The sequence below is a fragment of the Geobacillus sp. FSL W8-1251 genome (assembly GCF_038005945.1).
In the GTDB taxonomy this organism is placed as follows: domain Bacteria; phylum Bacillota; class Bacilli; order Bacillales; family Anoxybacillaceae; genus Geobacillus; species Geobacillus stearothermophilus.
The window spans coordinates 1,631,307-1,688,977 of sequence record NZ_JBBOUF010000001.1; the positions used below are offsets into that span (position 1 = coordinate 1,631,307).

Here is a 57,671-nt window from a genome sequence, read left to right on the forward strand (position 1 = left end):
CCGGAGCGCTGCCGTCGTCCAAAATTTTGCTCAGCTCGTTTAGACTTTTCCCTGGAATGACGACGTTGTACGACACAGCATGTCCTGCTTCAATTTTTACCTTTCGCATCGCCAAACGATGGCTGTCTGTCGCCGTGCAGACGAGTTCGTTATTCTCCACTTTCCAGTTGACACCTGTCAAGATGGGGCGTGTTTCCGATGTTGAAACAGCAAAAACAGTTTGTCGGATGATTGTCTTCAATAGATCAGCCGGAATTTGAAAGACGTTTTCTTCCTCAATTTGCGGCAACCGCGGATATTCGTCGGCATTTAAGCCATTGAGACGGAATTCCGAGTGGCCTGAGCGGATGACAGTCAAAAAGTTGTCTTCCGTCTCGATCTCGACAGTTTGCTGCGGCAGCTTTTTGACAATTTCAGCAAAAAAGCGAGCTTGCAGCACGATGCTTCCCGGCCTTTTGACATCAACGAGCAGCCGACCTTCTTTTTCAAGCGGAATGAACGACTCGATCGAAATATCGGAGTCGCTGCCTGTCAATGTCACCCCAAGGGCCGTCGCTGTCAGTTTAATCCCTGTCAAAATCGGAATCGTCGTTCTCGTCGATACAGCTTTCATCACATCTTGGACACTTCTTGTCAGCGCTTCACGGTCAATCGAGATGTTCACTTGCTGTTCCTCCTCGTTTTAATGGTGATCGGAAATAAATTATAAAAATATAAAAAATAAAAACCGTAGTACTAGTAGTATGGCTTGTTGGTATGTGGATAACCAAGAAAAGCGAAGCAAGCACAGCTTGCCCACATGTGGATAAGCTGTGCGTAAGACGGCGGCGGTTATTCACAGTTGCTTCAGCTTTTCTTGGATTTCTTTCACATGTTTCTGCAGCTGCGTGTCGGTTTGCAAAAGCTTTGATATTTTTTCATGGGCGTGGATGACCGTCGTATGATCGCGGCCGCCAAATTCGTCGCCGATTTTCGGCAGCGAACAGTCGGTCAGTTCGCGGGAGAGATACATGGCGATTTGCCGGGGGAACGCGACCGATTTTGTCCGTTTTTTTGCCTTAAAGTCTTCAAGCTTAATATTGAAATGCTGTCCAACAACGCGCTGAATGTCTTGGATCGTGATCACTTTGGGCTTCGCGCTCGGAATGATATCCTTCAATGCTTCCGCTGCCAGGTCAGCCGTGATTTCTTTATTGATAAGCGATGAGTAGGCGACGACACGGATGAGGGCGCCTTCGAGCTCACGGATGTTCGAATCGATTTGATTGGCGATATAAAGCATCACTTCGTTCGGAATGTCAAACCCTTCCGCTTTCGCTTTTTTTCGGAGGATGGCGATCCGCGTTTCCAAATCAGGCGGCGTGATGTCGGTGATCAGCCCCCATTCAAAGCGCGAACGCAAGCGGTCTTCAAGCGTCGGGATTTCTTTAGGCGGCCGGTCGCTTGAAATGACGATTTGCTTGCTTTCCTCGTGCAGCGTGTTAAACGTATGGAAAAATTCCTCCTGCGTTTGTTCTTTTCCAGCCAAGAACTGAATATCATCGATTAGCAGAACGTCAACGTTTCGATACTTGTTGCGAAAATCGTCCGGGCGGTTGTCGCGAATGGCGTTAATAAACTCGTTTGTAAACTTTTCTGAAGATAAATAGACAACTTTCGCGGACGGGTTATGTTCAATGACGTAATGGCCGATCGCGTGCATCAAATGCGTTTTTCCAAGTCCGACTCCGCCGTAAATGAAAAGCGGGTTGTACGCCTTGGCCGGGGCTTCGGCGACCGCGAGTGATGCAGCATGGGCGAACCGGTTGCCGGAGCCGATGACAAACGTGTCGAATGTATATTTCGGATTTAACATGCTTTGCGGGAAATCATTCGCTTCCTCGTACTGCTTCCGCTGTTTTTTGGCCGGTTGAAACTCGAGTTCTTCGTCAGCCTGGTTTGGCGGAATGATAAATTTGACGGCCAGCTCTTCGCCGGTAATGGCGTAGATCGTTTCCCCAATTAAATGGGAATAGCGGGAATCAAGCCAGTCTCTAGCAAACTCGTTCGGGGCTACGATGACGAGCGTGTCACCACGCAAAGAGTGGGCTTTCGTTGACTTGAGCCAAGTCTCAAAGCTCGGCTTGCTGATTTTCCGTTCAATTTCCTGAAGCACGCGATCCCATAAATCATGGATATTTTCCACCCGTTGCCCCTCCCTTTTAATTCAGAGGATAATCATTTGTTTAAAAAAATAAGTTTGTGGAAAAGATATATTAAGGAAAAAAGACGGCTTTTCGACAAAACCCACCAACTGTGGACAACATTATAAACAAGATGTGAAAAAACATATCCACAACCTATCCACAAGTGTGGATAGGTTTTTTTATCCACACAGTTATCCATTGTCGACCATAGTGAAAACACAATAATAATAGCAAATAAAACGGCTTGTTGCAACGGAATTTTTTGATTATCCACAAAACGGACAGGCTGTGAAAAAAACGTTATCCACACCGTTGCGTATGTGAAAAAAATGTCGATAAATGTTGTGGATTGTGGTTGGGGACAGAAAAATTTATCCACATCAAGGCCGCCTCAAGAAAAGAGAAAGAGTCAGTCAAGACTTTGTGGAGAACATTTTTTCGGTTCACTACGGGTGTTGCCAATCACTAGTTAGCGAACCATTTTCAGGAATTCATTCGTAAGCGCTTTCGGACTCTCATCCCTCATCTTGAGGCGATGATACGATATTCCATTTTTTTACATCCAACCACCATCCCGGAGCGCCGACAACGCTTGATGGATCGGCGTCCCGGATGACCGCTGCAGACACGGTAGATTCTGACGCACCACATCTGCCCACAACCGTCCTGCCTTCCGTTTGGCCTGTTCAACCCGCTTGGACTTCGTCGAGGCCGAGGCTGCCGTTCGGGTCTCTTCTTCCTCCACCAACTGCCCATTTCTCCGCCAAATCCCGTCGATTCGGGCTGCCATCGCCCTCAGAAACGCCCGAAGCCCTTGGTCTTTCCAGCTGCGGCGGGATTTCACCCGATGCGCAAACCGGCTCATCACGCTCTCGGCGTGGCCCATCGGACGCATGCCGGTCGTCTCCACCCCTTGCTCCGACAGCCACTCCCGATAGTCCCGGATGCATCCCGGCATCGACTCGATCCGGCGGATCATGGCAGCCATCTGCTTCTCTTTCGCTTCGTCCTCCAACGTGCCGACCGCGCTGTTCAGCTCCACGAGAAGCCCCTCTTCGTCTTGTTTCGCCAGCTTCTTCCGCACCTCCTGCCAACGCGGATGGCCGGACAGACACTGACGCAGCTCCCGCGCCACATGAAATCGATCCAGCTGAAAGCACGCCCGCTTCCCAAAATACTCCCGGCAGGCCGTGATCCACGACGCCGCGTCGCCGTTGATGATCAACAGGTCCCGGCACGGATCATAGGCATATTCGTTCATCAGCCACTCCTCAAACCGTTCCCACACGTCTCCCTCCCCTTCATGGAGGTAGTGGCGCCGGTTCACGAACTCGAGCTGCGAACCGTTTCGTTTCCATCCCTCGTGAACCGCCAGGATTTTCTCTTCTTTCGCCCGTTTCCCTTTCCCCTGGCGGGAAATAAACAGTCCATCCGCCTCCACAAACAGCACCCGGCCGTGCCGTTGGGAAACAGGGCGGTGCAGCGAGACAGGGGCCTCCAGCACCAGTTGGCGAATCGCCTCGTGGCTCATGACCGCATACCCCACGATCGACTCCAACGTACGGGCCGCTTTGCGGTAGGAAGAGCACTCTACGGCCAACTCGACCGCCGTTTCCTCGAGGCAAGGACTGATCGATCGGGCCCCATCAAAGCCTAATTCGGCATCCAGCAAGAAGGTATAGTTCCCCGTTTGCCGGTCATAGTAGTAGTTCCGTCGAAACGTCACTTCTCCAAACAGCGTTTGGATCGTAGTCGGCCGTTTGTCTTTCAGCTGATACCGGCGCTTGTCCCGCGCTTCCGCCAGTTGTTGATCAATCTCCTCCAAAAGGGCCGCCAACAAGACAGCGAACACCTTTTGAAGAGTTCTGACTAATTGTTCCTCCAGCTCTTTTAATAAAGGCCATTCTGTGGTAAGATGTTTCATGGACTCTTTCCCTCCTGTTTTCGGTTGATGTTGACAATCACCATCATAGCAGGGAGAGAGTCCTTTTTGCATGACATTTGCTTTTTTCTACCGCGCTTCGCTTGGTGGCCCCGACGAGCGTCGCGAACAAAAGTTCGCAACCCTCGTCGGGGATCATTTCGGAATGTCACCCACAAATATTTTACTCACACAAGAGAAAGGGGCGGTTGACATTTGCTGAGATTGTTCAATATAATGAGAAAGACTGCCCGTAACAGTTATTCCTTCAGGGAGGTGTCATAGATGAAACGGACGTATCAACCAAATAGACGGAAGCGCAGCAAAGTGCATGGGTTCCGCGCGCGCATGAGCACGAAAAATGGGAGAAAAGTATTGGCGCGCCGCCGTCGCAAAGGAAGAAAAGTATTGTCTGCATAATAGGCCACTGAAGCTTCAGTGGTCTTTTTTCTCAATGTTTTGGCGGCGGGAAACTAGGCAAATGGAGTGTTTTAGGGGCATGAAAAAAAAATATCGCATCAAAAAAAACGAGGAATTTCAAGAGGTGTTTCAGCAGGGCGTCTCGGTGGCGAACCGCCAGTTTGTCGTCTACACGCTTGACCGTCCTGAGCAGCCTTATTTTCGCATTGGGCTGTCAGTCAGCAAAAAGCTTGGCAAAGCGGTTGTCAGAAACCGGATCAAACGATACGTCCGCCAATGCTTTCTTGAATTGAAAGAAGAGGTCGCCCCTGGCAAGGACTATGTCATTATTGCCAGGCAGCCTGCGGCGGAAATGGGCTACGCGGAAGTGAAAAAAAGTTTGATCCATGTGCTGCGGAAAGCCGGGGGGCTGAAAAAGGAGGCTGAACGCCGGATTTAGCCTGAAAAAACGCTCTCACAAGGGCGGAAAAAGATGATAAAATACATACAGTGAACTTGTACATGTGGGAGGAAAAAGAAGGTGAAAAGGCGAATCAGATTCATCATTTTGTTCGGTGCGTTAGCGGCTGTGCTGGCCGGATGCACGGAAATTCACAAACCGATCACCCCGGAAAGCAAGGGGTTTTGGAACGAGTATATCGTTTATCCGCTTTCTTGGCTGATCAAATATGTCGCCGGGCTGCTCGGCGGAAGCTTTGGGTTGTCGATTATTGTCGTCACTATTTTAATCCGTTTGTTGATTTTGCCGCTGATGATCCAACAGACGCGCAATGCCAAAGCGATGCAAGCGCTTCAGCCGGAAATAGAGGCGTTGCGTAAAAAGTACAGTTCGAAAGACGCTCAGACACAGCAAAAGCTCCAGCAGGAAATGATGCTCTTGTTCCAAAAGCACGGGGTCAATCCGATGGCCGGCTGTTTGCCGATTTTAATCCAAATGCCGATTATAATCGGTTTTTACCACGCGATTATGCGGACAAGGGAAATTGCCCAACAAAATTTTTTATGGTTTGACCTTGGCGAAAAAGACCCGTACTACATTTTGCCGGTCATTGCCGGGGTGACGACGTTTATCCAGCAAAAGATCATGATGGCCGGCTCCGCTCAGCAAAATCCACAAATGGCGATGATGCTTTGGATGATGCCGATTATGATCGTCATTTTCGCGATCAACTTCCCAGCTGCTTTGTCGCTTTACTGGGTCGTCGGAAATATTTTCTCCATTGTGCAAACGTATCTCATTAAAGGGCCGGAGATTGCCGCCCATTCAGGAGGAGCGAAAAAGTGAAAGAAGTGACCGCGACTGCCCGGACAGTCGAAGAGGCGGTGCAGTTGGCGCTCGCGCAGCTTGGCGTGCCTCGAGAGCGTGCGGTTATTGTTGTGCTCGATGAAGGGAAAAGAGGTTGGTTTGGCTTGTTTGGCGGCCGGCCGGCGGTTGTCAAAGCGGTGTTGAAAATGGATCCGGTTGAGGAGACGGTGCGCTTCTTGCAGCAAGTCATTGCGCATATGGGAGCGGAAGAGGCAGACGTCGAAGCTGTCCGTTGCGGCAAGCAAGTGACGCTCCACATCCATGGGGGGCCGGTCGGTTTGTTGATCGGCAAACACGGCCAAACTTTAAATGCTCTCCAGTTTTTGGCGCAGCTTGTCGCCAATCGCCATGCGGAGGAATATGTGTCGATTGCGGTTGACGTGGAGCATTATCGCGAACGAAGGGAAAAGGCGCTTGTGGAACTGGCGCACAAACTGGCAGCTCAGGCGGTCAGGACAGGCAAAGAAGTGAGGCTGGAGCCGTTGCCCGCCCATGAACGCAAAATCATCCATGCTGCGTTGGCCGGCCATAAGCATGTCTCTACCTATTCGGTTGGAGTTGACCCGCACCGCCTTATTGTTGTTTCCCCGATAACAAGCAAAAAATCGCCAACGAAAAGGACGCCCCTCTAACGAATGTGGAGGAGGCCTCTTTTTTTGCCCTCTTTCGCTTGTGTACTTGCGGCTGCGCGAAAATGGGCCAGCAATATATTTTTCCACAGCGGTTCTGAGCGTGCCATATTGTTATTCACATGTGGATAAGTTAAAATTGAACTAAACAACTATGCACAGGGAGCATGCGGCTGAGAAAGGCTGTGGATATAGAAGAAACGGAGAAAAGCGAGGTGAAAAGCGGTGACACAATTGGATACGATTGCCGCCATTTCAACGCCGATGGGCGAGGGGGCGATCGCCATCGTCCGGCTGAGCGGAGATGAGGCGGTGGAGATCACTGACCGGCTGTTTCGGAGCCCGAGCGGGAAGCGGCTGAAAGACGTCCCGTCGCATACGATCCATTACGGGCATATTGTCGACCCGAAAAGCGGCCGGGTCGTCGAAGAAGTGATGGTGTCGGTCATGCGGGCGCCGAAAACATTTACACGCGAGGACGTGGTGGAAATTAACTGCCATGGCGGATTTGTTTCCGTCAACCGCGTTTTGCAGTTAGTGCTCGCCAACGGAGCGCGGCTTGCCGAGCCGGGCGAGTTTACGAAGCGGGCGTTTTTAAACGGGCGCATTGACTTGTCCCAAGCGGAGGCGGTCATTGACTTGATTCGGGCGAAAACGGACCGGGCCATGAATGTCGCCTTGCAGCAAATGGAGGGGCGCCTTTCCAAGCTCATCCGCGAGCTGCGGCAGACGATTTTGGAGACGCTGGCGCATGTTGAAGTGAACATCGATTATCCCGAATACGATGATGTCGAGGAGATGACGCCGCGGCTGCTAAAGGAGAAGGCGCAATATGTGCGCCGGCAAATTGAAAAGCTTTTGTCGACCGCCAATCAGGGGAAAATTTTGCGCGAAGGGTTGGCCACGGTCATTATCGGACGGCCGAACGTCGGCAAGTCTTCGCTGTTAAATGCGCTCGCCCATGAAAATCGGGCGATCGTCACCGATATCCCGGGGACGACGCGCGATGTCATTGAGGAGTATGTCAACGTCCGCGGCGTGCCGCTCCGCTTGATTGATACGGCCGGCATCCGGGAAACGGAAGATGTTGTCGAACGAATCGGCGTCGAGCGCTCCCGGCAAATGTTGAAGCGGGCCGATTTAATTTTGCTCGTTTTAAACTACCACGAACCGCTGACAGAAGAAGATGAACGGCTGTTTGCGATGACGGAAGGGATGGATGTCATCGTCATTGTGAATAAGACCGATTTGCCCAAGAAGATTGACATGGAGCGCGTGAACGAGCTGGCGGCCGGCCGTCCGGTTGTGGCGACGTCGTTGTTGCGCGAACAAGGAATTGATGAATTGGAACAGGCGATTGCTGGCTTATTTTTCGGCGGCGAACTGGAAGCCGGCGATTTAACATACGTCTCCAACTCCCGCCATATCGCCTTGCTCGAGCAGGCGAAACAGGCGATTGACGATGCCTTGGTCGGCATTGACGCCGGCATGCCGGTCGATCTTGTGCAAATCGATTTGCGCCGGGCGTGGGAGCTGCTTGGCGAAATCGTGGGTGATACAGTGCACGAAAGTTTGATTGATCAGCTGTTTGCTCAATTTTGTTTGGGAAAATAAGCAAGGAGGAAACAAGCATGGATTACCAAGGAGGATCGTATGACGTCATCGTCGTCGGCGCTGGCCATGCCGGCTGTGAAGCGGCATTGGCGGCTGCGCGCATCGGGGCGAAAACGCTCGTCATCACCCTTAACCTTGATATGATTGCGTTCATGCCGTGCAACCCGTCGATCGGCGGCCCAGCAAAAGGGATCGTCGTGCGTGAAATCGACGCTCTCGGCGGGGAAATGGGAAGAAACATCGATAAAACATACATTCAAATCCGGATGCTCAACACCGGGAAAGGCCCGGCCGTGCGCGCGCTGAGGGCCCAGGCTGATAAAGTGCTGTACCAGCGGGAAATGAAGAAGACGCTTGAAAGGCAGGAAAACTTGACGCTGCTGCAGGGCAAAGTTGAGCGGCTCATCGTGGAAGACGGCGTCTGCAAAGGCGTCGTTACGCAAACGGGGGCTCATTATTACGCCAAGGCGGTCGTCATCACAACCGGGACGTTTTTGCGCGGGGAGATTATCATTGGCGACATTAAATATTCGAGCGGACCGAACAATCAGCAGCCGTCGATCAAGCTGTCCGAGCATTTAGAGGAGCTTGGGTTTAAGCTCGTCCGCTTTAAAACGGGCACGCCGCCGCGCGTCAACAGCCGGACGATCGATTACAGCAAAACGGAAATTCAGCCGGGCGACGAAGAGCCGCGGGCGTTTTCGTACGAGACGACAACATACATCACGGATCAGCTGCCGTGCTGGCTGACGTACACGACGGAGGAAACGCACCGAATCATCGATGAAAATTTGCATTTGTCGCCGATGTACTCCGGCATGATTAAAGGAACCGGACCGCGCTATTGCCCATCGATCGAAGATAAAGTCGTTCGGTTCCATGACAAGCCGCGCCATCAAATTTTCCTCGAGCCGGAGGGGCGGGAAACGGAAGAAGTGTACGTGCAAGGACTGTCAACGAGCCTGCCGGAACATATTCAGCGCAAGCTTCTTGAAACGATTCCGGGGCTTGAGAAAGCGCAGCTCATGCGGGCGGGATATGCGATCGAGTACGATGCGATCGTGCCGACCCAGCTCTGGCCGACGCTCGAGACGAAGCTTGTGAAAAACTTGTATACCGCAGGGCAAATCAACGGTACGTCCGGCTATGAAGAAGCGGCGGGCCAAGGCATTATGGCCGGCATTAACGCCGCCCACCGTGCGCTCGGCCGCGAGGAGATCATTTTAAGCCGTTCGGACGCCTATATTGGCGTCTTAATCGACGACTTGGTGACGAAAGGGACGAACGAGCCGTACCGCTTGCTCACCTCGCGCGCTGAATATCGGTTGTTGCTCCGCCACGACAACGCCGATTTGCGCCTGACCGAGCTCGGCTATCGGATCGGCCTCATTTCCGAAGAGCGGTATCAAAAATTTTTGGCGAAAAAAGAGGCGATCGAGCGGGAGAAAAAGCGGCTGCAAACGGTGATCATCAAACCGACGCCAAAAGTGCAGGAAGTCATCCGCGAAGCGGGCGGAAGCGAGCTGAAAGACGGCATCCGCGCCGCTGATTTGCTCCGGCGTCCGGAAATGACGTATGAACATATTCGAAAACTGGCGCCGGCGGACGAGGACATCGCTCCGGAAGTGGCCGAGCAAGTCGAAATTCAAATCAAGTACGAAGGCTACATCCAAAAATCGCTGCAGGAAGTCGAGCGGCTCAAAAAAATGGAAAACAAAAAAATCCCGGAAGATATCGATTACGACGCCATCCAAGGGCTGGCGACCGAGGCGCGGCAAAAACTGAAGCAAGTGCGGCCGCTCTCAATTGCCCAGGCATCGCGCATTTCCGGCGTCAATCCCGCCGATATTTCGATATTATTAGTGTATTTGGAACAAGGAAGAATCGCGCGCGTGTCGAATGAATAAATCATGAGGGAAAGGATTGGCATATGGAGGCGACACAATTTCAATCCATGCTCGAAGAGAGAGGGATTTCCCTCTCTTCCCGGGCGCTTGCGCAGTTTGAACGCTATTATGAACTGCTTGTGGAATGGAATGAGAAAATGAATTTGACTGCCATTACGGACAAGCCCGGCGTCTATGTAAAGCATTTTTTTGATTCGGTTTCTCCGGCTTTCTATTACAATTTTTCCGCGCCTATATCGCTTTGCGATGTCGGCGCCGGGGCGGGGTTTCCGAGCATTCCGCTCAAAATTTGCTTTCCGCAGCTGCGCATCTCGATCGTCGATTCGCTGCAAAAGCGCATCCGCTTTTTGGAGCATCTCGCAGCAGAGCTGGAACTTGCGGATGTAGCGCTGTACCATGACCGCGCCGAGACGTTCGCCCGCCAAAAGGGGATGCGCGAATCGTTCGATGTCGTCACGGCTAGAGCGGTGGCGCGCATGCCGGTGCTTGCTGAACTTTGTCTTCCGCTTGTGAAGACAGGCGGTACATTCATTGCGATGAAAGCTGCCTCAGCGCCGGAAGAGCTGAAAGAGGGGGAGAAGGCAATTTCTGTGCTTGGCGGGGAGGTGGCGGCGGCGGAAACGTTCATGCTGCCGTTCGAAGAGGGCGAACGGACGATCATTTTCGTCCGCAAAACGAAAAAGACGCCGGCTCGATATCCGCGCAAGCCGGGAATACCGAGCAAACAACCGATTCAATAAAACCCCTTGCAGACGGCGCGGGGGTCCGTCCCTCCGCTTTGCGTCCTATGCCAAGGGAAACAAAAGACGGCCTAAAGCAGCGGCGTATGCCGGGCAAAACAGAGAATATCGGCCAAGTATGTCCAAAGGTGGTGTAGGGGGATGAAGCATACGTTTTCGCGCTTGTTCAGCTTTGGAGAAAAAGAGCAAGAAGAAATGGGAGAAGACAAAGACCGGGAAGAAGTGCGCCATATTCCCATTTCCAGCATTATTCCAAACCGTTTCCAACCGCGCGCTGTGTTCGATGAGGAGAAAATCGATGAATTGGCGTTGACGATCCGCACGCATGGCATTATTCAACCGATCGTTGTGCGTGAATGCGGAAACGGCCAATTTGAAATCATTGCCGGCGAGCGGAGATGGCGGGCGGTGCAAAAGCTTGGCTGGACGGAAATCCCCGCTATTGTGAAAAACTTAAACGACAAAGAAACCGCCTCCGTCGCCCTCATCGAAAACCTACAACGCGAGGAATTGACGCCGATCGAAGAGGCGATGGCGTACGCCAGGCTGATCGAGCTGCACGATTTGACGCAGGAGGCGCTCGCCCAGCGCCTTGGCAAGGGGCAATCAACGATCGCCAACAAGCTGCGTCTCCTAAAACTCCCTCAGGAAGTGCAAGAGGCGCTGTTGCAGCGGACGATCACTGAGCGCCACGCACGCGCGTTAATTGTGTTGAAAGATAAAGAGAAACAGCTGAAACTGTTGCAAGAAATCATCGACAAACAGCTCAACGTCAAGCAGACGGAAGACAGGGTCGTCAAGATGCTCGAGGCTGGCGAGCGAAAGCCGAAGCCGAAACGGAAGGCGTTCAGCCGCGATATGCGTATCGCCGTCAACACGATCCGCCAATCGCTCTCCATGGTGGAAAACAGCGGCGTATCCGTCCATTCCGAAGAAGAGGAATTTGACGATTACTATCAAATTACGATTCGCATCGCGAAAAAATAATCATCAAGTCGCCTTTTGCCTCATCAAGCGCAGCTGATGAGGTTTTTTTCTTTCAGAAAACAAAGTCATTTTCCTTTTTTCATGGTAAAATAGAATTTACGAGTAAGGAATAGAGGTAGGTGGCACCGTGGGCAAAGTCATTGCTATTGCAAATCAGAAAGGCGGAGTCGGAAAAACGACAACAGCTGTCAACCTGTCGGCCTGTTTGGCGCATCTCGGAAAAAAAGTGCTGCTCGTTGACGCCGATCCGCAAGGAAACGCGACAAGCGGCATCGGCATTGAAAAAGGCGATGTCGACGAATGCATTTATAATGTCATTATTGGCGATATGAAGGCGAAAGAGGTCATTCGGCCGACGAACATTGAAAACTTATATGTCATCCCGGCGACGATCCAACTTGCCGGTGCAGAAATTGAGCTTGTTTCGGTCATTTCCCGAGAAATCCGGCTCAAAAATGCGCTTGAGCCGCTGAAAGCCATGTACGACTTTATCATTATCGATTGCCCCCCTTCGCTAGGACTGCTGACGCTGAATGCGCTGACGGCGGCCGATTCCGTCATGATTCCCGTCCAGTGCGAATATTATGCGCTTGAAGGGCTCAGCCAGCTGCTGAACACGATTCGGCTTGTGCAGCGCCACTTAAACTATAATTTGCGCCTCGAAGGCGTCTTGTTGACCATGCTCGATGCGCGGACGAATTTAGGGTTGCAAGTCATTCAGGAGGTCAAAAAGTATTTTCGCGAAATGGTGTACGAAACGATCATCCCGAGAAACGTGCGGCTGAGCGAAGCGCCAAGCCACGGCAAGCCGGTGATTTTGTACGATGTCAAATCGCGGGGGGCGGAAGTGTATTTAGAGTTGGCGAAGGAGGTGCTTGAGCGTGGCTAAAGGTCTTGGTAAAGGCATTAATGCGCTGTTTCACAACCTCGAACTCGACGGAAAAGAGGGAGTGGTGCAGGAGGTCAGCATTCATGTCCTTCATCCGAATCCATACCAGCCGCGGAAAACATTTCAGCCCGAAACGATCGAAGAGTTAAAACAGTCCATTTTGCAGCACGGCATTTTGCAGCCGCTCATCGTCCGCCAGTCGGTCAAAGGGTTTGAAATTGTCGTCGGCGAGCGGCGCTACCGGGCGGCAAAAGAGGCGAACCTGCAGTTTGTGCCGGTCGTCGTGCGCGAACTGACCGATGAACAAATGATGGAGTTTGCCCTTTTGGAAAACTTGCAGCGCGAAGATTTGAACCCGATTGAAGAAGCGATGGCTTATAAAATGTTGATGGACAAACTGCATCTGACCCAGGAGGAAGTCGCCAGCCGCGTCGGAAAGAGCCGCCCGCACGTCGCCAATCATGTGCGCCTCTTGTCGCTTCCTCCCGACGTGCAAAAACTGCTTGCCGATGGAACGCTGTCAATGGGCCATGGACGTGCGCTGCTCGGGCTGAAGCAAAAAAGCAAAATGAAGTTCGTGATCGAGAGGATTGTCCGCGACGGGCTGAACGTCCGCCAGCTCGAGAAACTGATCCGGCAAATCAACGAAAATGTTTCACGTGAAACATCGAAACGGAAACCGCCGGAAAAAAGCGTGTTTCTCCGTGAGAGCGAATCGCTGTTGCGCGAAAAATTCGGCACAAACGTCACGATCAAACAGACGAAGAAAAAGGGGAAAATTGAAATCGAGTTTTTTTCTCCGGAAGACTTGCAAAGAATATTGGAACTGCTTGATGTGCAGTTCGACGAGTAGAGCGGTCTGGCAATAAGGGCCGGTTTATTTTTGCTGGAGCTAGAGAGGGTTGAACATCATGGTATTGCTAGGAACGATTGTGAAGCTCAGCATTGTATCCGGGGCATTGATTGGAAAATGGTTTCACCGCATTCCCGAACGGGTATAAGAGACGGTGATGGGAGGAATCGGGCTGGCGGTGGCGCTCCTTGGCATCCAAATGGGAATGAAAAGCGAACAGTTTCTCATTGTCATCTTCAGCCTTGTTTTCGGCGGCATTCTCGGCGAATGGTGGAATTGGGAGGAAAAGCTGAACCGGCTCGGACGATGGCTGGAAAAGAAAGTCGGCGGCAGCGGAGAAAGCGGCAGTGCCAAAGGATTTGTGAGCGCGACGCTGTTGTTTGTCATCGGGGCGATGGCGATTGTTGGGGCGCTTGACAGCGGACTGCGCGGCGATCATAGCGTCTTGTATACGAAGGCGATTTTAGATGGCTTTGCGAGCGTCATTTTGACGACGACGCTCGGCATCGGCGTCATGTTCTCCGCCCTGCCCGTTGTCCTGTACGAAGGCGGCATCGCGCTGCTGGCCACGCAAATTGAACGGTTCGTGCCAAGGGAAGTGCTGGATTCATTCATCGCGGAATCAACGGCCACCGGCGGAATTTTAACTTCCCTCCGAAAGAAGTCTCCTACTTCTAAACGTGAAGGTGCGCCAGCACCAGTGAAAGTGGGAGATGAATTTCGGTTGGCGTTAGCCAACGAATAGGATAGAATATGGCTAGAACGGACACCTTCGGAACGAAGGGAAGCGTAAAGGGTTCTTGTGTGTGGCTTACCGTTCAGCGAACACACACAAGTCGCTTGAAGCCCCCACCTCTAAGCGAAGCGTAGGTGGTGGGTAGTTCACTTATGGCCATCGGGCTGAATATGCTCGGTTTGACGAACATTCGCGTGGCGAATTTGCTGCCGAGCATTCTTGTCGTGGCGGCTGCCGTGTGTGTTCTTTCATTCGTCTAATAGACGGCCGCCTCTTCGGCCGAGAGCGGACAAACGACGTCCGTGCAGAGGGAGCGCCTAAACCGGGCGTTCAAGGCGCGCAAAAGAAATCCCCTCTTTAAGAACAACAGCCGAATGAGAGGGGATTTTGCTGTTTACCATAAGGAATGCCGGTCTTTCAGAAGCGGTTGGGTGGCTCGCTCTTTGCGGATGATGTGCCGCTCCGCTTCATAAATGCCGTTGGCGATCGTTTTCGCCATATTCATGACGAGATGAAGACGCGTATTTTGCAAGACGAAAAATTCCATAAACCCGCTCACATTGACGACTCCAGTAATATGGGCGTCGCCGACAGGGGAAAGTTGCTTGTTCACTCCGGCTCCGGGGCGAACCGGCCCTTTCGACACGGTGATGGCCCCGACGCTTTTCAACCGTCCGAGGCAAGCGTCGACAGCGATGATAAACGGATCGCGATGAATCAGCTGAATGGCCCCCACTTTTTCTTCCAAGTTGACCGCATGAATCGGCTCTTCAAGCGTTCCGTATACGTGAAAACGGGCTAATGGCTTCTCCTTCAGTATCGTGCCGACGAGCGGTCCAAGCGAATCGCCGGTCGAACGGTCCGTGCCGATGCAGACGACGGCAATCGGTTGAACGAGCGGATCGGGAAGCAGCGAAGTGATTCGCCAGGCGATGGACGATGCCGCCCCCTGTTCATCATAAAAAACGCGATTCCTTTCTTCCCGGGAAGAGAAAAATATCGACGGTATGCTCATGCGATTCACTCCTACTTTCGGTTCAAAATTATTAACAGTATACGGAAAATAAAAGAATCATATACATCTCGATGTTTGTTTTCTTGTCTTTTCTTTTTCGCCCGTTTCCTGCATTTGACTACAAATCGGCGGTCCATCTTGTTAAAATAAAAGCGCAGAATAGAAAAAGGTTGAGGTGTCGTCAACATTGAATGCGATGGAAAAAACGGTTAACCGGCTGCTCGAGCTGTTGACGAATGAGAAGCTATGGCTTCGAATTGGAACAGGGGCGCTTAAGATTGTTCTTATCCTACTCATATGCGCCGCAGCAGTGAAAGTGTTGAAAATAGCCGTTCATAATATGTTCAAAGTGCGGGAGAAAGCACCGATCCGCATTTCGGAACGGCGAGAGATGACGTTAACGCGGCTGTTAGACAATGTGATTACGTACGTACTATATTTTATTGCGCTGTTGATGATTTTAGATACGTTTGGTGTTCCGGTCAAAGCGTTGTTGGCTGGGGCTGGGGTTGTTGGCCTGGCCGTCGGCTTCGGGGCGCAAAGCTTAGTAAAAGACATCATCACCGGGTTTTTCATCATTTTTGAAGACCAGTTTGCGGTCGGCGATTACGTCCGCATCGGCAATTTTGAAGGGTATGTGGAAGAGATCGGGCTTCGGGTGACGAAAATTAAAAGCTGGACGGGAGAAGTGCATATTTTGCCTAACGGCAGCATTACGCAAGTGACGAACTATTCACTTCACAACAGTTTGGCGGTAGTGGACATCAGCATCTCCTATGAAGAAGATATTGAAGAGGCAGAAAAAGCGATTCGTGAACTGCTGCCGCAGTTGCCGGACAAATACGAGGATATGGTCGCACCGCCGCAGTTGCTTGGCGTGCAAAACTTAGTAAACTCGGAAATGGTGCTTCGTATTACATGCGAAACGAAGCCGATGTGCCATGTCGGTGTGGCAAGAGCCATCCGCAAAGAAGTAAAGATGCTTTTAGACGAACGCGGAATCGAAATGGCATACCCAAGGTTCGTGTTGCATCGGCGAAGCGGAGAGGAGCCGCTTGATGCCAAATGGCAAGGGCAGAAATCATGACAATCATGGAGGTGAGCAGATGGAAGAGAAGGAATTTGGCTTGTATGATATTGTTGAGATGAAAAAGCCGCACCCGTGCGGCACGAACCGTTGGAAAGTGATCCGCTTAGGCGCGGATATCCGCATCAAATGCGAGGGGTGCGCCCACAGCGTTCTGTTGCCGCGCAAAGAGTTTATTCGCAAAATGAAAAAAGTGTTAGTCAGGCATGAAGAATGACAAAAGGGGCTGATCCAAAAGAGCGGTAACGCTCCTATCTGGAGCAGCATGGAAACATAGACCGCCACGAAACATCCGGTAAAGCCAAGGGTTTCAGGAGGGGGGTCTCTTTCCATACCCGTCAAGTTTAGCGGTATAAAATTTTTAAGACGATACTCGTGTTCATCCCCGCAGTGAATGATGGGGATCACATCCATTATTGGGCATACCAAATACCCCTCCAGAAGAGGGGTATTTGGTATTTATATCCATATCTAATTCTACCATATCTCTAATTTCGTTAAGATATCTGATGCCGTTTCTTCCCCTTTCCTTCGACCTTTCTTGGCATGTTTTCGTAACAGGGAAAGGAGAGAGAAAAGGTTGATTTCCGCCATATGCGAACGCAAAAGCAACTGGTGCCAATACGATTGGAGAAGATCGAGCGCTTTCCGTTCACTGATTTCAATGTCTTCCTTTTGATGCCAATACATCCGAGCTTGAAACAGAAACGTCTGGGTGACCAAAATGGCAATCAACGTCCCGTATAAATGGCATTCGAAACGTTCTTTTTTCATCTCCTTGACTTTCTCCAAATCAAATACGGATTTCCAGGCTTTAAACAACAATTCAATTTGCCAGCGCAGGGAATAGAGCTCATAAACCTGTTGACCATCAAACGACTCTTGTGGTAAATTCGTCAGTAAGATGTGGTATTTCTTTTGTTCGAGGGTTTGGCGTGCCAGCGCCTTCCCTTTTCTTTTTTCCTTTTTCCGCACATACGCCATCCGTTTTTGCCATTCTTCCGCCGTCAGACGGCGGAAAACCAACCGTGGAACATACAAGCGTTCATGTCCGATGTACACATGTTCCATTTCCACTGATTCCCCTTCCTCTAATTGATTCCCAAGGGATTCCCAATCCCATTCCTTCCACTGGCCATTCTCCTTGATATACACTTTCATATCGGAACGGAGCCGAGTAATATAATACGCTCCGCGGGCGTCGATCTCGGACAGTGCGGCAACGGAGAAAAAGCCCAAATCCCGAATACATAGGTCATTCGGTAAAATCGTATGCTGGGCATGATAGGCAAAACGAGCGTCCGAGTCATTGGCCGATTGAACGCATAGCTGAAGGCAGGCGCCGGATAACAAGTCATATTCAAACTGAATTTTCACCCCCGACGAAACGGAACCTCGATAGTCTTCCCCATAGTCAGCGGGAACCAAAAAGCTGGTTGAGTCCAAAATCCGCAGGCGGGTAAAACAAGTTCGATAGGTCTCCATGGCTGACAAAAGCAATGGACGTTGATGCAGGAGGAGAAGGAAAAACACTTCTCGCAAAAATGCCACGGCCCGATCGGTAAAACGCTGATTCAAGCCTTCGCTTGAAAGGGAACAGCCATGCCAGAGCGTCAAGGCCGCACACAACCGCTGAAGCGACTGTTTGGCCAGTGAGCCATCTCCCCATGCACAGAGAGTCAGAAAGGCTTCCGCCGTTAACGAACGCTGCCGCCGGATAAAGCCTGTTTTCCGTGCGAGACGGGTTAATTCTTCGGGAGAAAAGAGTTGACGAATGGTTTGAATCCATGCTTTCATTTGTTTTTCCATGAAAAAAATCCTTTCTAACGTGGAGTGTTCGTTAGAAAGGATACCATGTTTTTGACGATGCACAAAGACCAAAATTCTTAACTTGATGGGTATGGGGTCTCTTTCCCATACTTCGGTTGCATCTCATCAAAAAGGGGCTTTTGCGTCAGCCCGAATACGAATTTAATGAAAGAGGCGTTTGCCTCGGTCAACACTGTTGTTGTCTTTGAACAGTTTATGACTGATACCGCCGCCGCTGCTGATTATGCCCTTCCGGTTGCAGCTTCGTTTGAGGAAGAAGACGTTTATTGTTCGTCAATGTACCATGCGTATTTGAATTACGGGCCGAAGCTCGTCGACCCGCCGGGCGAGGCGAAGCCTGATCTTTGGATTTGGACGGAGCTGGCCAAACGGCTTGGCTTTGGCGATGTGTTCGCCTATACGCGCGAGCAGTTTCTCGCCATGGCGCTGCGCCCGTTGGAAACACAAGGGATTACGCTCGAGCGGATCAAAGCTGAGCATCGTATTCTTCTGCCCGTCGAGCCGGTGCCATGGCATGACCGCCGTTTCCAAACGCCAAGCGGCAAATATGAATTCACTTCGAACATTGCCCGGCAAAAAGGAATGGACGGCCGGCTGCAAATCATGTACCCGGCTGAGTCGGAAGAAGCTCATCCGGCATTGGCCGCCAAGTATCCGTACCGGTTGTTGACGATCCATCCGCTCCGTTCAAACCATTCTCAGCATTACCCTCTCGTTCCGGCGCTGCAAACTGTGCGCATTGAAGCTTGTCATTTTTTGTGCCAGCCCATATAATGAGGGAAGATGCGAACGGGAAAGAGGAGTGGAACGAATGGGATTGACAGCAGGAATCGTCGGGTTGCCAAACGTCGGCAAATCGACGTTGTTTAACGCCATTACAAAAGCAGGCGCCGAATCGGCCAATTATCCGTTTTGCACGATTGAACCGAACGTCGGCGTCGTAGAAGTGCCGGACGAGCGGTTGACCGTCCTGACCGACATGTTTCGGCCGAAGCGGACCGTGCCGACGGTTTTTGAGTTTACCGACATCGCCGGGATCGTGAAAGGAGCAAGCAAAGGGGAAGGGCTTGGAAACAAGTTTTTGTCGCACATTCGCCAAGTTGATGCGATTTGCCAAGTCGTCCGTTGCTTCAGCGATGAAAACATCACCCACGTCGCCGGCAAAGTCGATCCGCTCGCCGATATTGAAACGATCAACTTAGAGCTTATTTTTGCTGACCTGGAGACGGTCGACAAACGAATGGAGCGGGTGGGCAAAATCGCCAAGCAAAAAGACAAAGAGGCGGCGTTTGAATACGAAATTTTGCTGCGGCTGAAAGAGACGCTCGAAGCCGGAAAGCCGGCGCGCACGATCGAGTTTGCCGATGAAGAGATGAAAGTCGTCAAGCAGCTGCACTTGCTGACGACCAAACCGATGCTTTATGTCGCCAATGTCGGCGAGGACGATGTCGCTGATCCGGAGAGCAATCCGTTCGTCGCGGAAGTGCGTGAGTTTGCCAAAAGCGACAATGCGGAAGTGATTGTCGTCTGTGCAAAAATTGAAGAAGAAATCGCCGAGTTCAGCGATGAGGAAAAACAGCAGTTTTTGCAAGAGCTCGGCATTGAACAATCCGGCCTCGATCAGCTCATTCGCGCCGCCTACAGCTTGCTTGGGCTGGCGACGTTTTTTACCGCCGGTGAACAAGAAGTGCGGGCATGGACGTTTCGCAAAGGGATGAAGGCGCCGCAATGCGCCGGTATTATTCACTCTGACTTTGAGCGCGGGTTCATTCGCGCTGAAACCGTTTCATACGACGATTTAGTCGCTGCCGGCTCGATGGCGGCGGCGCGCGAAGCCGGCAAAGTGCGGCTGGAAGGGAAAGATTACGAAGTGCAAGACGGCGACATCATGCACTTCCGGTTCAATGTGTAACGCCATTGTCGACAGAGTCCGCGGCCAAGGGGCGGCAGACTGCGTGAGTTCCATGTGCAATGCCGCGGAGAAAGGAAAATGGTTGGCGGCGTGGTGAACTTCCAGTGCTAATTCTGGCGAATGTTTCCGTCATCGGAATGAAGCGGAATAGCCTTGCTTATTGCCGCCAGTCATGGTATAATCAACGAATGTGAGTAATGATTATTGCTCCTTGCCCTTCGACGGGAAGGGCCGTTTAGACCAAAAGGAGGTGACGAGCGTGAGAAAATACGAAATCATGTACATCATCCGCCCGAACATGGACGATGAAGCAAGACAAGCTCTCGTCGAGCGGTTTAACAACGTGTTGAAAGAAAACGGTGCGGAGATTACGAATGTGACGGATTGGGGCAAACGCCGTTTAGCCTATGAAATTGAAAAGTATCGCGACGGCTACTACATGATTGTCAACGTCACGGCAGAGCCGAAAGCGGTGCAAGAATTTGACCGTTTAGCGCGCATCAGCGAAGACATTATCCGCCATATCGTTGTGAAAGAAGAAGAATAATTTTTTGTATATGGTACGAGGTGGTTCTGATGATTAACCGCGTCATTTTGGTCGGCAGGTTAACGAAAGATCCGGAGTTGCGCTACACTCCAAGCGGAGTGGCTGTTGCCACGTTCACGCTCGCGGTCAACCGCCCGTTTACGAATCAGCAGGGCGAGCGGGAGGCGGATTTTATTCAATGCGTCGTTTGGCGCCGCCAAGCGGAAAACGTCGCCAACTTCTTGAAAAAAGGGAGCTTGGCCGGGGTTGACGGCCGGCTGCAAACCCGCAGCTATGAAAACCAGGAAGGCCGACGCGTGTATGTGACGGAAGTGGTGGCTGACAACGTCCAATTTCTTGAGCCAAAAGGAAGCAATGAGCAGCGTGGGGCAGCAGCAGGCGGATACTATGGGGATCCGTTCCCATTCGGACAAGATCAGAACCACCGTCATTCAAGCGAGAAAGGGGTTGGCCTCCTCGACGAAGATCCTTTTGCCAATGACGGCCAGCCGATTGATATTTCCGACGATGATTTACCGTTTTGAACGATCATGGAAACGATAGAAGCGGAAAGGAGGAACGAAGCATGGCAGGACGGAAAGGCGGTCGTGGCAAACGCCGCAAAGTATGTTATTTCACGGCAAACAACATCACGCACATCGACTACAAAGACGTTGATTTGCTGAAAAAATTCATCTCTGAACGCGGCAAAATTTTACCGCGCCGTGTGACGGGAACGAGCGCGAAATATCAGCGCAAACTGACGGTCGCAATCAAACGGGCGCGCCAAATGGCGCTGTTGCCGTACGTTGCCGATGAGTGAGCTGAAAAAAGCAGTAAGGGGGACCTTACTGCTTTTTCTATTTATGCTGAGTAAACTAGATGGAAAGGAGAACGTTCATTGCGGAAAACGCACGCCCTCACTGAAGCAGCCATCGAACTCGCGCTGTTTGCCGTTTTGTTTTTGATGGCGTTGTACGTGCCGGTGATCGGCTTTGTCGCTGCCCTGTTTTTAGCGCTTCCATTTATGGTGTTTACGATGCGTCACGGGCTTGCCCCTGCCTGGTTGCTGCTCGTTGCGGCTCTCGTTGTCTCCAGCCTTATCGGTTCGTTTTTGTCGCTGCCGATGGCGCTTATGTTTGGCACTGTTGGCATAACGGTCGGCGCGATGTTGGCGAAACAGAAAAACCGCTATCTCATCTGGCTTGTCGGCGCCCTCGTGTTTTTAGCCAACATCGTGCTTGATTACATCATTTCGATTCAATTTTTCCAAGTTGACATGATCCGGGATACGCTTGGTTTAGTGCGCGAGTCGTTTGATACGGCGATGCGCATGATGGAAGCGATGGGCCAAAAGCCGCCAGCTGGGATGCAAAAGCAGCTTGAACAAGGAATCGAACTGATCGGCTACATGGTTCCGACGCTGTTTGTCATCGCTGCGTTGGCGCTCGCCTACGTGACCATCATGGTCTCGCTGCCCATTATGAAGCGGCTGAAGCTCCCGGTCGGCACGTGGCCGCCGTTTCGTGAGCTCTCCTTGCCAAAAAGCGTGCTATGGATATACATCATGGTGCTTGTTCTTTCCATGTTTCCGTTTGCCGAGGGAACTTTCCCTTATATTGCTGTATTGAACCTCTCTTATGTGCTGCAGCTTGCCATGGCAGTACAAGGATTTTCGTTTTTGTATTACGCCGCCTACAAAAAAGGCATTGCGAAAGGCGTGGTGATCGCTGGGACGGTTGTTTGTTTATTCCTGCCTTTTCTACTTTATCTTGTGGCGATATTCGGTATAATTGATTTAGGATTTGATTTGCGCCGCCGCCTATAAATAATTGGATAAGGTGAGCCATTTCTTCAGTGTAGGAGCTGACTTGAATGTCCCATTTTTACGAGAGGAAAGCATACCGCTATCCATCCTATGCGTTAGCCGCCTTGGCGGTGCTCATGGCGGCCGGCCTGTTTTATTTCCACTGGCTGCTTGGGCTGATCGGCTTTCTCACCGTTGGGTTTACGCTTTATTATGTCATTTGGTCACAGCGCTCTTTGTATCAAGAGCTGGGGCAATATATTTCCAACCTGTCGTATCGGGTGAAGAAAGTCGGCGAGGAAGCGCTTATGCAGATGCCGATCGGCATCATGCTCATCGATGAGGAAGGGAAAATCGAATGGTCGAACCGGTTTTTAGCCTCCTGCTTTAAGGAACAGACGTTGGTTGGCCGCTCGCTTGCCGAGCTGTCCGAACCGTTGGCCGCTTTCGTCAAAAAAGGAAAGGCGGACGAGGAGATTATGGAACTGAACGGAAAACAGCTGAAAGTCATCGTCCGCCGCCACGAACGGCTTCTTTACTTTTTCGATGTTACAGAGCATATGGAGCTGAAACGGCAATATGAGGCAGAGCGGTTGGCGATGGCGATCATTTTTCTTGATAATTATGATGAAATTACGCAAGGGATGGACGATCAAGCGAAAAGCCAATTGAACAGCCTTGTAACCTCTGTGTTGAACCGATGGGCGAACGATTACGGCATCTTTTTAAAGCGAACGTCGTCGGATCGATTCATTGCCGTATTGAATGAGCACATATTGACCCGGTTGGAAAAAAGCAAATTTTCTATTTTGGATGAGGTTCGCGAGCAGACGGCCAAACACCAAGCCCAGCTCACGTTGAGCATCGGCATTGGCGCCGGCGTATCCCCACTGCCAGAACTTGGGACGCTTGCGCAATCGAGCTTGGATTTGGCGCTCGGGCGCGGCGGCGATCAAGTAGCGATCAAACACGGAAACGGAAAAGTGAAGTTTTATGGCGGAAAAACGAACCCGATGGAAAAGCGGACACGCGTCCGTGCCCGCGTCATTTCCCATGCGCTTCGCGAGCTCATCGCTGAAAGCGATAGGGTGCTCATTATGGGGCATAAATATCCGGATATGGACGCGCTCGGGGCGGCGATTGGCATTTTAAAGGTCGTTCAATCAAACCAAAAGGAAGGGTTTATTGTTGTTGACCAGGCAAAAACGGATGCAGGTGCGCAACGGCTGCTCGAAGAAATGAGAAAACATGCTGATTTATGGTCGAGATGCATCAAACCGGAGCAGGCGCTTGAGCTCGTGACAGAAGATACGCTGCTCATCGTCGTGGATACGCACCGTCCGTCGCTTGTCATTGAAGAACGACTGCTGTACCGCATGGATCATATCGTCGTCATCGATCATCATCGTCGCGGCGAAGAGTTTATTGAAGCGCCGATTCTCGTCTACATGGAGCCGTACGCTTCATCGACATCGGAATTGGTCACCGAGCTGCTTGAGTACCAGCCGAAGCGGGTGAAGCTGTCGATGCTGGAGGCGACGGCGCTTCTTGCCGGCATCGTCGTTGACACAAAGAGTTTTACGCTCCGCACCGGTTCCCGCACGTTCGATGCGGCGTCGTATTTGCGCGCCCAAGGAGCGGATACGGTGCTTGTGCAAAAATTGCTGCGGGAAAGCGTAACGAATTACGTCAGACGGGCGAAATTGGTCGAGCGGACGGTGATTGATGAACACGGCATCGCCATCGCCAAGGGGGGCGAGAACGAGGTGCACGATCAAGTGTTGATCGCGCAAACCGCCGATACGCTTCTGACGCTGAGCGGCGTCGCCGCCTCTTTCGTCATTTCCAAGCGGGCAGATGGGACGGTCGGCATCAGCGCCCGCTCGCTTGGCGACATCAACGTGCAAGTCATTATGGAGAAGTTGGGCGGGGGCGGACATTTGACAAATGCTGCCGCCCAACTGTCCGGGGTGACGGTCGGAGAGGCGGAGCGGCAACTGCGGGAAGCCATTCATGACTATTTTGAGGGGGGTAAGCCATCATGAAGGTCATCTTTTTAAAGGATGTCAAAGGAAAAGGGAAAAAAGGGGAAATCAAAAATGTCGCCGACGGCTATGCCAACAACTTCTTATTTAAACAAGGGCTGGCCATTGAAGCGACGCCAGCCAATTTAAAAGCGCTCGAGGCGCAAAAACAAAAAGAGCAGCGCCAGGCGGCCGAGGAGCTGGCGAATGCGAAAAAATTGAAAGAACAGCTTGAGAAGCTGACAGTAACCATTCCAGCAAAGGCAGGCGAAGGCGGCCGTTTGTTCGGCTCGATTACGAGCAAACAAATCGCCGAGTCGCTGCAAGCCCAACACGGCTTGAAGCTCGACAAGCGCAAAATTGAGCTTGCCGATGCCATTCGCGCGCTTGGATACACGAACGTGCCGGTGAAACTCCACCCAGAGGTAACGGCGACGCTGAAAGTGCATGTGACAGAACAAAAATAACGGCGACGTCTCATTTCAGGAAGCGAAGATGCCCCCGCCCGCTGCGGCGGGGCTCCTTTGCTTATTAGCTGCAACAGAGAAAGATACAACGGGGGAAAAGGTGGTGAAACGATGAGCGAGCTGTTTTCAGAACGAATTCCTCCACAAAGCATTGAAGCTGAGCAAGCGGTGCTTGGCGCCGTATTTTTGGATCCCGCTGCGTTAGTGCCTGCTTCGGAAATTTTAATCCCAGAGGATTTTTACCGTGCAGCCCATCAAAAAATTTTTCACGCCATGCTTCGCGTCGCCGACAGGGGGGAGCCGGTCGATTTGGTGACGGTGACGGCGGAACTCGCCGCTTCCGAGCAGCTTGAGGAAATCGGCGGCGTCTCCTACTTAAGCGAGCTCGCCGACGCCGTGCCAACAGCGGCCAACGTCGAATATTACGCCCGCATCGTCGAGGAAAAATCGGTGCTGCGCCGCCTCATCCGCACAGCGACATCGATCGCGCAAGACGGATATACAAGGGAAGACGAGATCGACGTTTTGCTTGATGAAGCTGAGCGCAAAATTATGGAGGTTTCCCAACGGAAGCATTCGGGCGCCTTTAAAAATATTAAGGACATTCTCGTGCAAACGTATGACAATATTGAGATGCTCCATAACCGGGATGGGGAAATCACCGGCATCCCGACCGGGTTCACCGAGCTTGACCGGATGACGTCCGGTTTTCAGCGGAGCGATTTGATTATCGTGGCCGCCCGGCCGTCGGTTGGGAAAACAGCGTTCGCCTTAAATATTGCCCAAAATGTAGCGACGAAAACGAATGAAAATGTCGCCATTTTCAGTTTGGAAATGAGCGCCCAGCAGCTGGTGATGCGGATGCTTTGTGCAGAAGGCAACATTAACGCGCAAAACTTGCGCACCGGCAAATTGACGCCGGAAGACTGGGGCAAGCTGACGATGGCGATGGGGAGTTTATCGAACGCCGGCATTTATATCGACGACACGCCGAGCATCCGCGTCAGCGACATTCGCGCCAAATGCCGCCGGCTTAAGCAGGAAAGCGGGCTCGGCATGATTGTCATTGATTATTTGCAGCTCATTCAAGGGAGCGGACGTAGCAAAGAAAATCGCCAACAGGAAGTATCGGAAATTTCCCGCTCGCTGAAGGCGCTCGCCCGCGAGCTTGAAGTGCCGGTCATCGCCTTGTCGCAGCTGTCGCGCAGCGTCGAGCAGCGCCAAGACAAACGGCCGATGATGTCCGATATTCGTGAATCCGGAAGCATTGAGCAAGACGCCGACATTGTCGCCTTTTTGTACCGCGATGACTATTACAACAAAGATTCTGAGAACAAAAACATCATTGAAATCATTATTGCCAAACAGCGCAATGGTCCAGTCGGAACGGTGCAGCTCGCTTTTATTAAAGAGTATAATAAGTTTGTCAACCTAGAGCGCCGCTTCGATGAGGCGCAAATTCCGCCGGGGGCGTAAACCGGCTCACGTTGGCGGCAGGCGCCTCCTTTCGGGTTTAATAGACGAACAAAAAAGTTTATAACTGTTTAAAATGTTCGTGTTTCATTGACTTTGCACCGAAAAACTGATACACTGACAATGTTTAGACCGAGGAAACTGGAGGTGCTCGCCATGTCGTCAGTCGTTGTTGTCGGCACGCAATGGGGCGATGAAGGAAAAGGGAAAATTACAGACTTTTTATCGGAAAACGCGGAAGTCATTGCCCGGTACCAGGGAGGGAACAACGCCGGACACACGATCGTGTTTAACGGAGAGCGGTATAAGCTTCACTTAATCCCGTCGGGCATTTTTTATAAAGACAAAATTTGCGTCATCGGCAACGGCATGGTCGTTGATCCGAAAGCGCTTGTCGCCGAGCTTTCCTATTTGCATGAGCGCGGCGTTTCGACCGATAATTTGCGCATCAGCAACCGCGCCCATGTCATTTTGCCGTATCATTTGAAATTGGATGGGCTTGAGGAAGAGCGGAAAGGCACCAATAAAATCGGCACGACGAAAAAAGGAATCGGGCCGGCGTACATGGATAAAGCAGCGCGCATCGGCATCCGCATCATCGATTTGCTCGACCGCGATGTGTTTGCGGAAAAGCTGGCCCGCAACTTGGAAGAGAAAAACATGTTGTTCGAAAAAGTGTACGGTGCCGAAGGGTTCCGCTTCGAGGACATTTTTGAAGAGTATTACGAGTATGGCCAGCAAATCGCAAAATACGTCTGTGATACATCGGTCGTATTGAACAACGCGCTTGATGAAGGACGCCGCGTCCTGTTTGAAGGAGCGCAAGGCGTCATGCTCGATATCGACCAAGGGACGTACCCGTTTGTTACGTCTTCCAACCCGGTGGCCGGCGGGGTGACGATCGGTGCTGGCGTTGGCCCGACGAAAATCAAGCACGTCGTCGGAGTGGCAAAAGCCTATACGACGCGCGTCGGCGATGGGCCGTTCCCGACCGAGCTGCATGATGAAATCGGCGACCGCATTCGTGAAGTGGGCCGCGAATATGGGACGACAACCGGCCGTCCGCGCCGCGTCGGCTGGTTTGACAGCGTCGTCGTTCGCCATGCCCGCCGGGTGAGCGGCATCACCGACTTGTCGCTCAATTCGATTGACGTGTTGACCGGCATTGAAACGTTGAAAATTTGCGTCGCCTACCGATATCGCGGTGAAGTGATCGAGGAGTTTCCAGCCAGCTTAAAAGTTTTGGCGGAATGCGAGCCGATTTACGAAGAGCTGCCGGGCTGGACGGAAGATATCACCGGGGCGAGAAGCTTGGACGAGCTGCCGGCCAATGCCCGCCACTATGTCGAACGCATTTCCCAACTCACCGGCATCCCGCTTTCGATTTTCTCTGTCGGTCCGGACCGCTCGCAAACGAACGTCGTCCGCAGCGTTTATGCATAAGCGGCTAGCGGTGAACACCAAAGCATAGATGCACATGCGTCTATGCTTTTTTCATTCACGGAGGAAAAGCGGTTCCGTCCGTGGTCGGTGTCATGCGCGTGCGTCTATGCCCTTTTCACTGTATAGATGCAACGAAATCGTTTAACATATCCTTGGCGGAAAAGTGGCTCATCCATTTTTGACTGTCGAAGGCAAGCCATAGGCTTGCCCCGTCACGCCAAGGCGTGACGGAAGACCGAACAACCACCTGCTTCACAGACCCATATATGGGTCTGTGAAGCGGCGTTGTTCGGTCGCCTGACAGTCGATAAAGGCTGCAAATGGTAAATCTTCAAATTGCATCTATATATATGGTTTGCTCCTCAAAATGGCAGCGGGCAAAGGATGATTTCGTTTTTATAACGTGGTAAATTAATAATGATAGCATTCCATCGCAAAAGGAAGGGCGTGAGCGAGATGGAAAAACGCATTTTAGTTGTTGACGATGAAAAACCGATTGCCGATATTTTGCAATTTAACTTACAAAAAGAAGGGTACGAAGTCATCTGCGCCTATGACGGCGAGGAAGCGCTGCAAAAAGTGGAAGAAACGATGCCGGATTTGATTTTATTGGATATTATGCTGCCGCTGAAAGACGGCATGGAAGTATGCCGCGAGGTGCGGAAAAAATACGACATGCCGATCATCATGCTGACGGCGAAAGATTCCGAGATTGATAAAGTGCTTGGTTTGGAGCTGGGGGCGGACGATTATGTGACAAAGCCGTTCAGCACGCGCGAGCTGCTGGCGCGAGTCAAAGCGAACTTGCGCCGCCATGCGCAAACAGCCAACCAAGAGGAAGTGGAGAATGAAACGAATGAAATCGTCATCGGGCCGCTTGTCATCCGTCCAGATGCGTACGTCGTGCAAAAACGGGGGGAGACGATCGCGTTGACCCAGCGCGAATTTGAACTGCTCCACTATTTGGCGAAACATATCGGCCAAGTGATGACGCGCGAACACTTGCTGCAAACGGTTTGGGGCTACGACTATTACGGCGATGTGCGCACGGTCGATGTGACGGTAAGAAGGCTGCGTGAAAAAATCGAAGACAACCCTTCCCATCCGTCGTGGATCGTCACAAGACGGGGCGTCGGCTATTATTTGCGCAACCCGGAACAGGAGTCATGAGTCGGCATGAAAAAAGTAGGGCCATTTCGTTCGATCCGCTTTAAGTTTGTTATTATTTATGTGCTGCTCATTCTTGTCGCCATGCAAATCATCGGCGTGTATTTTGTCCGTAAGTTGGAAACGGAGCTTGTGCAAAATTTCAAAAACTCACTGAACGAACGGGTGACGCTGCTCGCCTATAACGTCGAGCAGGCAATGAATCGGGAGCGCGATGAAAAAAGCCCGACATTGGAAGAAGACATCCGTTCGCTTCTTCATGATTTCGCTTCCCAAGATATTTCCGAAGTGCGCGTCATTGATGCCAAAGGGAAGGTGTTGGCGACGTCGAATCCGTATATGCAAAACATCGTCGGGAAGCGGACGACGGAGATTTACGTGAAGCGTTCGCTCGTCACCGGCGAAACTGTCGACCGGATGATGCTTGATTCAAGGACAGGCCATCGTATGTACATTTCCTCGACTCCGATTAAGACGAGCGGGGAAGTCAAAGGGGTCATTTACGTTATTGCCTCAATGGAAAACGTCTTTTCGCAAATGCGGCAAATCAACATGATTTTGGCGACTGGGACGGGGATCGCGCTCGTCATTACCGCCGTGCTCGGCATTTTTTTGTCGCGCACCATCACCCGGCCGATTTCCGATATGCGCCGGCAAGCGCTGGCGATGACAAGGGGCGATTTTTCCCGCAAAGTCAAAGTGTACGGCTATGATGAAATCGGCCAGCTGGCGATGACCTTTAACAACTTGACGAAAAAACTGCAAGAAGCGCAGGCGACAACGGAAGGCGAACGGCGCAAGCTTGAGTCGGTGTTGACGCACATGACCGATGGCGTGATCGCGACCGACCGCCGCGGCCGCGTCATTCTCATTAATGATGCGGCGTTAAACATTTTGAATGTTTCACGTGAAACAGTGCTGTCGAGTTCGATCGTCGACGTGCTCGGCATCGCTGACCAATATACGTTTGAAACGCTGCTCGAGGAACGCGACTCACTCATTTTGGATTTCAGCACCGATGAGGAATTGTACATTTTGCGGGCGTCACTATCGGTCATTCAAAAAGAGGGTGGGTTTGTCAACGGGCTGATTGTCGTTTTGCACGACATCACCGAGCACGAAAAAATCGACCGCGAGCGGCGGCAGTTCGTCGCCAATGTCTCGCATGAGCTGCGCACGCCCTTGACGACAATGAAAAGCTATTTAGAGGCATTGGCGGATGGCGCCTGGCAAGATAAAGACATCGCTCCAAGGTTCATTCAAGTCGTGCAAAATGAAACGGAGCGCATGATTCGGCTCGTCAACGACTTGCTTCATCTGTCGAAGCTCGACAGCAAAGATTACAAGCTGAAAAAGACATGGATCAATTTTTCGGCTTATTTTCATAAAGTGATTGACCGGTTTGAACTGACAAAAAGCGATAACATCCGGTTCGTTCGCAAAATTCCGCGCCAGGCGATTTTCATCGAAGTGGATGAGGACAAAATCACACAAGTATTGGACAACATCATTTCCAATGCGTTGAAATACTCTCCGCAAGGCGGGACGATCACGTTCCGCGTCCGCGAGCTGGCCGACGAGATCATTGTCAGCGTCAGCGACGAAGGGGTCGGCATCCCGAAGGCCGATTTGGCGAAAATTTTTGAGCGTTTTTACCGGGTCGATAAGGCGCGGTCGCGCAAATTGGGCGGCACCGGCCTCGGACTGGCCATTGCCAAAGAAGTCGTGCTCGCCCATGGCGGGACGATTTGGGCGGAAAGCAAAGAACATAAAGGGACGACGATTTATTTTACGCTGCCGCTAGAACGGGAGCAAAAGGATGACTGGTACGATGTATGAAGCGATCAAAACAGTTGTGTTGACGTCGCTTGTGCTCATCAGCATTATGATGACGTTTGCTTTATGGACGTATCATCCTAAATATGACGTGCTGCAAAACGACGAGTATATTCAGCACGTTTCCGTCAGCAATACGCAAGTTGATACGGAGATGGTCGTGCAGCCAAAGCAGGTGCTCATCCATAAAGGCGGAGCCCACTACGCCCTCACGAAAGAGGAAAAGAAAAATGAAGTGCTGAAAGAAGTCAAAAAATGGGCGCTCGACGATTTTGAGAACATTTCATCTTCCGTCCCGCAAGGAAAGTTTTTGTCGTTTTTAGACGGAAAAGAGCGGCTGGAAATCATTTACCCAGACGAGCTGCCGATCGATATTTACCGGTTGATCTTCACGGTGGAAGATAGAGGGCTTGATGGCTTGGCATTTGACCGCATTCTCGTTCCATTCAGTGAAGGGGATAAATTCCCAGTCTATTTTATCGCAACCGATAAGCACAAAATTTATAAGGCGATCGCCAGTGACGCTTCGCAGGACGCCATCAGCCGGCTGGCGAAGGAGGCCAACCATTTTCCCCGTTATTTCGCTTATCCGGTCAGCGAGACGAAGCAGCTTTATTTGCCGGAAAAAGAAGTGGAGCTTAGCAGTTTGCAATACTACACCGATGAGTTGGACGCCGATAAGTTTAAAGAAGCGCTGTTTAGCGACCCGAGCTTTGTGAAAAAGGACTTGATTCCGTTTGGCGAGGAGTACACCGATGGTTCGCGGCTGATGGACGTCGATTTCTTTCAGCGCATGCTGCTGTATGTCAATCCGGCAGCCCGTGTCTCCAATATGGGCCAAACTGATCAAGAAACTCACTTCATTCAAAAAAGCATTGATTTTGTCAATGAACATGGCGGCTGGACTGATTTATACCATTTTGCCCGTTGGAGTGAAGAAGATCGGAAAGTCATTTTCCGGCTTGTTGTCAACGGGTATCCGGTTTTTAATGAATACGGCATGTCGGAAATCGTGGAGACGTGGGGGGCGAGCGATTTAATGAAATATCAGCGTCCGCTCTTCCGTCTGGAAATCCCCGACCGCACCCGAACCCCGAAAACGCTGCCGTCCGGCCGTGAGATCGTCAAACAGCTTGAACAAGCGAAAGGCGTTCGTAAATCGCTCGTGAAAGATATCGCCATCGGCTACGAGCTCGTCAAAGATCCGGAACGGGAGAAAGTGATTCGTCTGGAACCGGCGTGGTTTTATTTGTACGAGCAAACGTGGAAAAAAGTGAGCGACGATGGGGACGGCGGAGGAGGGGGAACGAATGGATTGGAGTAAAACGAAGACGATTTTCATCATTGTGTTCCTCATCCTCGACTGCTTTTTAGTGTATCAGTTTATGGAAAAACGAAACAGCAGCCAGCTTGATGTCATTTTGGAAACGACCATTGAAGAGCAGCTCGAAGCGAACGGCATCACGTATGTGGAGCTGCCGAAAGAAGTGACGAAAGCGGCGTACGTCAGCGGCAAAAGCCGAGAGTTTACCGCCGCCGATACGAAAAAACTGTCCGCGCAAAAAGCAAAAATCGAAGAAGGAGAAACGAAATTGAAAGGAACGTTTCTCCATCCCATTGCTTTAAATGTCAGCGACCCGTACCAGTTGCGCGAGTTTTTGCGGCGCTATATTTTGGATGGGGAGCAGTACGCCCTTTGGTCATTTGATGAAGGGGAAGGAACGGTAATTTGTTACCAAGTGTACGAAGGCAAAATGATTTATGGCAACGAAAACAGCAAGCTCATCATTCATGTCAATAAGCAGCAAAAAGCGGTTTCTTATGAACAGACGATGCTCGATGACTTGGAAAAATACGAGCGGAAACAAGACATCGTTCCGGCCATTAAAGCTCTTGAGACGCTGTACCGGAAAGGATATTTGCAGCCGGGCGACCGCGTCACGAAAGTGGAGCTTGGCTACTATGGCCTCGTCCAGTTTACCGCTTCCCAAGTGTTGACGCCGACATGGCATATCGTCGTCAATCGGAAAGAAGATTATTTTGTGAATGCGTTTGAAGGACAAGTCATTACCGATGAAGGAAGTGTGTTGGAGTGAGCTTGAATGACGATGCGATTTAGTGTACTGGCCAGCGGCAGCACCGGCAACGCGTTTTACGTTGAAACGGACCGCCAACGCTTGCTCGTCGACGCCGGGTTGAGCGGCAGGCAGCTTGAGCAGCTGTTTGCCGAAATCGGCCGCCATCCAAAGGAGCTTGATGGGCTGCTTGTCACCCATGAACATAGCGACCACATTAAAGGGCTTGGGGTGCTCGCTCGCAAATACCGCCTGCCTGTGTATGCGAATGAAAAAACATGGCGGGCGATGGAACAGGTCGTCGGCGACATTCCGGCCGAACAAAAATTTGTCTTTCCACTCGGCGCGGTGAGGACGTTCGGCGATGTGGATGTCGAATCGTTTGGCGTCTCTCACGATGCGGTTGAACCGATGTTTTACGTCTTTCACTACGGGGGAAAAAAGCTTGCGTTGCTCACCGACACCGGCTACGTGAGCGAGCGGATCAAAAAGACGATCGAAAATGCGGATGTGTTCGTGTTTGAAAGCAACCACGACGTCGGGATGCTGCGGATGGGGAGGTATCCGTGGAGCGTCAAGCGCCGCATTTTAAGCGATGTCGGCCATATTTCGAACGAGGAAGCAGGGCTGGCGCTTGCCGATGTGATCGGGGAGCGGACAAAACAAGTGTATTTGGCTCATTTAAGTCAAGATAACAATATGAAAGAGCTGGCGCGCATGACTGTGGCGCAAATATTGGAACAAAGAGGGCTGGCAGTCGGCGCCCGCTTTCATTTATACGACACCGATCCCCGTCGGGCGACCGCGTTGGCGTATGTATGAGAGGCGTTTTGGCTAAACTGGGGAAAATGTGTTTGTTGGATTTTTTTCTCTATTGATGATTATAATGAGGGATGAAGACGAATGTGGAAAGGGTGGTGAATGTGGGATATTACGATGACCATTACGAAGCGCACGGGCAAACGAGACGGAAACGGCGCAGCGGTTCGTTTTTGTCCACGCTTGTCGGCGCTGTGTTAGGAGGATTGCTTGTCCTCATGTCCATTCCGGCGTTTTCCCGTTGGGACGTCCTCCCGTACGACATCGTGCCGTCGCAAGAGGAACGAGGGAAGCCGGAAGGGGAAAGTGAAGCTCCTGCGGTTCGGCAAAGCGTTTCCGTCGATGTGACGACGGCGGTGACAAAGGCGATCGACCAAGTATCGGATGCGGTTGTCGGCGTTGTCAACATTCAAGAAACCAGCTTCTGGTCGCAAGGAGGCGAGGCTGGCGTCGGATCGGGCGTCATTTACAAGAAAGCGGGAGGACGGGCGTTTATCGTCACGAACCATCATGTTGTTGAAAACGCCAGTCAGCTCGAAGTGAGCCTCAAAGATGGGACGAGAGTGCCAGCGAAGCTGCTGGGCAGCGATGTGCTAATGGACTTGGCTGTGCTGGAAATCGATGCAAAGCATGTGAAAAAGGTGGCTGAGTTCGGCGACTCCGACGCGGTAAAGCCAGGAGAGCCGGTCATCGCCATCGGCAACCCGCTCGGCCTGCAGTTCGCCGGGTCGGTGACGCAAGGCATTATTTCCGGGACGAACCGGACGGTGGAAGTTGACTTGGACCAGGACGGCGCTCCGGATTGGAATGCGGAAGTATTGCAGACAGACGCAGCCATTAACCCGGGCAACAGCGGCGGCGCCCTCGTCAACATCAAAGGGCAAGTCATTGGCATTAATTCGATGAAAATCGCCCAAGAGGCGGTTGAAGGCATCGGATTTGCGATCCCGATCAACACAGCCATTCCGATCATTTCGGACTTGGAAAAATACGGACAAGTGCGCCGTCCATATATGGGCGTTGAACTTCGCTCGCTGAGCGACATCCCATCGTACCATTTGCAGGCGACGCTTCATTTGCCGCCGAATGTAACAGAAGGGGCCGCGGTCATCCGAGTCGTGCCGATGTCGCCAGCCGCCCAGGCAGGCTTAAAACAGTTTGATGTCATCGTGGCGCTTGATGGCGAAAAAATCCGCAATGTGCTCGACTTGCGCAAATATTTGTATACGAAAAAATCGATCGGCGACCGGATGGAAGTCACGTTTTATCGTGATGGGGAAAAACGCACGGTCACGATGAAGTTGGCGCGTGAGTCGTATTAAACGAAAACGATGGAGGAGCGGAAACGCTCCTTCTTTTTTCCACAAGGAAAGGAGCGAGAATGATGATATTCACATGTGAGGAGCACATCGATATGGCCATTGACGAATATGTGGATGAGACGGAGCAGGCCCCTGATGTCATGTTTGTGGATAACAGCGAAAAACTGTGCCGTTTTTGCAAGAAAAAGGCTGTCTATGCCGTAGGATGCTGATGTTTTTGCACAATATGTGGATATGTGTTGTGTATATGTGGATAAATATTGTTGATAAGTTGTTTGTAAGGTGGGGATGATGTGTGCATATTTCCATTGCTGCTGTGGGCAAATTGAAGGAAAAATATTTAATTCAAGGGATCAATGAGTACACAAAGCGTCTGTCCGCATATGCAAAAATTGAGATCATTGAGGTCGCCGATGAAAAAACCTCCGAACGGGCAAGCGAACTTGAGGAAGAGCAAATCAGACAGCGGGAAGGCGAGCGGCTGTTGGCGAAAATTCCGCATGACGCCCACGTCATCGCGCTTGCGATTGAAGGAAAGATGAAATCGTCCGAGCAATTTGCCGCCCGTCTCGATGAGCTCGCCACCTATGGCAAAAGCAAGGTAGTGTTCGTCATCGGCGGCTCGCTTGGCTTAAGCAAACAAGTGATGGCGCGCGCTGACGAGGCGTTGTCGTTTTCGAAAATGACGTTTCCTCACCAGCTCATGCGTCTCATTTTGCTCGAGCAGATTTACCGCGCATTTCGGATCAATCGGGGGGAGCCGTATCACAAGTGAGCCGTCCCCTTTTACTTTGGGGGATGTTTTTTAATACTTTTTTCTCAGTTTAGCTGGTTTTGTTCCGATAATGTTTCGTGTGATACATAAATGGTGACACGATGTTCGGACGTTTTATCGGCAAACAACGACTTTAACATCGCCCCAAGAGGCAAGGGGTATGCGTCGTTAGTCGCCGTAACAAGATGAATCAAAGGGCCCTCACCACCTTATTGAACTATTCCTCTTCTGTCATCCATTACTGAAAAGGATGAAGAAGTTTGCCTTGGCAGTGCAGCCGAGGATAGCCCCATTTTTTCGTTAATGTATGGTGGCTGCGCCGTTTTTGCTTAGGCCGGACGGTGCGGAGAAAACAAAAAGGAGCTGCCCCGTCACGCAACTCCCCCGCATTGGGCTGATACTTTATTTTTGCCGCTTTCTTTCGAACGGAGCAATAAATGGTCGGCATAAATGTACGCTTTTTCAATTGACATCGTTCCTTCTGCTTGACAAAAGTAAAGACCAAACGACGACGTATAGGCAATGGGACGTTTCGCCGCCATATAATCGACCAACACGGTGCTGCGGCGCACGGCTTCTCGAATCTCCTCGACAAGCCGGACGCTCTCTTCAAACGTGCGATGACGCAAAAACATCGTAAATTCTTCACCGCCGCTGCGGAACAAAAAATCGCCCTCTTTGAGAAACTGTTTCAAGGTTGAGGCAAAATGGCGGATCACCTCGTCGCCAACAGCGTGGTTGTACGTGTCATTAATCGATTTAAAATTGTCAATATCTGCGACGACAACGCCGATCCACTCGCCTGTCCCATTCAGCTTGGCGATCGTTTTATCCATGTAGGCGCAGTTATGGACGCCGGTGAGAAAATCGGTGTACGCCATCTTCTCAAACTGATCGCGCTCCAGTTTATGACGGATGCTTTGCGATTTGGAAAAAAACGAACGACTGACAAAGTAATTAAGCAAAAACAAACTTAAAAGCATATCCCACCGCTGTTCTTGCAAAAAGAGAAATAACAGACCATTTGTCAGCGCCGTTTTTCCCATGTCCGTCCAGCTTCTTGTTTTAATAAACTCAAGCGCTTCGCCTTGTGTCCGAATATCGCCGGTGAGATAAAAAACGATGATGAGACAGCAATCAGTCAGCAATGAAACGATGACGACGAGCAGAAAAACGAGCAGCCAAAAACCGATAAGCGGAACGGATTGAAACAGCGGGTTAAGGAGGTTGTATAGAGCGAACGCCAATGAGTTGAACGTCACAAATGAGCCGATGTTGTACAACGTGTGCAGCCATTCATCCGGTTCCGCTGTTTTTAAATATTTCTTTGTCAGATGTTCAGTCAAGCAAAACAGCGATTCAAAAATAAGCAGCCCGAGTGGGCCAGCAAACAAGGAGAACGATAAGCTGTAGTTGATGCCGTAGTCAACCGGGATATTGTTTTTTGTTTTATCGACGACGCGCAAGTGCGAATACAAGCTGGAAAACAGCCAATAAAACAGCAAGGCGATCATATATGTACGATCGAAGGAAGGCGGTTTTGACATAACCGCAACAGCAATCGATGCGAAAAAAACGGAAAAAATAACCGGTCGCGCTCGGAATAACATGTCGACTCTCTCTCCTATTATCTGACCTCTGACAACTTCAGCGCTGACGAAGCGATGCTAAAAAGAGGATGATCACTCCAATGACGGTGGCCGTTGGCGATCAATTGATGGATTGTTTGACAGACAAGGCGGATGGCGAGTTCGGAAACCGCTGCTTCTTGGCATTGGCGACGGCAATCATGTTCCCCATCGGAACAAACGAACATATAACTAATTCTATTATAGTACTATATAACCAATTCTGAAAATAGAAAAAAAGCGGCTGTCTCCGTCTTTTTTGTAAAAATTTGACATCATGAGCGATGCCGCTAGATCCTGCCTCTTTCGTTGTATATAATACGAGCGGCGAAAGGACGGGGATCAAACATCGATCGTTCCATCAGCACCATCGGGCGGGGACGAGAGACCGCGAGTTTCTGGAAATCAAATGTATGCCGGACTGAGGGCGCTGCACTTCCGAGCTGAGCCTATGGAAAATCGCGGCGACGGAAGTGCGCAGCGTTGCCTTCGTTGATCGCGGTCAAGACTGTTTCAACGGTCATTGGCCCATTCGGCATCTATCTGTTTGCCTGCCCGATAAAGGAAACGGCATTTTCGTTGGTGAAAACAATAGTAGGGGGCGACCGCCGCTCTGACCGCGATGGCCATCGTCTGGGCCGCTGCGGCCTAGTGGCTTGCGCCGCACGGATATGAATCCGCTGTTCGTGCGGCCGGCTGCGTTTGCATCGTTATGGCCATGTGTCGCCCCGTTTCACGACATCGAGGAGGGAAAAAGATGAAGGTCGTCATTGCCCCAGATTCGTTTAACAACCCATACGCCGCAAGTCCCCCGCCTCTAAGCGAAGCGTAGGCGGGGGATACGCGGCGTCCTTTTTTTTACTTTTGATCAAAAAAGTAAAAAAATGGGAGAATCGATGAAAAAAGAATATAGACTCCCATGACAAAAAAATTTCGTCACCATCGGAAGGATGAAAACAACCTTCTGTCGAATGGTCTCCTTGCAGCTGGGGTCATGAGGTCGTTGTATCTATGGTACGTAAAAGTCCGATATATAGACGGACCCCAGTAGTCTGGTGCACTACGGAATGTCGCTCCCTTGAGGGAAGCACGCAGGATAGAATGCTTGAACAAAGGCTGCTGCACCAGCTGTTTTTGAGAACGAAGCAGGGAGGAAGACCGATGCGCGTCTTGTATGAACGCTGTTGCGGATTGGACGTGCATAAGCAATCGATTACGGCTTGCGCCCTTACCCCTGAAGGAAAAGAGATTCGCACGTTTGGTACGCTGACCGACGATCTCGAGGAGTTGGTGGATTGGCTGAAAGAAAAAAGGTGACGCACGTTGCCATGGAGTCGACGGGCGTATATTGGAAGCCGGTGTATAATCTCCTCGAAGCAGAGCCGATCGAAGTGCTTGTCGTCAATGCCCAACACATCAAAGCGGTTCCCGGGCGAAAGACCGATGTCAAAGATGCTGAATGGATCGCGGACTTACTTCGCCATGGATTGCTAAAAGGGAGTTACATCCCTCATCGGGCTCAGCGGGAGCTCCGGGAACTGGTCCGTTATCGGCGCAGTTTGATCGAGGAACGGGCACGGGAGCTCAACCGCATCCAAAAAGTGCTGGAAGGAGCCAATATCAAGCTTTCTTCGGTCGTATCCGACATCAACGGGATGTCGGCCCGGCTCATCATTCGCGCCCTTATCGAAGGAAAGGACGATCCGGCGGCCCTCGCCCAGCTCGCCAAAGGGCGGCTGAAACAAAAAACGGAAGAGCTCCGGCGCGCATTGAAAGGAGTGATGGGGCCGCATCAACGCATGATGCTGGCCGAGCAATGGCGTCATGTGGAGTATTTAGATGAAGCGATTGCCCGGTTGGATCGGGAAATCGAGGAACGAACGAGCCCTTTTCATGAAGCGCTGGAGCTCATCGATACGATCCCGGGAGTGGGGCGGCAAAGCGCGGAACAAATTGTAGCGGAAATCGGGACGGATATGAGCCGGTTCCCTACCGCCGCGCACTTGGCCTCATGGGCCGGAATGGCTCCCGGGAATCATGAGAGTGCAGGGAAACGGTTGTCAGGTCGAACGAGGAAAGGGAACAAGAAGCTAAGGTCGTGCCTCGTGGAATGCGCGCCCGTGCCGCCGCCCGAACGAAGAACACGTACCTATCGGCCAAGTATCATCGGATCGCCAAACGAAGAGGAGCAAATCGAGCGAGTGTCGCGGTCGGGAGAACGATTTTAGAAATGATCTATTACATCTTAACTCGAAAGGAACCGTATAGAGAGTTGGGAGCCGACTACTGGGATCGGCAGCGAGAAGCGAGCATCGTGCGTCAAACGGTGAAACGATTAGAGGGGTTAGGGTACGAAGTGAAACTGGAAAAAACGAGTGCATAGCACTTATTAACCATATATATACTGAAATACCTTCCTTTGGAATCCGATTCCGAAGGCTAGGTGGGCTCCGTTTTTTGTCTTAAATGGTGTTTTCAGGATAGATTTTCGATTATTCATATTTTATATTATAAGTAAGGAGGTGAAAGGATGTATCGAACGGTCAAAATACCTTTTCAAACATCAAAAAAAGATATCGATCGATTATTCGAATGCAACCGAATATCGGCTCAAATTTGGAATGACTGTTTAGTCATTGCCAAAAACTATGCATTAAAGAATAATGGAAAATGGATCAACCAAACCGAACTTCAAAAACAAACGAAGGGCAAATACCCGATCCATAGCCAAAGCATTCAAGCCGTATGCCATAAATATTTGAACGCCAGAGACAGCGCCAAAAAAGCCAAACAAAAAGGGCTAGATAACAAATATCCGTACAAACAGAAAAAATATTTCAACACGAAATGGGCAAATAACGGATTTATCATTCACCCAAATGGGACCATTGAACTGAAAATGGGTCGCTGGGAAAGAAAAAACCAACCTCCTATTGTAGTGAAAATCGATAAAGAACAAATTCCAAACGGCACTGTCAAAGAAATCGAACTCATTTTTGATGCGAAACATTGGAAACTCATGCTTTGCCTCAGTTATGAAAACGGTGAACAACCAACTACTAAAAAAGAAGGAACTATCGCTGCCGGTGATCCTGGCGAAATTCACGCCATTAGTGCCGTCAGCGAAAACGGAAGCAGCATCATCATCACCGGTAGAAAAATAAGAAGCATTCATCGCCTTCGAAATAAAAAAATAGCAGAACTGCAAAAAAAGATGTCCAAATGTAAAAAAGGTTCGCGTAAATGGAAAAAATATAACCGCGCGAAGCAATATATTTTATCGAAAAGCGAAGCGCAATTAAAAGACTGCTTGCATAAAACGACCAAACAATTGGTCGATTGGTGTTTGGAACAAAACGTCAAACATTTCATGATAGGCGATGTCGAAGGCGTCCAGCGCAACAAAAAGAAAAAGCGATCCAAATTGGTGAACCAAAAATTATCGAACTGGTGTTTTGGCAAACTCTACGACTATTTGAAATACAAACTAGAAGCTAAAGGCATCACTTTTGAAAAAGTGGATGAATCGTATACCACGCAAACATGTCCTGTTTGCGGGAAGAAGAAAAAACCTTCTTCTAGAAATTTTATTTGTGCTTGTGGTTATTCTCAGCATCGGGATGTCCATTCGGCATGCAATATTCTTACAAAACACTTATATGGAGAATTCCGACCGATGAAAATAACGAACCACAAGTATCTACGGATCGCGTAAGCGAGAAGTAGTAGATGGTGAGTTCCCACCCTTCATGCTTTGGCATGATGTTGCTTGCTATTTCTTTCTGTTGTGTTTCCGTGCTTGGTCACGAGATACACGGGAAACCCGGTGTATCGTGAAACACCCGGAAAGAAAAAGGCAAGAAACCCCCACTTCAACGCCTACAGGCGTAAGTGGGGGAGGTTCATAGAAAGCCTCTCGGCGCTCGAAGTCGCCGAGGCGGTGGAACGCGGGTTCCGGTCGGTGTTTCCAGAGGCTGAGTACGTGAAAGTGCCGATGGCCGATGGCGGGGAAGGGACGGTGCAGTCGCTTGTTGATGCGACTGGCGGCCGCATCGTGGAAGTGAACGTGACCGGACCGCTCGGTGAGCCGGTGCGGGCGTTTTTTGGCTTGCTCGGCGACGGGAAGACAGCGGTCATCGAGATGGCGGCTGCCTCGGGGCTGCACCTTGTCCCACGCGACCGGCGTAATCCGTTGGTGACGACGACACGGGGGACGGGAGAACTGATCCGAGCAGCGCTTGACGCCGGCGCCACTCATTTGATTATCGGCATTGGCGGCAGCGCGACAAACGATGGCGGGGCCGGCATGGTGCAGGCGCTTGGGGGAAGGCTTTTGGACGAAGACGGCCGGGACATCGGTCCGGGAGGCGGAGCGCTCGCTTATTTGCAGTCGATCGACTTGTCCGGGCTCGATCCGCGTCTAGAGAACGTGCGCATTGATGTCGCATGCGATGTCGATAATCCGCTCACCGGACCGAGAGGCGCGTCCGCCATTTTCGGCCCGCAAAAGGGGGCGACACCGGATATGGTCGCGGTTCTCGACCAGAACTTGACGCACTATGCCGACGTCATCAGCCGCGAACTCGGCAAACAAGTCGGCGACATTCCCGGCGCCGGCGCGGCCGGAGGCTTGGGAGCGGGGTTGCTTGCGTTCCTCCCGGCTGAGCTGAAGCGCGGCGTTGATATTGTGATCGAGACGGTTCAGCTCGCGGAGCGCGTCAAAGGCGCCGATTTAGTCATTACCGGTGAAGGACGGATCGACGGACAGACGATATTCGGAAAAACGCCGATCGGTGTCGCCAAAACGGCGAAGCAGTTCGGCGTCCCGGTCATCGGCATCGCCGGTTCGTTAGGCGACGACAGTGCGGTCGTCTTAGACCATGGCATTGACGCCCTCTTTACAATTGTTCCCGGCGTCATTCCGTTTGAGAAAGCGTTCGAGCAGGCGGAACAGTATGTGACGCAAACGGCGCGGCATATTGCCTCTGTGTATCGTCTCGGTCAAATGAAAGGGACATCTTTCTCCTAAGCGGGGAAGATGATGGGATTTCTTCATGGGTGAAATCCTATTGTTGAACGGCATGTTCTGTTCAGCCGTCCCCTTCTCGGGTGGACAATAGAAAAAGGTGTCCCAAAGGCAAGAGGACACCTTTTTTGTATGTTGCAACCCATTGGTTGAGGAAGTCAGTCGTTTATTTGCCTGTCCGCGGCCACGACGCGATCGCCTGGAGGGAGCCGCGAATGGTGAAACGGCCGAATTGATGCGGCAAAATGAAATGGTCGCCCCGGCGAAGCAAGTATGTCTGTCCTTTGCGGACAAGCTCGCCTTCGCCTTCGAGGATGCTGACGATGAGAAACGGTTTTGCCTGCTCTGATTCGAACGCGCCACGGACGTCCCATTTTTGGACGCCGAAGTAGTCGCCTTCCACGAATGTCATCACAGTCGCGCCCGGGAATTCGGCAACATGGGGGCGGATGTCGATGTCGCGGTGCGGGACAGTCGTGACATCTATTGCTTTGTCAAGATGAAGCTCCCGCCTGCGCCCTTGGCTGTCGACACGGTCGTAGTCGTAGACGCGGTATGTCGTGTCCGAGCTTTGCTGCGTCTCGAGGACGAGTGTTCCTTCGCAAAGGGCGTGGATCGTGCCGCTTGGGACATAGAAGAAGTCGCCCGGGCGGATCGGCACTTTCCGGAGCAAGCGCTCCCACTCCCCCGCCTCCATCATGGCGCGCAGCTGCTCCTTCGTCTCGGCGTAATGACCGTAAATGAGCTCAGCGCCCGGCTTGCAATCGATGATGTACCAACATTCCGTTTTGCCGAGCTCTCCGCCTTCATGCGTTTTGGCGTATTCATCGTCCGGGTGGACTTGGACGGACAAGTCGGCGTTGGCGTCCAAAATTTTCGTCAACAGCGGAAAGCGATCAGACGGGAAGTGGCCGAACAAATCGCGGCGTTCCTCCCATAATTGACCAAGCGTCATCCCGGCAAACGGTCCGCGGGCGACGACTGTCTGTCCGTGCGGATGGGCGGACACCGCCCAGCATTCCCCTGTTTGCGAAGACGGAATGTCGTAGCCGAATCGTTCGGCGAGCTTCGTGCCGCCCCAAATCCGTTCTTGGAAGACAGGGGTGAGAAAAATCGGTTCAAAGTCCATGCGTCATCCCTCCCGAAAACATCATGTAACGTACAGTCCACTCTCATTTTCATCTTATCACGAAATGCGCGATCGGCAAATGAAAACGATAAGGGGGTTAGGAACATACGCTCCCAACCCCCATTGGAATTCAAGGTCGACATGTCCACTGCAACGATGTTCTGCATGCGCCGCCGTCTCGCGTCAGCGCGTCACTTCGCGTCATCAAGTTCAATGCACGCGAGCGGCTGTTTCGCCGGTCCTTCGATCACATCGCCATCGATCGAGAAGCGCGAGCCATGGCATGGACAGTCCCACGTCTTGTCGCCGCTGTTCCACTCCAGCTCGCAGCCCATATGGGTGCACGTCGTATCAACGACATGAAGCGTTCCCGCTTCGTCCTTATAGGCGCCCGCCCGTTTCCCGTTGACCGAGACGACCGCCCCTTCTCCGTGCGCCAAATCTTGCGGCTGGCGAACAGCTAGTTCGATTTTTCCAACGATCAAGTGTTTGGCGACATCGAGGTTTGTCGTGAAAAATTGCCGCACGCTCGGGTCGGCGTAAAAGCGCGACGGAGAGTACAAGTCGCGATACCGGTTGTCGCGGCCGAGAATGAGGTCGGACAACATCATCCCCGCCGCTGTGCCGTTTGTCATCCCCCACTTCCGGTACCCTGTCGCGACATAAATGTTTGGCGTCCCTGCCGTCATCGGGCCGATATATGGCACTTTATCAAGCGTCGTCAAGTCTTGGGCCGACCAACGGTAACGAATGTCTTTTACCGTAAACAACTGCGAGGCGAACGAGGACAACGCCTCATAATGGCGCATTGTCGGCACCCCTTGGCCGGTCTTATGGTTTTCCCCGCCGATGAGAATAAGCGTCTCGCCATTTGCCGCTGCGGAACGGACCGAGCGCTTCGGGTTGTCGGCGCTCAAGTACATGCCTCCCGGGTATGGCTCTGCAGCTGTGATGGCAATGACATACGAGCGCTCAGCATACATGCGGGAAACATAAAATCCGCCGTCATAAAACGGAAAGTGGGAACAGACGGCGACGTGGTCGCATGTGACCCGCCGTTTGCTGCGCGTCACGACGGACAGCCGCTCTCCTTGTTCAATGTCGGCGACCGGCGTGTGCTCGTTCCACATATCCACAACCCTTTTCTTTTTTTGGCAATCGTCCGCAAGGAGAATAAAAGATGGTACAATAGAAAAAAAGAGGTCAAGACTGTTTTGCAAAAATAATGTTAAAGGAAGATCAAGAGTGAATAAATATACACATTCGTTTCATGAACGCGCCAATGGGTTGGCAGACAGCTTTATTTTAGAGCATTACAGCTTGAGCGAGCTCAATTTTGAGACCGTCAGCCATTACCGGGAGCAGTTTGCCCGCGCCAAACCGGGGCATCCATGGAACAGTCTTGAGACGAAAGAGTTTTTATACAAAATCGGCGCTTGGGGCAAGCTGCGCGACAGCAGCAAAGAAGGACTGACGCTCGCCGGACTCGTGATGTTCAGCGAAGAGCGGATCATTACCGAGGTGCTGCCGCAATATTTTTTAGAATACCGGGAATATGACGGTGCAAAGGCGGCAGGATGGGCGAAGCGGTTCACATCGCAGGATGGAACGTGGTCCGGCAACGCCTATGATTTTTATTTCCGCGTGTTGGCGGAGTTGGAGCGCCACGTTTGGCTTGAGGAAGGGCGTGCTCTGCTCGCTGAGGCGCTCGCTAATGCCATCGTTCATGCCGATTACGGGGAAGAAGGCGGCATTACCGTTGAAAAAGAGGACGGGGCGTTTCGATTTGCCAACCCGGGCCGGTTCCGCCTGCCAATTGAAGCCGCTATGGCTGGACAAATGAGCAATCTGCGCAATCCGAACATCTTTAAAATGTTTTTGTTGATCGATGTATGCAAACGCGCAGGATCCGGTTTGAAGCGCATGCATGATTGGCAGGAACGGGCGCTTGTCCAGCCGGTCGATATTTTGCAGCAAATGAATCCAGACCGCACGATCGTGACGTTATGCCCATTGTTGTTTCCAGCTGAGGCGGGGGCGACAATTGAAACAGAAATCAATGAATCATTGCAACAGCAAGAACAAGCATGGATAGAACACGGTGCGGATCAACATGACGTGGACTTCGGAAGTAACGAGGCCAACTACGTAAATAAGGAGCTCAACTCCGTTATTATCGAACAAAACTCCGTAAACAACTCGATGAACTCCTTGAATAGGGGGGCGAACTCCGTAAAAAACGAGGTTGACTCCGTAAATATCCCGGCATGCTCCGTTAATAAAGGTAAAAACTCCGTTAATAAAACGCCAAACTCCGTAAATAATGCTATATCTGTTGATGAAAGGGAGGAAGAAGAGAGAAACGAGGCGATCGATGAGCGGCTGTGGGAGATGGCAGAACTAGCACGTCGAAAAAAGCGGTTGGCTCCGGCGGTTATGGAAGAGATGATCGTCCGCCTGTGCTGCGAGCGACCGCTGCGGCTGAAAGAGTTGGCGACGCTGTTGGAACGGACGCCGGATGGGCTGCGCACCAACTACTTAGGGAAGCTGGTCGACGAAGGGAAAATCCGATTGAAATATCCGGATCAGCCGAACCACCCGCGCCAGGCGTACATCGGCGTCAAAGAAAGATGAGGGACGGGTTGTGCAGTTGCCAACAAATGAAAAGGAAACGGAGCTGACTCAAAAGTCCCTTTTTGATGAAATGTAACCGAAGTATGTGAAAGAGACCACCTCTGAAATCCTCGGTTTTACCGGGTTTTTCGTGTTGGTCTATTTTTCTATGTCGCCCCAGATAGGAGCATTACCGCTCTTTTGGGTCAGCCCCGTTTTGCTTCGCCATTATCCGGCTCGTGCTGAAAATGCCGCTGTTGCATGACGATAAAGCCGCAGTCAAGACGACGAAGTTAATGATTCCGGCAGCCGCATGAATGATAGTTTGTAAATAAACAATGTTTCCAAAATATTATTTATAGAATAGTTTGAATAGTTAAGGGAATGATCGAGATTGCCCAGCGGCATCCTATTTTGTACAATAGGAAAGCACAGGCGAAGAGGAACGGAGCGAAGGTGATCGACATGGAAGAACGGGACATGAAGACGTTTCTTGCCCAGCTGCAGCAAGAAGGGCTGCTGACCGAGCAGACGCGTCCGGTTTGGGAAATAATTTTGCCGAAACGATTAAAACGAATGTATGACGTTCTTAACGAGCGCACCCGTTATATTACGGTTTTGATTGAAGCGGTCGACGACCCGCACAATCAGGCAGCGGTGCTGCGGACAGCCGAGGCGTTCGGCGTTCAAGACATCCATATCGTCACGGGAAAAGCGCCATTTTCGCCAAACCGGCTCGTGACGCGCCATGCTGACCAATGGCTGACGCTTCACCGGCAGCCTGATATCGAAACCGCCATCAACGACTTAAAACAGCAAGGGTATCAAGTGTATGCCAGCTATCTTGGCGAGGGGACGATTCCTCTTTCCGACATCGATATATCCAAACCGACGGCGCTTTTATTTGGCAACGAACATAGCGGCGTATCCGATGAGGCGCTGAAACTCGCAGACGGGACGTTCGTCATCCCGATGTACGGCTTCGTCCAAAGCTTTAACATTTCCGTTGCCGCGGCGCTGGCGCTGTACGATGTGACTGAGCGCGCGCGCCGCCAAGCCGGAACGCGCTATTATTTATCGTCGAATGAGAAAAAAGCGCTCTACCAACAATGGATGTGGCAAACGTTGAATCCGCGCATCCGCAAACAGCTTGAGCTGCAAGGGTATACCATTTAACTTCCCTCCGAAAGAAGTCTTCTACTTCTAAACGTGAAGGTGCGCCAGCACCAGTGAAAGTGGGAGATGAATGTCGGTTGGCGTTAGCCAACGAATAGGATAGAATATGGCTAGAACGGACACCTTCGGAACGAAGGGAAGCGTAAAGGGTTCTTGTGTGTGGCTTACCGTTCAGCGAACACACACAAGTCGCTTGAAGCCCCCGCCTCTAAGCGAAGCGTAGGTGGTGGGTAGTTCACATACAAGAAACGGCCGGATTTTTTGGAACGTAGGGATCCGGCCGTTTTTTTGATGGCTTTTCCTTCCTTCAATCCCTTTCCCATCAATATTTCCCTGAACGAGGAAAGCAAGTGACGATTTCTTGAACAATGATTGAACATTTGGTGACAAATGTTTTGCTGATTTATGAACTTTTGCGTGTATTGGTTTCAAATATTTTAAACTTTGATATGGTAGAAAACAAAGAAATATTGGATGGAAGACGCCCTGGATATCGGGGACGGATAAAGGGGGATACAGAGCGATGAAACAGGCGATATGGCGCGTCATGTTAGCCTTGCCGTTTTTGCTTTTGCTTGGTGGTTGCGTCGAGCGCACAGCGGTGTTAAATCCGCAAGGGCCGGTGGCGCGCATGCAGTATGATTTGATCATGTGGTCTGTCGGCTTTATGTTGTTCATTATTGTTGTTGTATTTACGTTGTTTGCCGTTTTTCTCATTCGTTATCGCGAGAAGCCGGAAAATGCCGGCTATGAGCCGCCGGATGAGGAAGGAAACACGTTGCTTGAAGTCGTCTGGACGGCCATTCCGATTTTGATTGTCGCTGCGCTCGCTGTTCCAACAGTGAAGGCGACGTTTGCATTGGAAAAGCCGCCGACCGAGAACGTGAAACCGATCACGATTCATGTGACGGCGGCGAACTGGAAATGGATTTTCAGCTATCCGGAAGAAAACATTGAAACGGTCAACTACGTCCATATTCCGGCCGGTGTGCCGGTCAAATTCAAGCTCACGTCCGTCGGACCGATGAATTCGTTTTGGGTGCCGGAGCTAGGCGGACAAAAATATGCGATGGACGGCATGGAGACAGAGCTGATTTTACAAGCTGATAAACCAGGATCGTATATGGGGCGGAGCGCCAACTTTTCCGGGGAAAAGTTCGCCCATATGGAATTTGAGGTTGTCGCCCAAACGGGAACGGACTTCCGCAAATGGATAAATGAAGTGAAACAAACCGCCCCGAAGCTCGATGAGGAAAAATACACACAAATTTTAAAACCGGGGCTTGTTGGGCGAATGACGTTTTCGAACACCCACTTGCAATGGATTGACCATGCGAAACAGAACAGCCATCATGGAGATGGAAAGCCAATGAAAAATGACGATCAACATGATGAAACGATGACAAACGGTCACCATCATGGGGAGTAGGAAAGGAGGAGCGAAAGATGAAATGGAGCGAGTTTTTCGTAACCGGAGAGCCGCTCATTTACGCGGCTGATGTCGCGATCGTTTTAACGATAATCGGCATTGTGTTCGTCTTGACGTATTTTAAAAAATGGAAATGGCTGTGGAACGAATGGCTCACTACCGTCGACCATAAAAAAATCGGCGTCATGTACATTATTTGCGCAGTTTTGATGCTCTTCCGCGGCGGCGTTGATGCGCTTTTGATGCGGGCGCAGCTGACCGCGCCGAACATGAAGTTTCTTGACGCGCAACATTATAATGAAATATTTACGACGCACGGGACGATTATGATCTTGTTTATGGCGATGCCGTTCATCATCGGTTTGATGAACATTGTCGTTCCGCTGCAAATTGGGGCGCGCGACGTCGCGTTTCCATATTTGAATGCGTTAAGCTTTTGGCTCTTTTTCTTCGGTGCGTTGCTGTTTAACATTTCATTCGTCATCGGCGGATCGCCGGACGCCGGTTGGACGGCGTACTTCCCGCTTGCCGGCAACGAATTCAGCCATGGCGTCGGCAACAACTATTACGCTGTCGCTTTACAAATTTCCGGGATCGGAACATTGATGACCGGGATCAACTTCCTTGTCACGATTTTAAAAATGCGTGCGCCGGGCATGACGTTGATGCGCATGCCGATGTTTACGTGGACGATTCTCATCACATGCGTGCTCATTATTTTCGCCTTCCCGGTGTTGACGGTCGCCTTGGCATTAATGACGTTCGACCGCGTATTTGGCACGCAATTTTTCACGATGGCCAACGGCGGCATGTCGATGCTCTGGGCGAACTTGTTCTGGATTTGGGGCCATCCGGAAGTGTATATCGTCATTTTGCCGTCGTTCGGCATTTTCTCGGAAGTGGTCAGCACGTTTGCGCAGAAACGGCTGTTCGGTTATAAGGCGATGGTCGGTTCGATCGTCGGCATTGCGTTTTTAAGCTTTATCGTTTGGGTGCACCACTTCTTTACGATGGGCGCAGGGCCGGCCGTGAACTCTGCCTTCTCGATCACGACGATGGCGATCGCGATCCCGACCGGGGTGAAAATTTTCAACTGGCTGTTTACGATCCGAAAAGGGAAAATTCGTTTTACAACCGCGATGCTTTGGTCGCTGGCGTTTATTCCGAACTTTGTCATCGGCGGCGTGACAGGCGTGATGCTGGCAATGGCCGCGGCCGATTATCAATACCATAACAGCTATTTTCTGATTGCCCATTTCCATTACGTGTTGATCGCGGGTACGGTGTTCGCCTGCTTTGCCGGTTTGCATTATTGGTATCCGAAAATGTTCGGCCATATCTTGAATGAACGGCTTGGCAAGTGGACGTTTTGGCTGTTTATGATCGGCTTTAACATCTGCTTCTTCCCGATGTATTTCCTAGGATTGATGGGGATGACGCGCCGCATGTACACGTACTCGGCTGGTCTCGGCTGGACGCCGCTCAACGTCGTCGCGACGGTCGGGGCGGTGTTGATGGGCATCGGGTTTATCGTGCTTTGTTACAACATTTATTACAGCGCCCGCTACGGCGAGCGCGACATGACCGGCGACCCGTGGAACGGACGGACGCTTGAGTGGGCGACCGCGTCGCCGCCGGTGCATTACAATTTCCCGGTGACGCCGGTTGTCGAAGATGTGGACGCGTATTGGGTGATGAAGAAAAAGTATGGCGGCTTCCACGTGAAAGAAGAAGACTTGAAGCCGATTCATATGCCAAGCAACTCAGGACGCCCGTTTTGGATGTCGGTGGCGTTTTTCGTCGCCGGGTTCGGCCTTGTGTTCAAGTGGTTTGCGTTGGCTATCGTTGGTGCGTTGTTCATTGTGCTTGGATTGATTCTCCGCTCATTTGAAGACGATGATGGCTACCATATTCCGGTTGACGAAATCAAACGGACGGAACGAGCGGTGCGGAAGGGGGCGTGACGAATGGGAGAAGCTGCACATCGCTATGAGGAAACGGTGCCGCTGGAGTATCGGACGCAAGAAAGTCGGTTGAACATATTGGGTTTCTGGATTTTCCTCGGGGCGGAAGTCGCGCTGTTTGCGACGCTGTTTGCGACATATCTCGTCTTGTTCCAACGGACCGGCTCGGGGCCGACGGCAGCGGAGCTGTTTGAGGTAAAAGACGTTTTGATCGAAACGTTGTTGCTGTTGACGAGCAGTTTCACATGTGGGTTGGCCATTTTTGAAATGCGCCGCGGCCGCATGAGCGGGCTGATCGCTTGGCTGCTCATGACGCTTCTGCTTGGGTTGGGGTTTATTACGGTTGAAATTCGCGAGTTCATCCATTACGTCCATGAAGGAGCGACGATGCAGACGAGCGCATTTTTATCAAGCTTTTTCGTGCTCGTCGGCACGCACGGCGCCCACGTCAGTGTAGGGATTGGCTGGATGATTTTGATCATCATCCAGCTCCTCCAGCGCGGCTTTACGCCGAAAACAGCGCGGAAAGTGTTTATTGTCAGCTTGTATTGGCACTTTTTGGACGTCGTTTGGATTTTCATCTTCACGCTCGTCTATTTGTTAGGGATGGTGATCTAACATGGGCGCAAACAGCCATCGCGAATCATTTCCGTGGAAACATATTATTGGGTTTTTGTTGTCGCTCGTCTTGACGTTTGCGGCTCTTTGGGTGGCGCTCTCGTCTGGGCTGCCGCTTAAAGCCGTGATCGTCATCATCGTCTTGTTCGCGATCATCCAAGCGAGCTTGCAGCTGTTTCTATTCATGCACGTCAACGAAAGCGACAGCGGCAAAGTGCAAACGTTCAACATGGTATACAGCTTCTTTATTGCTGTTGTCGTTGTCGCCGGTTCGATTTGGGTGATGCAGTTTGTGTTGTAAAGCGAGGCTGGCCGGGGTTCGGCCGGCTTTTTATGTTCAGAAGGGCTTTTGTGGTGTCATAGATGCCTGAAATGGGGGAGCCGTTGACGGAACATTGAAGAGATGGAGAGGCAACGTGGTTGCATTATAGGGGGCATGATATGTGCCTAAAAAAGTCGTCTTGCCTCAAACAGGCAAGACGACGTTTTACAGCACTTTTGATAAAAACGCTTTCGTCCGCTCATGCTGCGGGTGGTCGAACAAGTCTTCCGGCTTCCCTTCCTCGACAATGTAGCCGCCGTCCATAAACAGGACGCGGTCGCCGACTTCACGGGCAAAGCCCATCTCGTGGGTGACGACGACCATCGTCATCCCTTCATTGGCCAGCTGCTTCATGACCGAGAGCACTTCCCCGACCATTTCCGGGTCAAGCGCTGACGTCGGCTCGTCAAACAGCATGATTTTCGGTTCCATGGCCAATGCCCGGGCGATGGCGACGCGCTGCGCCTGTCCACCGGAGAGGGAGTCCGGGTAGACGTGCGCTTTGTCTTGCAGCCCGACTTTGGCGAGCAGCTCCATCGCCTTCGCTTCCGCTTTTTCACGCGGCCATTTCCGCACTTTCATCGGTGCCAGCGTGATATTGTTCAGCACCGTCATATGCGGAAACAAGTTAAAGCGCTGGAACACCATTCCGACTTCTTCCCGCACTTTATTTAAGTTCGTGTCTTTCGCCTTTAAATTAATGCCGTCAATAATAATTTCACCTTCATCGAAATCCTCAAGCAAGTTTAAACAGCGTAAAAACGTCGATTTTCCCGACCCCGATGGGCCGATGACGACCACGACTTCTCCTTCGCGAATATGGACATCGATTCCTTTTAAAACTTGGAGCGAACCGAACGATTTTTTCAGCTGGCGTACGTCAATCATTGGGTCGAATACTTCCTTTCAAGATAGTGTGACACAGGCGTGTTGATTATCCAATAAAATCCAAAGGGTATAGAAAAAAGAGCACCTTTCCTGTAGAATGTGAGTAGCAACACAAACAAACCCAGGAGGTGCTCTCTATGAACAAGCATACCACACTCCCGAATTTGATGCAAAAACTTGTTTCGGATGAAGAGATTCAACTGATTGCCGAAGCGGTTGGGTATCGTGATTCGTCTCGAACCTTTACGTTGCGCGAGTTGATTCACTTCTTCCTGCTGGCCGCCATGCATCAATGGAAAAGCTTTCGCCACGGAGCCGATGTGGGGCCTCTGTATGGATTGCCGCGATTCCATTATTCCACAGTATCCAAGAAAGCGAAAGAAGTTCCCTATGACATCATGAAACGCTTGTTGGCGTTGATCATTTCCAAGTGCAACCGCCAAACCCGCCGTTCGCTTCGGTTTCCCAAACCGCTTCGGGTGGTGGATTCGACGACCGTCACGGTCGGGAAAAACCGCCTCCCATGGGCTCCGTATCACGGCGAACGCGCCGGAGTGAAGCTGCACGTCGCGTATTCGCCGGAATCCTCGTTGCCGGCAGACGTGGTGGAAACCATCGGACTGCGTCATGATGGCCCGGTGGGAGAACAGTTGACGAACGCTCAACAAGTGCTGGTGGAAGACCGGGCGTATTTCAAAATCGAACGCCTCGATCGATTTGTGGAGCAGCATCAGCTCTTTGTCATTCGGATGAAGGACAACATCGAACTTCATCAGAAAAAAAGCTTGAACCGCCTTCCGAGCGCATCTTCATCGGTTCAAGCCGACTTCACGTGCCAGTTGGGAACGAAACAATACCGCTCCACCAAGCGTCACCGGGTAGTGATCTTTCGAGATGCGAATGGCCGCGACATTCGGGTCGTGACGAACCTCTTCCATGCGTCTGCGGAAACCATTGCCGACATGTACCAACAACGTTGGACTGTTGAGATCTTTTTCCGTTGGGTGAAGCAATATCTGAATGTCCCGACCTTGTTTGGCACGACGGAAAATGCGGTATACAACCAACTGTTTGCGGCGTTCATCGCGTATGTGTTGCTGCGATGGCTGTATGATCAAACCAAAAAACGGACGAACGTCTCTCTTTCCTTCATTTCGTTTGTTCGCCGTTTTTTCTCTGGGCAGCTTCCTCTCGATTGGAAATCCGGGATGGCCGCTGCTTTGTTTGAGTATGCCCAAATTTATGGAAGGCGTATGTCTAATTTTGGATAATCAACACTCGTGAGTGTGACAGTTTGCTTAACGAAAGCGTTAAGAGCAAATAGATGAACGCCACTGTTAAATACGGCTCCCAAACGCGGTAATACTCACCCGCGGCCGCTTTCCCCCAATACATGATTTCCGGGGCGGCGATGACCATCCCAAGCGACGAATCTTTAATTAAGACGATAAACTCGTTCGCAAACGGCGGAATCATTCGCTTTAACGCCTGTGGCAAAATAATGTAGCGCATCGCCTGCGCATGCGTCATCCCAAGCGAGCGGGCCGCTTCCATTTGCCCTTTGTCGATCGACTGGATGCCGGCGCGGAAAATCTCGGCCACATACGCGGCCGAGTTGAGCGACAGCGAGACGGCCAGGGAAGTGACGGCATTTGGCTGGGCGAAAAAGAGCGGCATGGCGCCGAAATGGACGAGCAAAATTTGCACGACAAGCGGCGTACCGCGGAAAAAGTTAATGTACCACGAAAACGGCAAACGAATAATCGGGTTGGACGACATTTTGCCAAGGCCGATGAACAGGCCGAGAATGAGGCCGAACACGATGCCGGCTAATGATACGCCGATCGTTACGAGCAGCCCTTTCCAAAAGTAAGGGGCGTATTCAACAATAATATCAAAACGAAAATCCATCGATCTCACCTTTCTCTAAGAAAAATGCGTAACTTGCGGGTAGTTACGCATTTTCTTTGTTCGCACGCTTATTGTTGTTTTAATCGATCAAGCTTCGGTTCTTTTCCAAACCATTTTTTATAGATTTCAGTGTATTTGCCGCTGTTGATGACGTTTTTTAATGCTTCGTCCACTTTTGCTTTCAATTCGCTGTTTTTTGGGAAGATCATACCATAATATTCTGAAGCGAAGTTTTTTGGATCCTCAATGACTTGCAGTTTTTTATTGGGATTGTTTTTCACGTATTCGTTTGCCACCGCGTTGTCCGTGATGACAGCATCAACACCGCCGTTTAGCAGTTCCATAATGGCAACAACACTCGTTTCGAATTTTTTAATATGATCGCCTTTGCCAAATAGCTTCTCCGCAGCTTCTTGACCGGTTGTCGCGTTTTGAACGCCGATCGTTTTCCCTTTTAAGTCAAGGGCGTTTTTCACCGGGCTGCCTTGTTTGACTAAGATGACTTGTGTTGCTTCAAAGTACGGAGCTGAGAAATCATAAGATTGTTTCCGTTCGTCCGTAATCGTAATGCCGGAAATGCCCATGTCGATTTCTTTGCTTTGCAGCGAAGCGAACAGCGGATCCCAGCCGATGTTTTTTAATTCATAATCCAAGCCGGCTTCTTTCATCACCGCATCCAAAAGGTCGGCGTCAAACCCAACAATTTTTCCTTTTTGCATATATTCAAATGGCGCAAACGCCGCGTCCGTCCCGACGGTGATTTTTTGCTTCCCTTCTTTTTCAGCGCCTGACGGAGAGCTTGTTTCTGTCGACTTGCCACAAGCGGCGAGCGCCATAAACAACGCAGCAACGACCGCTACGATCAAACCTTTCTTCATTTTTAACATCCTATAAAATCCCCCTTTGGAATCATTGTCGATGAACGATTATCATACTATCAATATTTTTGTTATTATGCAATAGGTTTTATAAAAATAATTGTTTGAACATTTTGGCACGCCGTATAAATGGGGAAAAGGCGCATTTTTCAATGTTTTTCGCCACATTAACTGAAGGGCATATGGCTAATATCATTTCGTGTGCATTTTTATAAAATAATTTTTTATGTATAAAAAGACATAAACGATTGATTTTGAATTTACAGAATATTATACCAGAAAGAGGGTAGAGTTGGCAAAGGTTTTGTCAATTTGTTTATTATAGAGGTATGGAAAAATAAATACTATTGTGTAAATACTATCAATTTCGTTATGATGAAAGTGGTGACAAGACAGTAGAGGAAGGAGAGCCCATATGGTTTTATTTTCCGTCATTGTGTATTTAGTCGGCATGCTTTGGATTGGCTATTGGGCGTATAAACGGACGTCCAATTTGTCTGATTATATGCTTGGCGGCCGGACGCTCGGACCGGCGGTGACGGCGCTCAGCGCCGGGGCTTCCGACATGAGCGGCTGGCTGCTCATGGGGCTGCCGGGGGCGATGTATGTCGATGGGGTGAGCGCCGCTTGGATCGTCATCGGCTTGACGCTTGGCGCTTATGCAAACTGGTTGTTTGTCGCGCCGCGCTTGCGCGTCTATACGGAAGTAGCGAACGACTCGATTACGATTCCGGAGTTTTTGGAAAACCGATTCGGGGATGCCACGAAATTGTTGCGAATGGTATCTGGGATTGTCATTATGGTCTTTTTTACGTTTTATGTCTCGTCCGGCCTCGTTTCGGGGGGCGTTCTGTTTGAAAACTCATTTGGTGTTAGCTACCATACGGGATTGTGGATCGTCGGCGGTGTTGTTGTCGCCTACACGCTGTTTGGCGGCTTTTTGGCCGTCAGCTGGACGGACTTTGTCCAAGGGACGATTATGTTCATCGCGTTGATTTTAGTGCCAGTCGTGACGCTGTTCCATACAGGCGGGCCAGTAGATACGATGGAGACGATCCGCGACATCGATCCCAACTTGTTGAACTTATGGAAAGGAACGAGTGTTCTTGGCATCATTTCGTTATTCGCCTGGGGGCTCGGGTATTTCGGCCAGCCGCACATTATCGTCCGCTTTATGGCCATTAAGTCGGTGAAAGAAATGAAAAGCGCCCGGCGCATCGGCATGGGCTGGATGATTTTCTCCGTTGTCGGAGCGATGTTGACGGGTCTTTTTGGAATCGCTTATTTTTCGCAGCGCGGCATGAAGCTTGATGATCCGGAAACGGTGTTTATTCAACTCGGACACATTTTGTTCCATCCGATTATTACTGGGTTTTTGCTGGCGGCGATTTTAGCCGCGATTATGAGCACGATCTCGTCACAGTTGCTCGTCACGTCGAGCTCGCTGACCGAAGACTTGTATAAAGTCGTGTTCCGCCGCGCGGCTTCGGATAAGGAGCTTGTCTTCGTCGGGCGTTTGTCGGTGCTCCTTGTCGCCATTGTCGCAACGGCGCTGGCGTACACGAAAAACGACACCATTTTAAACTTGGTCGGCTATGCGTGGGCTGGATTTGGCGCATCGTTTGGCCCCGTCATTTTGCTTAGCTTATGCTGGCGGCGGATGACGAAATGGGGGGGCGCTCGCCGGCATGGTCGCTGGGGCGGCAACGGTCATTTTGTGGACGCAGTCGGAGTATTTGAAAGGGCTGTTGTATGAGATGATTCCGGGCTTCGCCGCGAGCCTCGCCGCTATTGTCGTCGTGAGCCTGTTGACGAAAGCGCCGGAAGGGAAAGTGGCGGAACAGTTTGATCAGTTTAAGAAATCGCTGTCATAAGCGAAATGAACAGGGTGTTCCTCGGTGGGGACACCCTGTTGTCATGATCGGCATTTTGTCCTTCATCATATAGGCGTTGTTGCGGCCTCGCAATTCGTCCGACCGCCTTACCGTGTCGCCGCGTCGCTATGCTGTTTCGGCTGGGCGATGGCAGTGTTGAGGCGGTGTCGCCATGATCAGCTTTAAGACGAGGCAAAGGGGTGCCGCACCCTGCTTTGGTTCGGATGCCAACACATGTCGCGGCGCCGCACCCTTTTAGTCCGGCCGCAGCCCCCCTTGGCACCTCCGCCCGGAGGCGGGGCGAAGGGCCGCCGCTGTTACGCCATCGTGTTCCAGTCTGGATACAGATCAGTGCGCCGGTCGCGCCATGTCGCGACCGATCCTTTTTCCCGCACTTTGCGAAGGAGCGACAAGTCAAGGTCAGCCGTAATGACCATGTCGCTGTTGAT

At 51.2% G+C, this 57,671-nt stretch carries 50 protein-coding genes and 6 pseudogenes (2 of these 56 cut by a window edge); 43 read left to right on the top strand and 13 right to left on the bottom strand.

Annotated elements, in window-relative coordinates:
- The 3 genes from dnaN to NSS88_RS08585 form a co-directional block, all read right to left on the bottom strand.
- Positions 1-664 carry the 5' portion of a DNA polymerase III subunit beta gene (dnaN, locus tag NSS88_RS08575; RefSeq protein ID WP_033014240.1) on the bottom strand. 473 nt of this gene lie to the left of the window's left edge, so the window shows 664 of its 1,137 coding nt (coding positions 1-664); the start codon lies at positions 662-664; its stop codon lies beyond the left edge, outside the window.
- Between the two features lie 171 nt (positions 665-835).
- Positions 836-2,185 (bottom strand): chromosomal replication initiator protein DnaA, encoded by a 1,350-nt coding sequence (gene dnaA / locus NSS88_RS08580; protein WP_033014241.1) that lies wholly within the window; start codon positions 2,183-2,185, stop codon positions 836-838.
- 557 nt (positions 2,186-2,742) lie between these two features.
- Complete coding sequence (locus NSS88_RS08585; protein WP_341082672.1) at positions 2,743-4,110, bottom strand: ISLre2-like element ISGsp3 family transposase; 1,368 nt, start codon at positions 4,108-4,110, stop codon at positions 2,743-2,745.
- A gap of 282 nt (positions 4,111-4,392) precedes the next feature.
- Between NSS88_RS08585 and rpmH the strand changes: the two genes are divergently transcribed.
- The 12 genes and pseudogenes from rpmH to NSS88_RS08645 all read left to right on the top strand — a co-directional run bounded on the left by rpmH (position 4,393) and on the right by NSS88_RS08645 (position 14,448).
- The gene (gene rpmH, locus NSS88_RS08590) at positions 4,393-4,527 is read left to right on the top strand and encodes a 50S ribosomal protein L34 (protein WP_020961658.1); all 135 of its coding nucleotides are present in this window, start codon (positions 4,393-4,395) and stop codon (positions 4,525-4,527) included.
- 79 nt (positions 4,528-4,606) lie between these two features.
- The gene (gene rnpA / locus NSS88_RS08595) at positions 4,607-4,966 is read left to right on the top strand and encodes a ribonuclease P protein component (protein WP_033014243.1); all 360 of its coding nucleotides are present in this window, start codon (positions 4,607-4,609) and stop codon (positions 4,964-4,966) included.
- An 81-nt stretch (positions 4,967-5,047) separates the two neighbouring features.
- Positions 5,048-5,812, top strand: a complete 765-nt coding sequence (spoIIIJ, locus tag NSS88_RS08600; protein WP_055358885.1) for a YidC family membrane integrase SpoIIIJ — start codon at positions 5,048-5,050, stop codon at positions 5,810-5,812.
- Positions 5,809-6,465 carry an RNA-binding cell elongation regulator Jag/EloR gene (jag, locus tag NSS88_RS08605; RefSeq protein WP_055358884.1) on the top strand — a complete coding sequence of 219 codons (657 nt, stop codon included), beginning with the start codon at positions 5,809-5,811 and terminating at the stop codon, positions 6,463-6,465. The genes spoIIIJ and jag overlap by 4 nt, the downstream gene beginning before the upstream one ends.
- Positions 6,466-6,687: 222 nt before the next feature.
- On the top strand, positions 6,688-8,076 hold the full coding sequence (gene mnmE / locus NSS88_RS08610; RefSeq protein WP_082432213.1) for a tRNA uridine-5-carboxymethylaminomethyl(34) synthesis GTPase MnmE: 1,389 nt from the start codon (positions 6,688-6,690) through the stop codon (positions 8,074-8,076).
- 17 nt (positions 8,077-8,093) lie between these two features.
- Positions 8,094-9,983, top strand: coding sequence for a tRNA uridine-5-carboxymethylaminomethyl(34) synthesis enzyme MnmG (mnmG, locus tag NSS88_RS08615; RefSeq protein WP_033010846.1), 1,890 nt, complete (start codon positions 8,094-8,096; stop codon positions 9,981-9,983).
- A gap of 23 nt (positions 9,984-10,006) precedes the next feature.
- A complete protein-coding gene (rsmG, locus tag NSS88_RS08620) occupies positions 10,007-10,723 on the top strand; it encodes a 16S rRNA (guanine(527)-N(7))-methyltransferase RsmG (protein ID WP_341084008.1) in 717 nt (238 codons plus the stop codon).
- A gap of 141 nt (positions 10,724-10,864) precedes the next feature.
- Positions 10,865-11,710 (top strand): nucleoid occlusion protein, encoded by an 846-nt coding sequence (noc, locus tag NSS88_RS08625; RefSeq protein ID WP_033014250.1) that lies wholly within the window; start codon positions 10,865-10,867, stop codon positions 11,708-11,710.
- 127 nt (positions 11,711-11,837) lie between these two features.
- A complete protein-coding gene (locus NSS88_RS08630) occupies positions 11,838-12,599 on the top strand; it encodes a ParA family protein (protein WP_033010849.1) in 762 nt (253 codons plus the stop codon).
- Positions 12,592-13,452 carry a ParB/RepB/Spo0J family partition protein gene (locus tag NSS88_RS08635; RefSeq protein ID WP_033014251.1) on the top strand — a complete coding sequence of 287 codons (861 nt, stop codon included), beginning with the start codon at positions 12,592-12,594 and terminating at the stop codon, positions 13,450-13,452. Before NSS88_RS08630 ends, NSS88_RS08635 begins: the two co-directional genes overlap by 8 nt.
- Positions 13,453-13,510: 58 nt before the next feature.
- A pseudogene (locus NSS88_RS08640) lies at positions 13,511-14,098 on the top strand (DUF554 domain-containing protein); the annotation flags it as partial.
- A 242-nt stretch (positions 14,099-14,340) separates the two neighbouring features.
- Positions 14,341-14,448 (top strand): DUF554 family protein, encoded by a 108-nt coding sequence (locus NSS88_RS08645; RefSeq protein ID WP_369813963.1) that lies wholly within the window; start codon positions 14,341-14,343, stop codon positions 14,446-14,448.
- 134 nt (positions 14,449-14,582) lie between these two features.
- On the opposite strand, the gene yyaC is transcribed toward NSS88_RS08645, so the two are convergent.
- Positions 14,583-15,203, bottom strand: coding sequence for a spore protease YyaC (yyaC, locus tag NSS88_RS08650; protein WP_033016907.1), 621 nt, complete (start codon positions 15,201-15,203; stop codon positions 14,583-14,585).
- Between the two features lie 187 nt (positions 15,204-15,390).
- On the opposite strand from yyaC, the gene NSS88_RS08655 reads away from it, so the two are divergent.
- A complete protein-coding gene (locus NSS88_RS08655; RefSeq protein ID WP_064213522.1) occupies positions 15,391-16,290 on the top strand; it encodes a mechanosensitive ion channel family protein in 900 nt (299 codons plus the stop codon).
- A gap of 19 nt (positions 16,291-16,309) precedes the next feature.
- Positions 16,310-16,507 carry a DUF951 domain-containing protein gene (locus NSS88_RS08660; RefSeq protein WP_033008859.1) on the top strand — a complete coding sequence of 66 codons (198 nt, stop codon included), beginning with the start codon at positions 16,310-16,312 and terminating at the stop codon, positions 16,505-16,507.
- A 260-nt stretch (positions 16,508-16,767) separates the two neighbouring features.
- Here NSS88_RS08660 and NSS88_RS08665 read toward each other — a convergent pair whose 3' ends face one another.
- On the bottom strand, positions 16,768-18,099 hold the full coding sequence (locus NSS88_RS08665) for an IS4 family transposase (protein WP_061580603.1): 1,332 nt from the start codon (positions 18,097-18,099) through the stop codon (positions 16,768-16,770).
- A 150-nt stretch (positions 18,100-18,249) separates the two neighbouring features.
- On the opposite strand from NSS88_RS08665, the pseudogene NSS88_RS08670 reads away from it, so the two are divergent.
- The 18 genes and pseudogenes from NSS88_RS08670 to rlmH form a co-directional block, all read left to right on the top strand.
- A pseudogene (locus NSS88_RS08670) lies at positions 18,250-18,864 on the top strand (molybdopterin-dependent oxidoreductase); the annotation flags it as partial.
- Positions 18,865-18,931: 67 nt separating this feature from the next.
- Complete coding sequence (ychF, locus tag NSS88_RS08675; protein ID WP_033008860.1) at positions 18,932-20,032, top strand: redox-regulated ATPase YchF; 1,101 nt, start codon at positions 18,932-18,934, stop codon at positions 20,030-20,032.
- A gap of 259 nt (positions 20,033-20,291) precedes the next feature.
- Positions 20,292-20,579 carry a 30S ribosomal protein S6 gene (gene rpsF, locus NSS88_RS08680; RefSeq protein WP_033008861.1) on the top strand — a complete coding sequence of 96 codons (288 nt, stop codon included), beginning with the start codon at positions 20,292-20,294 and terminating at the stop codon, positions 20,577-20,579.
- 29 nt (positions 20,580-20,608) lie between these two features.
- The gene (ssb, locus tag NSS88_RS08685; protein ID WP_033016904.1) at positions 20,609-21,103 is read left to right on the top strand and encodes a single-stranded DNA-binding protein; all 495 of its coding nucleotides are present in this window, start codon (positions 20,609-20,611) and stop codon (positions 21,101-21,103) included.
- Between the two features lie 41 nt (positions 21,104-21,144).
- Positions 21,145-21,381 carry a 30S ribosomal protein S18 gene (gene rpsR, locus NSS88_RS08690; protein ID WP_008880812.1) on the top strand — a complete coding sequence of 79 codons (237 nt, stop codon included), beginning with the start codon at positions 21,145-21,147 and terminating at the stop codon, positions 21,379-21,381.
- 78 nt (positions 21,382-21,459) lie between these two features.
- Positions 21,460-22,386: a YybS family protein gene (locus tag NSS88_RS08695; protein WP_033016903.1), complete on the top strand. Its 927-nt coding sequence runs from the start codon at positions 21,460-21,462 to the stop codon at positions 22,384-22,386.
- Between the two features lie 47 nt (positions 22,387-22,433).
- The gene (locus tag NSS88_RS08700) at positions 22,434-24,410 is read left to right on the top strand and encodes a DHH family phosphoesterase (protein WP_061581040.1); all 1,977 of its coding nucleotides are present in this window, start codon (positions 22,434-22,436) and stop codon (positions 24,408-24,410) included.
- Complete coding sequence (gene rplI, locus NSS88_RS08705) at positions 24,407-24,856, top strand: 50S ribosomal protein L9 (RefSeq protein WP_033008865.1); 450 nt, start codon at positions 24,407-24,409, stop codon at positions 24,854-24,856. Before NSS88_RS08700 ends, rplI begins: the two co-directional genes overlap by 4 nt.
- 111 nt (positions 24,857-24,967) lie before the next feature.
- Positions 24,968-26,332, top strand: a complete 1,365-nt coding sequence (gene dnaB, locus NSS88_RS08710) for a replicative DNA helicase (RefSeq protein ID WP_033016901.1) — start codon at positions 24,968-24,970, stop codon at positions 26,330-26,332.
- A gap of 153 nt (positions 26,333-26,485) precedes the next feature.
- Positions 26,486-27,772: an adenylosuccinate synthase gene (locus tag NSS88_RS08715; protein ID WP_055358882.1), complete on the top strand. Its 1,287-nt coding sequence runs from the start codon at positions 26,486-26,488 to the stop codon at positions 27,770-27,772.
- A gap of 456 nt (positions 27,773-28,228) precedes the next feature.
- Entirely contained in the window at positions 28,229-28,942 is a 714-nt protein-coding gene (yycF, locus tag NSS88_RS08720; protein ID WP_049625405.1) for a response regulator YycF, read from the top strand.
- Positions 28,943-28,948: 6 nt separating this feature from the next.
- Positions 28,949-30,778, top strand: coding sequence for a cell wall metabolism sensor histidine kinase WalK (walK, locus tag NSS88_RS08725; RefSeq protein ID WP_049626067.1), 1,830 nt, complete (start codon positions 28,949-28,951; stop codon positions 30,776-30,778).
- Complete coding sequence (locus NSS88_RS08730) at positions 30,771-32,099, top strand: YycH family regulatory protein (protein ID WP_055358881.1); 1,329 nt, start codon at positions 30,771-30,773, stop codon at positions 32,097-32,099. Before walK ends, NSS88_RS08730 begins: the two co-directional genes overlap by 8 nt.
- Positions 32,086-32,871, top strand: a complete 786-nt coding sequence (locus tag NSS88_RS08735; protein WP_033016892.1) for a two-component system regulatory protein YycI — start codon at positions 32,086-32,088, stop codon at positions 32,869-32,871. The genes NSS88_RS08730 and NSS88_RS08735 overlap by 14 nt, the downstream gene beginning before the upstream one ends.
- Before the next feature lie 6 nt (positions 32,872-32,877).
- Complete coding sequence (locus NSS88_RS08740; RefSeq protein WP_049625408.1) at positions 32,878-33,672, top strand: MBL fold metallo-hydrolase; 795 nt, start codon at positions 32,878-32,880, stop codon at positions 33,670-33,672.
- A 101-nt stretch (positions 33,673-33,773) separates the two neighbouring features.
- Positions 33,774-34,991: a S1C family serine protease gene (locus NSS88_RS08745; protein ID WP_055358888.1), complete on the top strand. Its 1,218-nt coding sequence runs from the start codon at positions 33,774-33,776 to the stop codon at positions 34,989-34,991.
- Positions 34,992-35,050: 59 nt separating this feature from the next.
- On the top strand, positions 35,051-35,203 hold the full coding sequence (locus tag NSS88_RS08750; RefSeq protein WP_080706568.1) for a CxxH/CxxC protein: 153 nt from the start codon (positions 35,051-35,053) through the stop codon (positions 35,201-35,203).
- 83 nt (positions 35,204-35,286) lie between these two features.
- Entirely contained in the window at positions 35,287-35,766 is a 480-nt protein-coding gene (gene rlmH, locus NSS88_RS08755) for a 23S rRNA (pseudouridine(1915)-N(3))-methyltransferase RlmH (protein ID WP_020754209.1), read from the top strand.
- Between the two features lie 371 nt (positions 35,767-36,137).
- Here rlmH and NSS88_RS08760 read toward each other — a convergent pair whose 3' ends face one another.
- Positions 36,138-37,376, bottom strand: a complete 1,239-nt coding sequence (locus NSS88_RS08760) for a GGDEF domain-containing protein (protein WP_341084038.1) — start codon at positions 37,374-37,376, stop codon at positions 36,138-36,140.
- Between the two features lie 1,179 nt (positions 37,377-38,555).
- On the opposite strand from NSS88_RS08760, the pseudogene NSS88_RS08765 reads away from it, so the two are divergent.
- The 3 genes and pseudogenes from NSS88_RS08765 (at position 38,556) to NSS88_RS08775 (ending at position 42,423) form a co-directional block, all read left to right on the top strand.
- Positions 38,556-39,777 (top strand): annotated as a pseudogene (locus tag NSS88_RS08765) (IS110 family transposase).
- A 147-nt stretch (positions 39,778-39,924) separates the two neighbouring features.
- Positions 39,925-41,109 (top strand): RNA-guided endonuclease InsQ/TnpB family protein, encoded by a 1,185-nt coding sequence (locus NSS88_RS08770; RefSeq protein WP_033017188.1) that lies wholly within the window; start codon positions 39,925-39,927, stop codon positions 41,107-41,109.
- 189 nt (positions 41,110-41,298) lie between these two features.
- Positions 41,299-42,423 (top strand): glycerate kinase, encoded by a 1,125-nt coding sequence (locus NSS88_RS08775; RefSeq protein ID WP_049624462.1) that lies wholly within the window; start codon positions 41,299-41,301, stop codon positions 42,421-42,423.
- Between the two features lie 163 nt (positions 42,424-42,586).
- Here the strand turns inward: NSS88_RS08775 and manA are convergent, their stop codons facing one another.
- Both manA and NSS88_RS08785 read right to left on the bottom strand, forming a co-directional pair.
- Positions 42,587-43,549 carry a mannose-6-phosphate isomerase, class I gene (gene manA / locus NSS88_RS08780; protein WP_049624460.1) on the bottom strand — a complete coding sequence of 321 codons (963 nt, stop codon included), beginning with the start codon at positions 43,547-43,549 and terminating at the stop codon, positions 42,587-42,589.
- Between the two features lie 191 nt (positions 43,550-43,740).
- A pseudogene (locus NSS88_RS08785) lies at positions 43,741-44,670 on the bottom strand (FAD-dependent oxidoreductase); the annotation flags it as partial.
- A gap of 124 nt (positions 44,671-44,794) precedes the next feature.
- Between NSS88_RS08785 and NSS88_RS08790 the strand changes: the two are divergent.
- Complete coding sequence (locus NSS88_RS08790; protein WP_055359064.1) at positions 44,795-46,183, top strand: ATP-binding protein; 1,389 nt, start codon at positions 44,795-44,797, stop codon at positions 46,181-46,183.
- 175 nt (positions 46,184-46,358) lie between these two features.
- Here the strand turns inward: NSS88_RS08790 and NSS88_RS08795 are convergent.
- Positions 46,359-46,481: pseudogene (locus NSS88_RS08795) on the bottom strand (hypothetical protein); the annotation flags it as partial.
- A 146-nt stretch (positions 46,482-46,627) separates the two neighbouring features.
- Between NSS88_RS08795 and NSS88_RS08800 the strand changes: the two are divergent.
- The 5 genes from NSS88_RS08800 (at position 46,628) to qoxD (ending at position 51,650) form a co-directional block, all read left to right on the top strand.
- The gene (locus NSS88_RS08800) at positions 46,628-47,338 is read left to right on the top strand and encodes a TrmH family RNA methyltransferase (RefSeq protein WP_055359065.1); all 711 of its coding nucleotides are present in this window, start codon (positions 46,628-46,630) and stop codon (positions 47,336-47,338) included.
- A 523-nt stretch (positions 47,339-47,861) separates the two neighbouring features.
- Positions 47,862-48,767, top strand: coding sequence for a cytochrome aa3 quinol oxidase subunit II (qoxA, locus tag NSS88_RS08805; RefSeq protein WP_042381220.1), 906 nt, complete (start codon positions 47,862-47,864; stop codon positions 48,765-48,767).
- A 17-nt stretch (positions 48,768-48,784) separates the two neighbouring features.
- On the top strand, positions 48,785-50,731 hold the full coding sequence (gene qoxB, locus NSS88_RS08810; protein ID WP_049625412.1) for a cytochrome aa3 quinol oxidase subunit I: 1,947 nt from the start codon (positions 48,785-48,787) through the stop codon (positions 50,729-50,731).
- 3 nt (positions 50,732-50,734) lie between these two features.
- The gene (gene qoxC, locus NSS88_RS08815; protein WP_061581034.1) at positions 50,735-51,349 is read left to right on the top strand and encodes a cytochrome aa3 quinol oxidase subunit III; all 615 of its coding nucleotides are present in this window, start codon (positions 50,735-50,737) and stop codon (positions 51,347-51,349) included.
- A 1-nt stretch (position 51,350) separates the two neighbouring features.
- Positions 51,351-51,650 carry a cytochrome aa3 quinol oxidase subunit IV gene (qoxD, locus tag NSS88_RS08820; RefSeq protein WP_011232920.1) on the top strand — a complete coding sequence of 100 codons (300 nt, stop codon included), beginning with the start codon at positions 51,351-51,353 and terminating at the stop codon, positions 51,648-51,650.
- 186 nt (positions 51,651-51,836) lie between these two features.
- Here qoxD and NSS88_RS08825 read toward each other — a convergent pair whose 3' ends face one another.
- Positions 51,837-52,559: an amino acid ABC transporter ATP-binding protein gene (locus NSS88_RS08825; protein WP_011232919.1), complete on the bottom strand. Its 723-nt coding sequence runs from the start codon at positions 52,557-52,559 to the stop codon at positions 51,837-51,839.
- Between the two features lie 137 nt (positions 52,560-52,696).
- On the opposite strand from NSS88_RS08825, the gene NSS88_RS08830 reads away from it, so the two are divergent.
- A complete protein-coding gene (locus NSS88_RS08830) occupies positions 52,697-53,830 on the top strand; it encodes an IS4 family transposase (protein WP_121678437.1) in 1,134 nt (377 codons plus the stop codon).
- Here NSS88_RS08830 and NSS88_RS08835 read toward each other — a convergent pair.
- Together NSS88_RS08835 and NSS88_RS08840 are read right to left on the bottom strand one after the other, a co-directional pair.
- On the bottom strand, positions 53,817-54,470 hold the full coding sequence (locus tag NSS88_RS08835; RefSeq protein WP_341084055.1) for an amino acid ABC transporter permease: 654 nt from the start codon (positions 54,468-54,470) through the stop codon (positions 53,817-53,819). The genes NSS88_RS08830 and NSS88_RS08835 overlap by 14 nt on opposite strands.
- Before the next feature lie 68 nt (positions 54,471-54,538).
- On the bottom strand, positions 54,539-55,357 hold the full coding sequence (locus NSS88_RS08840) for a basic amino acid ABC transporter substrate-binding protein (protein WP_049625415.1): 819 nt from the start codon (positions 55,355-55,357) through the stop codon (positions 54,539-54,541).
- A gap of 406 nt (positions 55,358-55,763) precedes the next feature.
- On the opposite strand from NSS88_RS08840, the pseudogene putP reads away from it, so the two are divergent.
- A pseudogene (gene putP / locus NSS88_RS08845) lies at positions 55,764-57,222 on the top strand (sodium/proline symporter PutP).
- 317 nt (positions 57,223-57,539) lie between these two features.
- On the opposite strand, the gene NSS88_RS08850 reads toward putP, so the two are convergent.
- Positions 57,540-57,671, bottom strand: partial view of a carbon-nitrogen hydrolase family protein gene (locus NSS88_RS08850; protein WP_011232915.1) — the final stretch only. The gene runs 729 nt beyond the window's last position; only the last 132 of its 861 coding nucleotides appear in the window; the start codon falls outside the window, past its right edge; the stop codon is at positions 57,540-57,542.

What these genes read in the sequence shown, in the direction of transcription:
- NSS88_RS08585 (WP_341082672.1), bottom strand. Translation starts at nt 4,110, where the DNA reads ATGAAACATCTTACCACAGAATGGCCTTTATTAAAAGAGCTGGAGGAA.
- walK (WP_049626067.1), top strand. Translation starts at nt 28,949, where the DNA reads ATGAAAAAAGTAGGGCCATTTCGTTCGATCCGCTTTAAGTTTGTTATT.
- rplI (WP_033008865.1), top strand. Translation starts at nt 24,407, where the DNA reads ATGAAGGTCATCTTTTTAAAGGATGTCAAAGGAAAAGGGAAAAAAGGG.
- qoxD (WP_011232920.1), top strand. Translation starts at nt 51,351, where the DNA reads ATGGGCGCAAACAGCCATCGCGAATCATTTCCGTGGAAACATATTATT.
- NSS88_RS08660 (WP_033008859.1), top strand. Translation starts at nt 16,310, where the DNA reads ATGGAAGAGAAGGAATTTGGCTTGTATGATATTGTTGAGATGAAAAAG.
- yycF (WP_049625405.1), top strand. Translation starts at nt 28,229, where the DNA reads ATGGAAAAACGCATTTTAGTTGTTGACGATGAAAAACCGATTGCCGAT.
- NSS88_RS08760 (WP_341084038.1), bottom strand. Translation starts at nt 37,376, where the DNA reads ATGTTATTCCGAGCGCGACCGGTTATTTTTTCCGTTTTTTTCGCATCG.
- NSS88_RS08730 (WP_055358881.1), top strand. Translation starts at nt 30,771, where the DNA reads ATGTATGAAGCGATCAAAACAGTTGTGTTGACGTCGCTTGTGCTCATC.
- NSS88_RS08800 (WP_055359065.1), top strand. Translation starts at nt 46,628, where the DNA reads ATGGAAGAACGGGACATGAAGACGTTTCTTGCCCAGCTGCAGCAAGAA.
- NSS88_RS08665 (WP_061580603.1), bottom strand. Translation starts at nt 18,099, where the DNA reads ATGGAAAAACAAATGAAAGCATGGATTCAAACCATTCGTCAACTCTTT.
- NSS88_RS08830 (WP_121678437.1), top strand. Translation starts at nt 52,697, where the DNA reads ATGAACAAGCATACCACACTCCCGAATTTGATGCAAAAACTTGTTTCG.
- NSS88_RS08770 (WP_033017188.1), top strand. Translation starts at nt 39,925, where the DNA reads ATGTATCGAACGGTCAAAATACCTTTTCAAACATCAAAAAAAGATATC.
- mnmG (WP_033010846.1), top strand. Translation starts at nt 8,094, where the DNA reads ATGGATTACCAAGGAGGATCGTATGACGTCATCGTCGTCGGCGCTGGC.
- rsmG (WP_341084008.1), top strand. Translation starts at nt 10,007, where the DNA reads ATGGAGGCGACACAATTTCAATCCATGCTCGAAGAGAGAGGGATTTCC.
- manA (WP_049624460.1), bottom strand. Translation starts at nt 43,549, where the DNA reads ATGGACTTTGAACCGATTTTTCTCACCCCTGTCTTCCAAGAACGGATT.
- NSS88_RS08825 (WP_011232919.1), bottom strand. Translation starts at nt 52,559, where the DNA reads ATGATTGACGTACGCCAGCTGAAAAAATCGTTCGGTTCGCTCCAAGTT.
- yyaC (WP_033016907.1), bottom strand. Translation starts at nt 15,203, where the DNA reads ATGAGCATACCGTCGATATTTTTCTCTTCCCGGGAAGAAAGGAATCGC.
- qoxC (WP_061581034.1), top strand. Translation starts at nt 50,735, where the DNA reads ATGGGAGAAGCTGCACATCGCTATGAGGAAACGGTGCCGCTGGAGTAT.
- qoxB (WP_049625412.1), top strand. Translation starts at nt 48,785, where the DNA reads ATGAAATGGAGCGAGTTTTTCGTAACCGGAGAGCCGCTCATTTACGCG.
- NSS88_RS08840 (WP_049625415.1), bottom strand. Translation starts at nt 55,357, where the DNA reads ATGTTAAAAATGAAGAAAGGTTTGATCGTAGCGGTCGTTGCTGCGTTG.
- rpmH (WP_020961658.1), top strand. Translation starts at nt 4,393, where the DNA reads ATGAAACGGACGTATCAACCAAATAGACGGAAGCGCAGCAAAGTGCAT.
- rnpA (WP_033014243.1), top strand. Translation starts at nt 4,607, where the DNA reads ATGAAAAAAAAATATCGCATCAAAAAAAACGAGGAATTTCAAGAGGTG.
- qoxA (WP_042381220.1), top strand. Translation starts at nt 47,862, where the DNA reads ATGAAACAGGCGATATGGCGCGTCATGTTAGCCTTGCCGTTTTTGCTT.
- ssb (WP_033016904.1), top strand. Translation starts at nt 20,609, where the DNA reads ATGATTAACCGCGTCATTTTGGTCGGCAGGTTAACGAAAGATCCGGAG.
- noc (WP_033014250.1), top strand. Translation starts at nt 10,865, where the DNA reads ATGAAGCATACGTTTTCGCGCTTGTTCAGCTTTGGAGAAAAAGAGCAA.
- NSS88_RS08715 (WP_055358882.1), top strand. Translation starts at nt 26,486, where the DNA reads ATGTCGTCAGTCGTTGTTGTCGGCACGCAATGGGGCGATGAAGGAAAA.
- ychF (WP_033008860.1), top strand. Translation starts at nt 18,932, where the DNA reads ATGGGATTGACAGCAGGAATCGTCGGGTTGCCAAACGTCGGCAAATCG.
- NSS88_RS08750 (WP_080706568.1), top strand. Translation starts at nt 35,051, where the DNA reads ATGATGATATTCACATGTGAGGAGCACATCGATATGGCCATTGACGAA.
- rpsR (WP_008880812.1), top strand. Translation starts at nt 21,145, where the DNA reads ATGGCAGGACGGAAAGGCGGTCGTGGCAAACGCCGCAAAGTATGTTAT.
- NSS88_RS08645 (WP_369813963.1), top strand. Translation starts at nt 14,341, where the DNA reads ATGGCCATCGGGCTGAATATGCTCGGTTTGACGAACATTCGCGTGGCG.
- NSS88_RS08835 (WP_341084055.1), bottom strand. Translation starts at nt 54,470, where the DNA reads ATGGATTTTCGTTTTGATATTATTGTTGAATACGCCCCTTACTTTTGG.
- NSS88_RS08735 (WP_033016892.1), top strand. Translation starts at nt 32,086, where the DNA reads ATGGATTGGAGTAAAACGAAGACGATTTTCATCATTGTGTTCCTCATC.
- NSS88_RS08700 (WP_061581040.1), top strand. Translation starts at nt 22,434, where the DNA reads ATGTCCCATTTTTACGAGAGGAAAGCATACCGCTATCCATCCTATGCG.
- dnaB (WP_033016901.1), top strand. Translation starts at nt 24,968, where the DNA reads ATGAGCGAGCTGTTTTCAGAACGAATTCCTCCACAAAGCATTGAAGCT.
- NSS88_RS08740 (WP_049625408.1), top strand. Translation starts at nt 32,878, where the DNA reads ATGACGATGCGATTTAGTGTACTGGCCAGCGGCAGCACCGGCAACGCG.